This window comes from Paraglaciecola chathamensis S18K6, from assembly GCA_000314955.1.
Lineage (GTDB): Bacteria > Pseudomonadota > Gammaproteobacteria > Enterobacterales > Alteromonadaceae > Paraglaciecola > Paraglaciecola chathamensis.
In genome coordinates this window covers 230,686-287,736 of sequence record BAEM01000022.1, presented here as the reverse complement: position 1 = coordinate 287,736, position 57,051 = coordinate 230,686, and the positions used below count along the sequence as shown (strand labels likewise).

59 protein-coding genes and 1 tRNA gene (2 of these 60 cut by a window edge) are annotated in these 57,051 nt (G+C 43.7%); 34 read left to right on the top strand and 26 right to left on the bottom strand.

Features of this window, described 5'->3' with window-relative positions; translation table 11 throughout:
* On the bottom strand, positions 1 to 370 hold the 5' portion of the coding sequence (gene mfd, locus GCHA_RS07555; RefSeq protein WP_007986728.1) for a transcription-repair coupling factor. It extends 3,113 nt beyond the left edge of the window; the window shows 370 of its 3,483 coding nt (coding positions 1-370); it begins with the start codon at positions 368 to 370; the stop codon falls past the left edge of the window.
* 5 nt (positions 371 to 375) lie between these two features.
* Positions 376 to 972, bottom strand: coding sequence for a PilZ domain-containing protein (locus tag GCHA_RS07550; protein ID WP_007986726.1), 597 nt, complete (start codon positions 970 to 972; stop codon positions 376 to 378).
* A 329-nt stretch (positions 973 to 1,301) separates the two neighbouring features.
* Between GCHA_RS07550 and GCHA_RS07545 the strand changes: the two genes are divergently transcribed.
* The 5 genes from GCHA_RS07545 (at position 1,302) to GCHA_RS22545 (ending at position 4,719) form a co-directional block, all read left to right on the top strand.
* Positions 1,302 to 2,513, top strand: a complete 1,212-nt coding sequence (locus tag GCHA_RS07545) for a lipoprotein-releasing ABC transporter permease subunit (protein WP_007986724.1) — start codon at positions 1,302 to 1,304, stop codon at positions 2,511 to 2,513.
* A 155-nt stretch (positions 2,514 to 2,668) separates the two neighbouring features.
* Entirely contained in the window at positions 2,669 to 3,226 is a 558-nt protein-coding gene (locus GCHA_RS07540) for a phosphoribosyltransferase (protein ID WP_007986722.1), read from the top strand.
* A gap of 143 nt (positions 3,227 to 3,369) precedes the next feature.
* A complete protein-coding gene (locus tag GCHA_RS07535) occupies positions 3,370 to 3,825 on the top strand; it encodes an MmcQ/YjbR family DNA-binding protein (protein ID WP_007986720.1) in 456 nt (151 codons plus the stop codon).
* Positions 3,826 to 4,021: 196 nt separating this feature from the next.
* Positions 4,022 to 4,219, top strand: coding sequence for a CsbD family protein (locus GCHA_RS07530; protein WP_007986718.1), 198 nt, complete (start codon positions 4,022 to 4,024; stop codon positions 4,217 to 4,219).
* 338 nt (positions 4,220 to 4,557) lie between these two features.
* Positions 4,558 to 4,719, top strand: a complete 162-nt coding sequence (locus GCHA_RS22545) for a DUF1328 domain-containing protein (protein WP_007986717.1) — start codon at positions 4,558 to 4,560, stop codon at positions 4,717 to 4,719.
* A gap of 78 nt (positions 4,720 to 4,797) precedes the next feature.
* On the opposite strand, the gene GCHA_RS07520 is transcribed toward GCHA_RS22545, so the two are convergent.
* The 5 genes from GCHA_RS07520 to cysK all read right to left on the bottom strand — a co-directional run bounded on the left by GCHA_RS07520 (position 4,798) and on the right by cysK (position 8,912).
* Positions 4,798 to 5,235: a GFA family protein gene (locus GCHA_RS07520; protein WP_007986715.1), complete on the bottom strand. Its 438-nt coding sequence runs from the start codon at positions 5,233 to 5,235 to the stop codon at positions 4,798 to 4,800.
* 44 nt (positions 5,236 to 5,279) lie between these two features.
* Positions 5,280 to 5,867, bottom strand: a complete 588-nt coding sequence (gene rrtA, locus GCHA_RS07515; RefSeq protein ID WP_007986711.1) for a rhombosortase — start codon at positions 5,865 to 5,867, stop codon at positions 5,280 to 5,282.
* A gap of 293 nt (positions 5,868 to 6,160) precedes the next feature.
* Positions 6,161 to 7,330 (bottom strand): winged helix-turn-helix domain-containing protein, encoded by a 1,170-nt coding sequence (locus tag GCHA_RS07505; protein ID WP_007986708.1) that lies wholly within the window; start codon positions 7,328 to 7,330, stop codon positions 6,161 to 6,163.
* Positions 7,331 to 7,361: 31 nt separating this feature from the next.
* Entirely contained in the window at positions 7,362 to 7,814 is a 453-nt protein-coding gene (locus tag GCHA_RS07500) for a hypothetical protein (protein WP_007986706.1), read from the bottom strand.
* Positions 7,815 to 7,946: 132 nt separating this feature from the next.
* Positions 7,947 to 8,912: a cysteine synthase A gene (cysK, locus tag GCHA_RS07495; protein ID WP_007986705.1), complete on the bottom strand. Its 966-nt coding sequence runs from the start codon at positions 8,910 to 8,912 to the stop codon at positions 7,947 to 7,949.
* Between the two features lie 415 nt (positions 8,913 to 9,327).
* Here cysK and GCHA_RS07490 point away from each other — a divergent pair, with 415 nt between their 5' ends.
* Genes GCHA_RS07490 through GCHA_RS07460 form a run of 7 tightly spaced genes read left to right on the top strand, consistent with a single transcriptional unit; the run spans position 9,328 to position 17,219 of the window.
* Complete coding sequence (locus GCHA_RS07490; RefSeq protein WP_007986703.1) at positions 9,328 to 10,164, top strand: AAA family ATPase; 837 nt, start codon at positions 9,328 to 9,330, stop codon at positions 10,162 to 10,164.
* Positions 10,164 to 11,342 (top strand): vWA domain-containing protein, encoded by a 1,179-nt coding sequence (locus GCHA_RS07485; protein WP_007986701.1) that lies wholly within the window; start codon positions 10,164 to 10,166, stop codon positions 11,340 to 11,342. Before GCHA_RS07490 ends, GCHA_RS07485 begins: the two co-directional genes overlap by 1 nt.
* A gap of 12 nt (positions 11,343 to 11,354) precedes the next feature.
* Positions 11,355 to 12,743: an RDD family protein gene (locus GCHA_RS07480; RefSeq protein WP_007986699.1), complete on the top strand. Its 1,389-nt coding sequence runs from the start codon at positions 11,355 to 11,357 to the stop codon at positions 12,741 to 12,743.
* 25 nt (positions 12,744 to 12,768) lie between these two features.
* A complete protein-coding gene (locus GCHA_RS07475) occupies positions 12,769 to 13,755 on the top strand; it encodes an XdhC family protein (RefSeq protein WP_007986697.1) in 987 nt (328 codons plus the stop codon).
* Positions 13,752 to 14,438: a nucleotidyltransferase family protein gene (locus GCHA_RS07470; protein ID WP_007986695.1), complete on the top strand. Its 687-nt coding sequence runs from the start codon at positions 13,752 to 13,754 to the stop codon at positions 14,436 to 14,438. The genes GCHA_RS07475 and GCHA_RS07470 overlap by 4 nt, the downstream gene beginning before the upstream one ends.
* A gap of 28 nt (positions 14,439 to 14,466) precedes the next feature.
* Positions 14,467 to 14,967 carry a (2Fe-2S)-binding protein gene (locus tag GCHA_RS07465; RefSeq protein ID WP_007986693.1) on the top strand — a complete coding sequence of 167 codons (501 nt, stop codon included), beginning with the start codon at positions 14,467 to 14,469 and terminating at the stop codon, positions 14,965 to 14,967.
* Positions 14,964 to 17,219, top strand: a complete 2,256-nt coding sequence (locus GCHA_RS07460; protein ID WP_007986691.1) for a molybdopterin cofactor-binding domain-containing protein — start codon at positions 14,964 to 14,966, stop codon at positions 17,217 to 17,219. Before GCHA_RS07465 ends, GCHA_RS07460 begins: the two co-directional genes overlap by 4 nt.
* Before the next feature lie 30 nt (positions 17,220 to 17,249).
* On the opposite strand, the gene GCHA_RS07455 is transcribed toward GCHA_RS07460, so the two are convergent.
* From GCHA_RS07455 to GCHA_RS07445, 3 genes are all read right to left on the bottom strand, one after another.
* Complete coding sequence (locus GCHA_RS07455) at positions 17,250 to 17,750, bottom strand: PTS sugar transporter subunit IIA (protein WP_007986690.1); 501 nt, start codon at positions 17,748 to 17,750, stop codon at positions 17,250 to 17,252.
* Between the two features lie 4 nt (positions 17,751 to 17,754).
* Complete coding sequence (locus tag GCHA_RS07450) at positions 17,755 to 18,138, bottom strand: ACT domain-containing protein (RefSeq protein WP_007986688.1); 384 nt, start codon at positions 18,136 to 18,138, stop codon at positions 17,755 to 17,757.
* Between the two features lie 496 nt (positions 18,139 to 18,634).
* Positions 18,635 to 19,684, bottom strand: a complete 1,050-nt coding sequence (locus GCHA_RS07445; RefSeq protein ID WP_007986686.1) for a patatin-like phospholipase family protein — start codon at positions 19,682 to 19,684, stop codon at positions 18,635 to 18,637.
* A 348-nt stretch (positions 19,685 to 20,032) separates the two neighbouring features.
* Between GCHA_RS07445 and GCHA_RS07440 the strand changes: the two genes are divergently transcribed.
* From GCHA_RS07440 to GCHA_RS07390, 11 genes are all read left to right on the top strand, one after another.
* Positions 20,033 to 21,196: a methyl-accepting chemotaxis protein gene (locus GCHA_RS07440; protein ID WP_007986682.1), complete on the top strand. Its 1,164-nt coding sequence runs from the start codon at positions 20,033 to 20,035 to the stop codon at positions 21,194 to 21,196.
* Between the two features lie 21 nt (positions 21,197 to 21,217).
* Complete coding sequence (locus tag GCHA_RS07435) at positions 21,218 to 21,502, top strand: STAS domain-containing protein (protein ID WP_007986679.1); 285 nt, start codon at positions 21,218 to 21,220, stop codon at positions 21,500 to 21,502.
* A 5-nt stretch (positions 21,503 to 21,507) separates the two neighbouring features.
* The gene (locus GCHA_RS07430; protein WP_007986677.1) at positions 21,508 to 23,187 is read left to right on the top strand and encodes a SpoIIE family protein phosphatase; all 1,680 of its coding nucleotides are present in this window, start codon (positions 21,508 to 21,510) and stop codon (positions 23,185 to 23,187) included.
* Positions 23,188 to 23,201: 14 nt separating this feature from the next.
* A complete protein-coding gene (locus tag GCHA_RS07425) occupies positions 23,202 to 23,567 on the top strand; it encodes a response regulator (protein ID WP_007986676.1) in 366 nt (121 codons plus the stop codon).
* Between the two features lie 29 nt (positions 23,568 to 23,596).
* The gene (locus tag GCHA_RS07420; RefSeq protein WP_007986675.1) at positions 23,597 to 25,681 is read left to right on the top strand and encodes a chemotaxis protein CheA; all 2,085 of its coding nucleotides are present in this window, start codon (positions 23,597 to 23,599) and stop codon (positions 25,679 to 25,681) included.
* The gene (locus tag GCHA_RS07415; RefSeq protein ID WP_007986674.1) at positions 25,678 to 26,175 is read left to right on the top strand and encodes a chemotaxis protein CheW; all 498 of its coding nucleotides are present in this window, start codon (positions 25,678 to 25,680) and stop codon (positions 26,173 to 26,175) included. The genes GCHA_RS07420 and GCHA_RS07415 overlap by 4 nt, the downstream gene beginning before the upstream one ends.
* A 3-nt stretch (positions 26,176 to 26,178) precedes the next feature.
* A complete protein-coding gene (locus tag GCHA_RS07410; RefSeq protein ID WP_007986673.1) occupies positions 26,179 to 28,713 on the top strand; it encodes a methyl-accepting chemotaxis protein in 2,535 nt (844 codons plus the stop codon).
* Positions 28,714 to 28,716: 3 nt separating this feature from the next.
* Positions 28,717 to 29,559: a CheR family methyltransferase gene (locus tag GCHA_RS07405; protein WP_007986672.1), complete on the top strand. Its 843-nt coding sequence runs from the start codon at positions 28,717 to 28,719 to the stop codon at positions 29,557 to 29,559.
* A gap of 32 nt (positions 29,560 to 29,591) precedes the next feature.
* A complete protein-coding gene (cheD, locus tag GCHA_RS07400; protein ID WP_049797725.1) occupies positions 29,592 to 30,176 on the top strand; it encodes a chemoreceptor glutamine deamidase CheD in 585 nt (194 codons plus the stop codon).
* An 11-nt stretch (positions 30,177 to 30,187) separates the two neighbouring features.
* Positions 30,188 to 31,231 carry a protein-glutamate methylesterase/protein-glutamine glutaminase gene (locus tag GCHA_RS07395; protein WP_007986670.1) on the top strand — a complete coding sequence of 348 codons (1,044 nt, stop codon included), beginning with the start codon at positions 30,188 to 30,190 and terminating at the stop codon, positions 31,229 to 31,231.
* 122 nt (positions 31,232 to 31,353) lie between these two features.
* Positions 31,354 to 31,430, top strand: a tRNA-Val gene (locus GCHA_RS07390).
* 111 nt (positions 31,431 to 31,541) lie between these two features.
* Here GCHA_RS07390 and GCHA_RS07385 read toward each other — a convergent pair.
* The 8 genes from GCHA_RS07385 to GCHA_RS07345 all read right to left on the bottom strand — a co-directional run bounded on the left by GCHA_RS07385 (position 31,542) and on the right by GCHA_RS07345 (position 37,300).
* Positions 31,542 to 32,171: a hypothetical protein gene (locus GCHA_RS07385; protein ID WP_007986669.1), complete on the bottom strand. Its 630-nt coding sequence runs from the start codon at positions 32,169 to 32,171 to the stop codon at positions 31,542 to 31,544.
* 54 nt (positions 32,172 to 32,225) lie between these two features.
* A complete protein-coding gene (locus tag GCHA_RS07380) occupies positions 32,226 to 32,612 on the bottom strand; it encodes a hypothetical protein (RefSeq protein ID WP_007986668.1) in 387 nt (128 codons plus the stop codon).
* A gap of 90 nt (positions 32,613 to 32,702) precedes the next feature.
* Positions 32,703 to 33,080: an HNH endonuclease gene (locus GCHA_RS07375; RefSeq protein WP_007986666.1), complete on the bottom strand. Its 378-nt coding sequence runs from the start codon at positions 33,078 to 33,080 to the stop codon at positions 32,703 to 32,705.
* An 11-nt stretch (positions 33,081 to 33,091) separates the two neighbouring features.
* Complete coding sequence (locus tag GCHA_RS07370) at positions 33,092 to 34,288, bottom strand: phage portal protein (protein WP_007986664.1); 1,197 nt, start codon at positions 34,286 to 34,288, stop codon at positions 33,092 to 33,094.
* A complete protein-coding gene (locus tag GCHA_RS07365; RefSeq protein ID WP_007986662.1) occupies positions 34,285 to 34,833 on the bottom strand; it encodes an HK97 family phage prohead protease in 549 nt (182 codons plus the stop codon). The genes GCHA_RS07370 and GCHA_RS07365 overlap by 4 nt, the downstream gene beginning before the upstream one ends.
* A gap of 52 nt (positions 34,834 to 34,885) precedes the next feature.
* Entirely contained in the window at positions 34,886 to 36,049 is a 1,164-nt protein-coding gene (locus GCHA_RS07360; RefSeq protein WP_007986660.1) for a phage major capsid protein, read from the bottom strand.
* A 630-nt stretch (positions 36,050 to 36,679) separates the two neighbouring features.
* A complete protein-coding gene (locus GCHA_RS07350; protein WP_007986656.1) occupies positions 36,680 to 36,940 on the bottom strand; it encodes a hypothetical protein in 261 nt (86 codons plus the stop codon).
* A 63-nt stretch (positions 36,941 to 37,003) separates the two neighbouring features.
* Positions 37,004 to 37,300 carry a hypothetical protein gene (locus GCHA_RS07345; protein ID WP_007986654.1) on the bottom strand — a complete coding sequence of 99 codons (297 nt, stop codon included), beginning with the start codon at positions 37,298 to 37,300 and terminating at the stop codon, positions 37,004 to 37,006.
* A 94-nt stretch (positions 37,301 to 37,394) separates the two neighbouring features.
* Here GCHA_RS07345 and GCHA_RS22540 point away from each other — a divergent pair, with 94 nt between their 5' ends.
* Positions 37,395 to 37,571, top strand: a complete 177-nt coding sequence (locus tag GCHA_RS22540; protein ID WP_007986652.1) for a hypothetical protein — start codon at positions 37,395 to 37,397, stop codon at positions 37,569 to 37,571.
* Positions 37,572 to 38,227: 656 nt separating this feature from the next.
* Here GCHA_RS22540 and GCHA_RS07340 read toward each other — a convergent pair.
* From GCHA_RS07340 to GCHA_RS07320, 5 genes are all read right to left on the bottom strand, one after another.
* Complete coding sequence (locus GCHA_RS07340) at positions 38,228 to 38,623, bottom strand: hypothetical protein (RefSeq protein WP_007986650.1); 396 nt, start codon at positions 38,621 to 38,623, stop codon at positions 38,228 to 38,230.
* Between the two features lie 28 nt (positions 38,624 to 38,651).
* Positions 38,652 to 39,050 carry a hypothetical protein gene (locus GCHA_RS07335; RefSeq protein ID WP_007986649.1) on the bottom strand — a complete coding sequence of 133 codons (399 nt, stop codon included), beginning with the start codon at positions 39,048 to 39,050 and terminating at the stop codon, positions 38,652 to 38,654.
* A complete protein-coding gene (locus tag GCHA_RS07330) occupies positions 39,051 to 39,245 on the bottom strand; it encodes a helix-turn-helix transcriptional regulator (protein ID WP_007986647.1) in 195 nt (64 codons plus the stop codon).
* 115 nt (positions 39,246 to 39,360) lie between these two features.
* Complete coding sequence (locus GCHA_RS07325) at positions 39,361 to 40,170, bottom strand: hypothetical protein (RefSeq protein WP_007986646.1); 810 nt, start codon at positions 40,168 to 40,170, stop codon at positions 39,361 to 39,363.
* A complete protein-coding gene (locus GCHA_RS07320) occupies positions 40,167 to 41,501 on the bottom strand; it encodes a tyrosine-type recombinase/integrase (RefSeq protein ID WP_007986644.1) in 1,335 nt (444 codons plus the stop codon). The genes GCHA_RS07325 and GCHA_RS07320 overlap by 4 nt, the downstream gene beginning before the upstream one ends.
* 984 nt (positions 41,502 to 42,485) lie before the next feature.
* Here GCHA_RS07320 and GCHA_RS07315 point away from each other — a divergent pair.
* The 4 genes from GCHA_RS07315 to GCHA_RS07300 all read left to right on the top strand — a co-directional run bounded on the left by GCHA_RS07315 (position 42,486) and on the right by GCHA_RS07300 (position 48,334).
* Positions 42,486 to 43,841, top strand: a complete 1,356-nt coding sequence (locus GCHA_RS07315) for a porin (RefSeq protein ID WP_007986642.1) — start codon at positions 42,486 to 42,488, stop codon at positions 43,839 to 43,841.
* A gap of 53 nt (positions 43,842 to 43,894) precedes the next feature.
* Complete coding sequence (locus GCHA_RS07310) at positions 43,895 to 45,520, top strand: BCCT family transporter (RefSeq protein WP_007986640.1); 1,626 nt, start codon at positions 43,895 to 43,897, stop codon at positions 45,518 to 45,520.
* Positions 45,521 to 45,651: 131 nt separating this feature from the next.
* Complete coding sequence (locus tag GCHA_RS07305; RefSeq protein ID WP_007986638.1) at positions 45,652 to 47,562, top strand: DUF294 nucleotidyltransferase-like domain-containing protein; 1,911 nt, start codon at positions 45,652 to 45,654, stop codon at positions 47,560 to 47,562.
* A gap of 16 nt (positions 47,563 to 47,578) precedes the next feature.
* The gene (locus tag GCHA_RS07300; protein ID WP_007986636.1) at positions 47,579 to 48,334 is read left to right on the top strand and encodes a 3'-5' exonuclease; all 756 of its coding nucleotides are present in this window, start codon (positions 47,579 to 47,581) and stop codon (positions 48,332 to 48,334) included.
* Here the strand turns inward: GCHA_RS07300 and GCHA_RS07295 are convergent.
* The 3 genes from GCHA_RS07295 to GCHA_RS07285 all read right to left on the bottom strand — a co-directional run bounded on the left by GCHA_RS07295 (position 48,331) and on the right by GCHA_RS07285 (position 50,998).
* A complete protein-coding gene (locus GCHA_RS07295) occupies positions 48,331 to 49,377 on the bottom strand; it encodes a DUF3080 family protein (RefSeq protein WP_226992116.1) in 1,047 nt (348 codons plus the stop codon). The two genes, GCHA_RS07300 and GCHA_RS07295, sit on opposite strands and share 4 nt — an antisense overlap.
* A gap of 9 nt (positions 49,378 to 49,386) precedes the next feature.
* On the bottom strand, positions 49,387 to 50,130 hold the full coding sequence (locus GCHA_RS07290) for a pteridine reductase (protein WP_007986634.1): 744 nt from the start codon (positions 50,128 to 50,130) through the stop codon (positions 49,387 to 49,389).
* A gap of 169 nt (positions 50,131 to 50,299) precedes the next feature.
* Positions 50,300 to 50,998, bottom strand: a complete 699-nt coding sequence (locus GCHA_RS07285; RefSeq protein WP_008305931.1) for an START domain-containing protein — start codon at positions 50,996 to 50,998, stop codon at positions 50,300 to 50,302.
* A 160-nt stretch (positions 50,999 to 51,158) separates the two neighbouring features.
* Here GCHA_RS07285 and thrS point away from each other — a divergent pair, with 160 nt between their 5' ends.
* The 6 genes from thrS to pheT all read left to right on the top strand — a co-directional run.
* Positions 51,159 to 53,075, top strand: a complete 1,917-nt coding sequence (gene thrS, locus GCHA_RS07280) for a threonine--tRNA ligase (protein ID WP_007986632.1) — start codon at positions 51,159 to 51,161, stop codon at positions 53,073 to 53,075.
* Between the two features lie 35 nt (positions 53,076 to 53,110).
* Positions 53,111 to 53,638 (top strand): translation initiation factor IF-3, encoded by a 528-nt coding sequence (gene infC, locus GCHA_RS07275; RefSeq protein WP_083818794.1) that lies wholly within the window; start codon positions 53,111 to 53,113, stop codon positions 53,636 to 53,638.
* Positions 53,639 to 53,755: 117 nt separating this feature from the next.
* A complete protein-coding gene (rpmI, locus tag GCHA_RS07270) occupies positions 53,756 to 53,953 on the top strand; it encodes a 50S ribosomal protein L35 (protein ID WP_006991117.1) in 198 nt (65 codons plus the stop codon).
* Between the two features lie 15 nt (positions 53,954 to 53,968).
* On the top strand, positions 53,969 to 54,325 hold the full coding sequence (gene rplT, locus GCHA_RS07265) for a 50S ribosomal protein L20 (RefSeq protein ID WP_006991118.1): 357 nt from the start codon (positions 53,969 to 53,971) through the stop codon (positions 54,323 to 54,325).
* Between the two features lie 310 nt (positions 54,326 to 54,635).
* The gene (gene pheS / locus GCHA_RS07260) at positions 54,636 to 55,616 is read left to right on the top strand and encodes a phenylalanine--tRNA ligase subunit alpha (protein ID WP_007986630.1); all 981 of its coding nucleotides are present in this window, start codon (positions 54,636 to 54,638) and stop codon (positions 55,614 to 55,616) included.
* Positions 55,617 to 55,628: 12 nt separating this feature from the next.
* Positions 55,629 to 57,051: the 5' portion of a phenylalanine--tRNA ligase subunit beta gene (gene pheT / locus GCHA_RS07255; RefSeq protein WP_007986629.1), read on the top strand. It continues 965 nt past the right edge of the window; the window shows 1,423 of its 2,388 coding nt (coding positions 1-1,423); its start codon is at positions 55,629 to 55,631; the stop codon falls past the right edge of the window.

Sequence of the window (57,051 nt, the reverse complement as noted above, 5' to 3'; positions counted from 1 at the left end):
TTGGCGCCATGCGCAGCATCAGGGTATTTACCGGTACAATAAAGACGCTATTTTCTGCCTGAGTGAGTCGGTAAAGTGTTTCTAGGCGCTGAGAAATAATATCTTGATGAGGCGAAAAATTATCATAGGGTAGGGTTTCCCAGTCTGGGAATAACTGCACCTGTACCTTTTTACCTTGTAAGAAAAAACTCAGCTCTTTTTCTAATTTCATGGCGCTTGGTGTATCAGCCGTCACCATTAGAATCGGGCCTTTGGTCTTGCCTGCTGCATTGGCAATGGCTAGGGCTAAACTACTACCGTGTAAGTTTCCCCAGTGAATAGCGTCTCTTTGGCCTTTGGCCAGCGTTGGATTAAAAATACTTGCTGTCATGTAAATTAGTCGTTCTTTTGTTGCTTGGCGCGTTTTCGCAGTTGCGCTGTTTGAAGATGTAAACTTGCTCGTACCAGAAGGTCTTGATCTTCATCACGAATGCAGTTGTAAATAAGTGATACGTGATAGTGCTCGCCTACCTGCTCGCATCCAATGACTTCGCCGAAACAGAAAATGGCGGAGGCCTCTTCTTTCAAAAAAAGCTTTAATTCGATAATTTGCTCAAGCTCGAAGGGTTCGTCGCACTTGACGATGATACCACCACCACCAAATTTGACTGACTCGTATGCTTGGCTAGGATCGTCTTGCTGTTGCAATACTAGCGACATTAGTAAGTCGATTTTACGCGATTGTGCATTTAAAAAGCTGGCCAACTCTTCAGCATGCTCACCCATATTACGCAATGTGCGTAAGGTTTGAGCATCCATTGAGGTTGCTTCACTGGCCACACGAAACGCGTAGGGCATGTGCTCGCCTAGATCATCTGCATCGGGCAAAGAAAAGCCAGCTGCTACGGCTTTAAAGTTCACCCGTATGGCGTGTTCTATGGTAAAGAACTCATTGAATTGTTGCTGCTTTTCTTCGAGGCTGGTGCCGTGCATGTATTCTCCGAAACTGGATGTCTTTGGTTACCTTGGCTTTAGCTTAGGTTTTTATCGTCCATTTATATGTTAATTGAGATATTACAGGGTAAATATCCGTTATAACATCACTTGACGTATTGTAACCTTGTTTGCGTTATGACCAGAGCGTATTATTCAAAAAACGTTTTACTTTACCATGAGTTAAACGATTATTGATGAAGACGTTTTATTCTGCTTTTTTTAATGGATTAAATGCAATGCGTTTAAATCACATGGCGCTAAAAACTGCCTGATTTAACATTAACGTTGAATTATCCCTAACCCTTGGCTAAGAGTCTATTGCTAGCATGTTTCACTCTGTTTCTGCTTTTATCGGTTTGCGCTACGCAAAATCGTCAAAAGGTAACCACTTTATCGCGTTTATCAACGCATTTTCCGCTATCGGCATTGCCCTTGGTTTAATGTCCCTGATCACCGTTTTATCTGTGATGAATGGCTTTGAGGGGGACTTAAAAGACCGTATTCTAGGGATTGCGCCCCACATAGTGGTAGATACGCAAGGGGAAAGTGAGCAGATCATTTCCAGCTTATCTCAATTGCCCGGGGTCATTGCCGCCAGTGATTTCATCGAGTCAGAAGGGGTCGTGCAATCATCCCGTAGTTTAGAAGGCGTGATGATCCAAGGCATTGAACCGCAAACCACTGATGCGCACTCTATCATCGCTGAAAATATGATGATGGGGCAAATTAACGACTTAACTCCTGGCAGCTATGGGATTATTGTGGGCCGCGCACTGTCTACCCGCTTAGATTTGAGATTAGGCGAGCAAACTCGTATTTTATCTGCCCAAGGCAGCGTATTTGGCCCGTTTGGACAAATGCCGAGCCAGCGTTTATTTACGGTTGTCGGTATTTATGATGTGGGCTCTGAGCTTGATTCGAAAGTGATTTTAATGAATATCAACGACAGCGCTAAACTGATGCGTAATAAAGTAAGCCGGATAGCCCAAACGCGCTTGTTTCTACAAGACCCATTTGAATACAAATCCGTGGTGGATACATTAGCTGAGATGGGGCTGAGCAGTGATGACTGGCGTACACGTCAAGGCCCTTTATTTGATGCGGTTAAAATGGAAAAAAACATGATGGCGCTCATGTTAGTGCTGATTATAGCCGTGGCAGCATTTAACATCGTTTCAGCCTTGGTTATGGTAGTTACTGAGAAAAAAGGTGATATTGCCATTTTGCTTACCCAAGGCCTGTCTCGTAGCCGCGTTATGCAGGTATTTTTGTTTAATGGCTTGTATAACGGCATAAAAGGCACGTTGTTTGGCGCCGCGGGGGGATTGTTATTGGTTAGCCAATTAAATAATCTGCTGAGTTTGTTTGATTTACCTATTATGGCGGCGACAGGTGGGGTAGGGCTGCCGATTGAAATGCATTGGCACCAAATCGTTCTGCTTATTTTATTTTCATTGCTGTTGTGTTTCGCTGCCAGTATTTACCCCGCCTATCGCGCGGTGAAGGTGGATCCTGCCAGTGCGTTAAAATACGAATAAATTTGCAGCAAATGACTGAAGAGCGTCATAAATTTGCAATATTCCTCGTCTCATATTGTGTTATTTCAGTGTATAATGGGCGATGATTTAATATTCGTGCCCTGATTTACTGCCTTATGCAGTCAGTGGCAGTCCACGCTTTAAAGGGTTTTTCGATGGAAAAAACATTTATCACCGCTCAGCAATTATTAGAAGATTCATTTCGCTTGGCATCAAAAGTATACGAAGACGGTTTTCGTCCGCATTTTATTATTGGTATCTGGCGTGGCGGTGCCCCAATAGGTATCGCGGTTCAAGAGTATTTTGATTTTAAGAAAGTAGAAACGGATCACATTGCGGTGCGCACGTCGTCTTATTACGGGATTGATCAACAATCTAAAACGATCAAAGTTCACGGCTTGCATTACCTAATTGAAAACGCCAATGCGGATGATGACTTGTTGATCGTAGATGACGTATTTGACTCTGGGCGCAGTGTTGATGCGCTTATTAAGCAAATTAAGAAACTGTCTCGTGCGAATATGCCTAAGAATGTGCGTATCGCTTGCCCTTACTACAAACCGCAAAATAATAAAACGGACATAGTACCGGATTACTTTGTTCACGAAAGTGAAGAATGGTTGGTCTTCCCACATGAAATTTCAGGGTTAACTCCGGATGAGATCATCAACGGTAAAACAGACCTCGCTAATGTGAGAGATATTTTGGTCTAATTAGCCTGTGCTTAGCGCGCTGAAAATAGTGTAAAAAAGGAGCTTAGTTGCTCCTTTTTTGTGTCTGTTGAAAGGTTATTGTTAGAAAAACTGGGTATATTAACCAATATTCAATGAAGTCTTGTATCCAGGGTAGATTTCCAATGACAGCATTTAGCATCAAACATACGAAAACTCAGACGGTTAGTAAGTCGAGTCGTCAGGCTGGCGCAAAGGCGCGGCAGTGGCTGCTGGACTTTCCAGAAACCATTGAGGATTTTCCGTTTGGCCCTGATGTGGCGGTTTATAAGGTTAAAGGAAAAATGTTTGCCACCTTGGCCTTGGGGACTGTGAGTCAAAATACCCAAACAAATGAAGGTGATGACAAGCTGGAATACAGGATGAACCTTAAATGCGATCCTCAAGAAGCCATCATGCTCCGGGATGTCTTCAGTGCTGTATTACCTGGTTATCACATGAATAAACAACATTGGAATACCGTTATATTAGACGGTAGCCTGCCAGAAGGAGAGCTACAGCGTATGATACTTAACTCATATAAATTGGTAGTGTATAAGTTACCTAAGAAAGAGCAGGTGTCACTGTTATTGCATCTGTAATGTAGTTTACAGATTACACCAATTATATCCCTTCCCAGCAGGTCTACAGATGTACATGTTATTTGCTGCTACCCAGTTACATGTTGAGCCGAGATTGCCGCTGGCACGTTGTTTGCTCCTCTTACCTTTGAAGCACGCCTTAACGCGACTTTGTGTTAAGGGAACTTTCGAAGTATTTTCTTAAAGGGAGATAATGATGAATCAAGATCAAGCTGAAGGTAATTGGAAACAGTTAAAAGGTAAAGCCCAACAAAAGTGGGGCGATTTAACAAATGATGATTTGGATAAGATGGAAGGTAACCGCACTGAACTTGTTGGTAAAATTCAAGAGAGATACGGCAAGTCTAAGGAAGAAGCTCAGCGCGAAGTAGACGAGTTCTTCGATAATCAGTAGCGACTCATCTCAAATACGTCAACAAGAAACGCCAGCAGATATTCTCTGCTGGCGTTTTTTTTTGAATTTCTCTGATCGTTTTTATTTACCACAGACCTGATTTAGCCGTCCCAAAGTAAAATATCGCCGTACATTTGCGCGCAAACGTTTATGTAATTGTTACACGAGGGGAATAAAATTATTCATATTTTCATTTAACTCACGCTCGTTTATCAACATTAACTAAAGGAGGCTAACGGTCCTCAAGCCAGTTATTACTTGGGTTCAATTAAGTTATTGCTTGGTTTGGCACGAATAACGCTTTAGTTAAAGTCCATTTACTTTAAAAAGGAATATTTATGTTACGTTGGGCTGTTATTTTTCTAATTATCGCATTGGTTGCTGCAGTACTAGGGTTTGGTGGTATTGCTGGTTCGGCGGCAGGTATCGCGAAAATAATTTTCTTCGTATTTCTAGTGCTACTGGTTATTTCATTGGTGATGGGACGACGGAAAGTATAGTAAATTTACTGTATAAAGAGGCTGCCAACGCGCAGCCTTTTTCTTATGTGTAATAGATAATCCAGAGCCTAAGGATTTTTATTTACCAGCTTGCGACATAAACGCAGCAAATACCTCTTCACCGGTCATCATTTTGGTTTGATTCGCGAAATCATAATAAGCTGGTTTTTCATCGGTAAAGATCTGAGTATGGAAACCGACATCCGTCGTATCCGGTATCTCAAACAGACCTACCGGCATGATGTATTGTTGGGTTTCCTTTAAACGATAAAACAGGTGACTGCCGCAGTGACGACAAAAACCCCTTTGAGCCCAATCTGAAGAGTCATAAACAGACACTGAATCTTTAGGAGAGAGCGTAACCTGTGTGCCACAATCAATTGCTAGCAGGGGACCGCCGCCCCACTTTTGACATGACCCGCAGTGGCATGCGTCTATATCAGGTTTAGCCTGAGCTACGTTAATGCTGACAGCGTTACATAGGCATGCGCCTGTAAGTTCGATGGGTTGGCTCATTTGATTTCCTTATGGCATAGCATACAGAGGCAGTATTACTCAGCTTAGCTGCTTTTTTGCAGTTTGATAAGTGAACAAATGATTATAATGAGGCCGCAAAATGCGCCAAATAAGTGGGCATCAATGGCGACAGAGGCCTGAATTAATTGGGCGATGCCAACACTGGGGCCGGAAAGTTGTTCATTTAAAATTTTCACCCAAACCCCAATCATGAGGATCCAGCCACTGGTTAAACCTTGTCTTATATCTTGATACGCCCCCCAAACAAACACTCCGTGCAAGATGCCTGACAGGCCAACATACCATTGCATAGTGGGTTCAAACACGTATAGACCAAAGCTCACCCCAAGTGACAGGGTAAAGAGCATCATCGCATAATGGCCAGTACGATAGTATTGGCCGTGTAGCGACCATAACAATAATACAGCTGCCAGATTAAGCAGTAGATGGTTCAAGTTAGTATGTAAAAAATTACCCGTTAATAAGCGCCACCACTGACCTTGGGCAATGGCTTCGCGGTCAAAGGCAAGCCACATACTACTGCTAGGCTCTGCGAAAAATAACATAATAGAAACAGCAACAACGAGTAGGGGGCCAAGGGAATGAGACCAAGAATAGGGCAGTCGTAACATGAAGTGAATTCTCAACTAACAGTTAAACAAAGAATGAAACGCATGAGTTACCATCTTATTTCTATCGTAATGGCAAGTCATGACATAGAGCTGATAGGTGAACATTTTAGTTTAATTGGTACAAAGCCTATCGCACAGATATCAGAACGCATTTTAAGTCATTTTGTTTCATATAAAGTCAAAAGGAAAGGAACATTAAAGGAAACGAGCATACAAGGATAGAGCCTCACATTGATATTGCGCAGTCTTTAACGGCAAGTGGTTAGACAGTGATTGCTTAGCGGTGAGCATGACTACACTGCTTGTGAGGTTTTATGCAGTTTATATTCATGACTTTGATTAAAGGCAAGAAACGCCGGTAAGGCATTTTTCAGTGCATGATGAAATGCATCCACTTTACGCACGTTAGGTTCAATCGCTAAATGTTGTATGTGCAGCACTTTAGTTTTGCGCTCTACTTTACAATCCATTCTGGCCACCAGGTTTGCATCCCATAAAATGGGCAGTGAGAAATACCCATATTGTCGTTTACTTGCCGGTACATAGCATTCCAGTAAGTAATCGAAATTGAATAAACTCTGTATTCGCTTGCGCTGAATAAGCAAATTATCAAAGGGCGATAAAATATGCAGTTTACTGCGTCTCACTGGGCGGTTAAGCGTTTCGAGTAGCTGAGGTAATGTGACGTAAGTCGTGCCTGCTACTTGAATATTAACCAGCTCGCCTGCCTCTATCATTTTATTGATAGTTTGCTGAACGCCAGCTTTGGTATGCTTGCGCAAATAAGCGATTTCGCTGGCTTGGCCTAAGCCGTTAGCGCGTAAAAATCGGCAAACCAAGAAATGCCAGTTTTCTTGCTCAGTGGGCAAAGATCTATCGACACTTTCAGGCAACACCCGTTCGGTTAACTCATACACCTTATGAAAATTCACCCGTTCCTTAATCATTAATTCCCCTTGCATAAACAGATATTCAAGGGCCTGTTTCGCCGGTTTACTGACCCAGTCCTTGGGTTTTCGTTTAAAGCTGGTGCTTGGGGTTTCAAAATCCTTAGCCATGAGAGGGCCTTCACTGCTGATGCGAGAAAGCACCTCCTGCATTAACTTGGGGTTTCTTGGATACCAATGATCTAGCTCACCACTGGCGAGCGCCGCTTTACGGGGTAGGCTATAGCGGTAATCTTTCATCGGAAGATATGCCGCTGCATGAGACCAATATTCGAATGCGTGTTTTTGGGCGACCAACTGAGTGAGATGCGATGGGTGATAATTAGGGTTACGATTCCAAAGCGTGTGATGATGAGCACGCTCTATGGCGCTAATGGTATCGATTTGCACATACCCTAACGATTCCAGTGCATCTAGGGTGTGAGTAAGGGCTTTGCCGCGTTTTTTAATGGCGGGTAGGCCCTGAGCATGTAACACCAGCTTTCGAGCTTGGTCGTGAGAAATCGACTCTGGCATGCGCTAATGTGAAGTAGGGGAGCGTTTGGTGTTACTCAACACTGACTTCGTCGACTTTCCACCCTGATTTACTACGAATGAGCTTAACTTGACGCAAGTCTTTGACAATTTCACCGTTTAGCGTGCCTTCAAAAAACAAAGAGACACTGGCTTCTTTAGCAAATTCATTACGACCGGCGTTCGCTGCGCTGGGTTTTATTTCGACTTTATCAAACGTTAAGTTGAGCACGTGTCGCTGCACGTTGCGGTTAATTCGATAAGACTTCATCAGTCTTGCAAGCTTCGGGCTAGCGTATTCCAGCGCGCCGGTTAAATCATCGTCAGCATAGATGTGCGTGAAGAATTGTACGGCAGCGTATTCTGGAATATTAGTATCCATCATGCCGTATTTTCCCGCCCCTGTATTTTTAGGGCCGTCACAAGCACTGATAACGAAAATAGCGAGCAGTAGAGCAAACAGTTGAAGCGAACGATGTAAAATCATGATTGTTCTGTTAGTTAAAGAATAACAGAGCAAGTGTACCTGCGTTCTACGCAAAGTAAAAGGGAGGCTAAAAAGCCTCCCTTTACAATTACTTATGCTGCTTGACTTCACAATAAGACAAGCGACTTAGCGTTATTGAACTTCTTCTGAATCGCCAAATTCACCGGCAAAAAGAGGGCTACTTAAGTAACGCTCAGCGGCGCTTGCGAGCAAGACAACGATAACTTTGTCGGCGTTTTCTGGCTTTTCTGCCCAACGCTTGGCTGCGGCTACCGCGGCGCCTGAAGAAATCCCCACTAAAATCCCTTCTTCTTTCATCAGTCGATGCGCCATCTCCATACTTTCTTCATTAGATACTTGCTCAACGGCATCAATAATATCTAAGTCCAAGTTTCCTGGAATGAAGCCAGCACCAATACCTTGAATTTTATGTGGGCCAGGCGTTAGCGGCTCGCCCGCTTTAGCTTGTGTGATAACAGGGGAATCTGTTGGCTCAACAGCAACTGAGGTAATCGCTTTACCTTGGGTGTTTTTAAGATATCGGGTTACACCTGTGATAGTACCGCCTGTACCTACGCCCGCGACAAAGATATCTACTTTACCGTCAGTGTCATTCCAAATCTCAGGGCCTGTGGTCTTTTCATGAATTTCAGGGTTAGCTGGGTTTTCGAACTGTTGTAAAGGAACATATTTATCTGGGGCTGAAGCGATTAATTCTTCTGTGGCGGCAATAGCGCCCTTCATGCCTTTAGCCGCTTCGGTTAAGACCAAGTTTGCCCCAAGTGCTTTTAGCAATTTACGGCGCTCTAAGCTCATAGAGCTAGGCATAGTCAAGGTGATTTTGTAACCACGAGATGCCGCAACAAAAGCCAGTGCAATACCTGTGTTGCCACTGGTCGCTTCGATTAATTCTTTCTCTTTAGTTAATACGCCACGCTTTTCGGCATCCCAAATCATGTTGGCACCGATACGGCATTTCACGCTGAAGCTTGGATTACGAGATTCGATTTTTGCATAGACGTTACCGCCGGTAACTCGGTTTAATTTAACCAGCGGGGTTTTACCGATAGCGAGGGAATTGTCGTCATATACTTGCATAAATTTTCCTTTGTGGATTCTAAGTGGTGCCTAATTCGTTACGCCTTCCATTACGTCAGCGTACTTTTTTACTTATTCGTTAACGGCACTTTCTGTCTGAGAACTTTAATTTGATAATGACCTCGGTTTTTTCAAACAACTAAGGCCAGAATACTTAGATTAAGGCGAAGTCGCCAAATTCAAAGTGCTTTTTAGCTATATCTTATGGAAATAGTTAACACTAAGCATTATTCATTGGTAATTGACCGTGTCACGGGGTTAACTATTGCATAATTCATCTTGCGTAAGTGATGACACTCGCGATGCAAAGCAGTTCAGCGACGCGCGCAATTCATGGTAACAAATAATGTCTGTGCGGTTTTAGCCTTAAGATAATAACGCAACCCACAAGCTTAACTAATAATCCGAGGTATTGATGTCTTTTAATGGAACGAGTAACTATATTGCCAGCGATGAACTACGTTTGGCCGTTAACGCAGCGATTACATTAGAGCGTCCGCTGTTAATAAAGGGTGAACCAGGCACAGGTAAAACCATGTTAGCCGAAGAGTTAGCGGCGAGTTTAGGCACTGAGTTAATTCAATGGCATATCAAGTCGACCACCAAAGCCCAGCAAGGTCTCTACGAATATGATGCGGTATCTCGTTTACGTGATTCGCAGCTAGGGGATGACAAAGTACATGATATAAAAAACTATATCGTTAAAGGTAAGCTGTGGCATGCCTTTGAAAACACCAATCGCCCAGTATTGTTAATTGATGAAATCGACAAAGCAGATATCGAGTTTCCGAATGATTTGTTGCAAGAGCTGGATAAAATGGAGTTCTTTGTTTACGAAACCAGAGAAACCGTTAAAGCGACTGAGCGTCCCATTGTAATTATTACCTCTAACAATGAAAAAGAATTGCCTGATGCCTTTCTACGTCGCTGTTTCTTTCATTATATTCAATTCCCAGATCAAGAAGAAATGCGCCGTATTGTTGAAGTGCATTTCCCTGACATTAAGAAAGACTTATTGGCCCAGGCATTAGAATCATTCTTCAATTTACGTGATATCCCGGGGTTAAAGAAAAAGCCTTCTACTTCTGAACTGATTGATTGGCTAAAGCTGTTAGTGGCTGAAGACATCTCACCTGAAGCGCTAAAAGACAAAGACAGCAAAAAAGCGATTCCGCCACTTTATGGGGCGTTGTTGAAAAACGAGCAAGACATTCACCTTTTTGAAAAACTGGTATTCATGGCGCGCCGCTAATGTTGGTCGATTTCTTTTTTAAATTACGAGAGTACCAACTCAAAACCAGCCTGAGCGAGTTGATGGATCTGCTCCGTGCGCTGCAAAAAGGGGTGGTATTCGCTGATATTGAAGCTTTTTATTACTTGGCGCGCTTGTGTCTGGTCAAAGATGAGAGTCAGTACGACAAGTTTGATAAAGCGTTCGCCGATTACTTCGAAGGCGTTCAGCAAATTGATTTATTCGGTAAAGACATACCTGATGAGTGGTTACGTAAAGAAATTGAGCGCCACTTTAGTGAAGAAGAAAAAGCAAAAATCAAAGCCCTTGGCGGTTTAGACGAGCTAATGAAAACCTTGAAGGAGCGTTTGGCTGAACAGGAAAAACGTCACCAAGGGGGCAATAAGTGGATCGGTACCGGCGGCACATCACCCTTTGGAGCGAATGGTTACAACCCTGAAGGGGTGCGCATAGGCCAAGACAAAAACCGCAACTTTTCTGCCGCGAAAGTATGGGATAAACGCGAGTTTAAGGACTTAGCTGGTAATGTTGAGTTGGGCACGCGCAATATCAAAATCGCCTTAAGAAAACTGCGTAAGTTCGCCCGCAGTGGTACCAGTGAAGAATTAGACATGCCGCATACAATTGAAGGCACGGCTAAAAACGCTGGTTTGTTAGACATTCAAATGATGCCCGTACGGCGTAATGCCATTAAGGTGTTGATGTTTTTTGATGTGGGTGGCTCTATGGATGCGCACATCAAAGAGTGTGAAGAGTTGTTCTCAGCAGCGCATACCGAATTTAAACATTTAGAGTATTTCTACTTTCATAACTGCGTGTACGAAGGCGTGTGGAAAGACAACAAACGCCGCGGCAAAGAAACTATGTCTGTGTTTGATGTGATTCATAAATACGGTTCTGACTATAAGGTTATTTTCGTTGGAGACGCCACCATGGGCCCTTACGAAATTACGTATCCTGGGGGCAGTGTCGAGCATTGGAACGAAGAGCCTGGGGCGTTATGGATGCAGCGGATATTGCAGCACTTCAAACACGGCATTTGGCTTAACCCGCAGCCACAAGAATATTGGAATTACTACGCCTCTATCGGTATTATGCAGGACATAATGGAACAGCGCATGTATCCCTTGACGATCGACGGCTTAGGGGAGGCAATAAAAGCGCTACACAAAAAATAAAAAGGTGGGCGCGTGAGCGAATCAGCACAAACTTCTTCCGACCAAGCGCCCATTGACTCCTCTCATTTAACTCAGAAAGAAACCCGCAACCAGGTGACGCCCTACGCGTTTCACGTGTCTAAATCGCTTTTCGGCACTCCTTTAGCAAGGCCTATTAAGCGTGGTTTCGCACTGATGGTCGACGCTGCACTAGTCGCCTTGTTGAGTCAAGCAAGTAATATTTTCTTGGCACTTATTGCCGCTGTGACTTTTTTTCGTGCGGGAAATCGCCTAAAGAAGAAAAAACGCTTTAATGTGGCGCGAATTTCCCTGCGATTTGTCACGGCCATTTTGCTGTTTTTAATTGCTGCACAAAGTATTGAATTTTTCCAAGAGGTGATAGAAACCCCAGATGAAAATCAAAAAGTGCGCTCAGAATTAGTCGAAGACGATGCACTCGGCGATTTAGAGTTGGATAAGGTCGAAGATTTAGCGTTGATAGGGTTAACCGCGAAATATCTATTTGAAACGAAAAGCGTGGCTAAAGACATCGAATACGGCAAGTGCATTGAGCCGTTAGTTTGCTGGACGACGCTAGGTGAAAAACTCGCGACGGATTTAGCGACTATGCCCATAGATAAAAAGGTTGCGGAAGAGCTGTTTAGTGGGTATCGCGATGCAGTCAGTGACGATTTATCTCCTCAGCAAAAAAGCCAGCTAGAAGTTGCCATGACACAAACGTATGAGCGCATGTATAGCCAGAACCGCCTTTCGCAAAGCAATACAAAACAAAGCGAAATTGAACAAAGTGAGGTGGATAAGATTGACTTTGAAAACGCCGTTAAAGGAAGTACTGAAGGTGAGGCTCTGTCTGACAACCTTGAAACTAACGCTGAAAGCGAAAATGCTGGCCAAAGCGCTGAACAAAAAGAAAATGCACAATCCTTTTTTGACGCCTTAAGCGAAATAGAGGGCCCACGTGCACAGGGCTCGTCACCACCGAGTATTCTGGCGTGGCTTCAAGGCATCGCTGCAGATTTAGGGCTTGGCTTTGGTTGGGCTGCGTTTTACTTTAGTATTTTCACCGCTTGGTGGAGAGGACAAACCCCTGGTAAGCGTTTACTCGGTATTCAAGTGATTAAACTCGATGGCAGTAGTTTGAACCTATGGGAAAGCTTCGGTCGTTACGGTGGTTACGGTGCGGGTATTGCGACCGGTTTATTGGGTTTTCTACAAATTTACTGGGACCCGAATCGTCAAGCGATCCAAGACAAAATATCTGAAACCTTGGTGATTGACTTACGCAAGGAGCGTGCGGCGTCTGAGCCTTCATCACCCGTTGCATCAGCGACACAACCCCCTAAGACACAAACGTCAAAGACGCATTCTTTTAAGACACAAAGCAATGAGCCTTCACAATAAACAACCAATCATGAGTAGTCGTTAAGTGGCAAATAGATTAAATCAATTGTTAAAGCAGTGGCAGAGCAGTAGAAATACGCAAAAATGGGTATTGGCCACCATCATAGAAACCGACGGCTCTTCATATCGTAAGCCTGGCGCTATGATGATGATAAACGACTTAGGACAGTATTACGGACTGCTAAGCGGTGGTTGCTTAGAGTCAGACATTATGTTGCAAGCAAGGCGCTGCTGGGACTCTGGGCGCAATCGCATCGTAGAATACGATATGCGTGAGGAAGAAGATTTGGCGTGGAAACTGGGCATTGGCTGCGGCGGTATGGTGCGTATTTTATTGCAGCCAGTAGATGAACATAACCAATATTTACAGTTGGGCGAACTTTATTCTCTGCTTGAAAACAATAAGAGTGCAGAATATGGGCAAGTAGTACATGAGAAAGCACCACAAAATATACTGCGAGAAGCCAGCGTTGATGCTGTGCTTGAACACGAAGCGGGCGTATTCAAACAGCTTCTTAAACCTGCTCCGCATTTGGCCGTGTTTGGGGGCGGAGTGGATGCTCGGCCAGTGGTAGCAATTGCGGCGCAACTTGGCTGGCAAGTGACCTTGGTTGACCCGCGTACCAGTTATGCACGAAGTGGCCATTTTGATAGTGGGGTGAATGTAGTGCGCGAAGCGATTGAGTCACTTGAGCACAGTAAATGGTTACAACACATTGATATGGCGATCATTATGACGCACAACATCAAGCTAGACGCAGCGTCATTGGCGTTAGTTCAGCACAGTAGCGCCAAATACGTGGGTATGCTTGGCCCAGTGCATCGCACAGATCGCGTACTTGGTTTAATTCCAGTCTCCAGAGAGAACCTAGTTAAACCGTTGGCCAATCCAATTGGATTACGCTTAGGTGGCGAGTTACCTGAGTCGATTGCGCTGTCAATGTTATCTGAAGCCCATGCGTTTATTGAGCAGCAAGACGGGCAATCTATTAGCGGTATACTCGCTCGATGAGCGCAGGTTCACAGTGCGCAAGCTCACAGAGCACGAGTTCACAGAATACTGGCTCACACAGCACAAGTTCAATCAACGTCGCGGCATTGATGCTGGCTGCAGGGCAGAGCAAGCGTTTCAATGGAATTAAACAACTCGCGAAGGTCAACGGACAACCTATGTTGTCGCATACACTGACACAGTTGACAGAGCATGGCGATTTAACACGAGAGCTTTGCGAGTTTAATCTTGTTTTAGGGGCAAATGCCGCGCACATATTACCCTATGTCCCTGACTACGTATCGCCTTGTATTTTTCCCCAATGGCAACAAGGCATGGGGGCGACGATAGCGTTTGGAGTACAAAAGGCGAACAGCGAGTCATCCCATTTATTGGTGACTTTAGCTGATCAGGTCGCTATAACGCGTGAGCAGGTAACAACAATGTTGCATCATTGTGCTGCTAATCCGGAAAACATAATCGCTGCTCGCTACAAGGGTATTTTGGGCGCGCCGGTTATTTTTCCTAGAACGTATTTTTCACTTTTAAGTGAATTGGATGCAGACACCGGGGCACGAAAAATATTGCAACAATACAGCGCATCTGTTGTGGCAATTGATCTACCCAACGCCCAATTTGATATAGATACCCAGTTGGAGCTACAACAGTGGCACCAGTCAATGGGGCAGGACCAAAAAAACTAAATAAAACATCACCCATATGGAGTGTTAAATGATTCGTTTTAATTTGAACAGCAAACCAGTTGAAATAGATGTTGACCCGAATATGCCTTTGCTTTGGGCGTTGCGGGATATTCTTGGTATGACAGGCACCAAGTTTGGCTGCGGCATGGCACAGTGTGGTGCCTGTACAGTGCACCTTGATGGCCAGCCTATTCGTTCATGTGTTATGCCCTTATCCGCTATCGCAGACAAAGAAGTGAGCACCATAGAAGGTTTGTCTGCCAGTGCTGAGCATCCAGTGCAACAAGCATGGCTTGAACACAATGTGCCTCAGTGTGGTTATTGCCAGTCGGGCCAAATCATGAGTGCGGTGGCGCTGTTAAACGAACATCCTGATCCTGATGATGAAACTATTGATTCCTATATGCAGGGCAATATTTGTCGCTGCGGAACCTACCCACGTATTAAAGCAGCGATAAAAACGGCAGCAAAAAATAAGCAAAGCGCGTTTGATTACTCCCTTGGAAAAGAAGTAGGAGGGCAGGCATGAGCACTAACAATGATATAAAATCGCTTAGCCGTCGTGACTTTTTGCGTTATACCAGTGTTGCTGGTGGTGCTTTTGTTTTAGGTACTATATTGCCTGGCGTATCACCTGTTTGGGCTGCTTCTGAAACTGATGACAGTTCGAACACGCTGAATTTATTTGTCAGTATCGACAATAACGGCACGGTCAATATTGTCTGTCATCGCAGTGAGATGGGCCAAGGTGTGCGTACCGGTATTCCACAAATTGTGGCTGAAGAGCTATGTGCTGACTGGACAAAGGTTAATGTAGTGCAGGGGCTAGGAGATGAGGCGTACGGTAGCCAGAATACTGACGGTTCGCGCTCAATTCGTCGTTTTTACACCACCATGCGCGAGATGGGCGCAACCGCCAGAACCATGCTTGAACAAGCCGCCGCACAAAAGTGGAATGTACCTGTCAGTGACGTGTTCGCTGATAATGGCATGATTGTACATAAGCCCTCTGGCAAAACCCTTGGCTTTGGTGAGCTAGCCAAGGCGGCTAGCGCTCAACACGTTCCGCAGGTAAAAACGCTAACGTTTAAATCGCCAAAAGATTTTAAATTGATCGGTAAACCGGTCACCTCTGTTGATTTGCCCAACGTACTAACAGGTGACACCGTATTTGGTCAAGATGTGCAATTAGAGGATATGTTGTACGCCACTATTGAGCGATGTCCTGTGGTGGGCTGCACCGTAAAAGCTTACGATAAAGATGCCCCTTTAAAAGTGGCGAATGTGGTTGAGGTAATTGAAATGCCTAAGCAGCACTTTCCGGTGTTGTTTAAAAACCTAAATGGGGTTGCGGTGTTGGCCAACAATACATGGTCAGCCTTGCAAGGACGCCAAGCATTAAATATGCAGTGGGATTTAGGCGAAAACCAGCGCCACGATTCAGCGGCTTATTTGGCTGACCTCGAAAAGCGCATTGTGACTAAAGGAAAGTCAATTCGCAGTGCTGGCGATGCATATACTGCCTTTGATTCGGCCAATAATACCTTGTCAGCAACCTATACTGTACCTTATTTAGTGCATGCCCCAATGGAGCCACCAGCGGCGACAGCAGTATTTAAAAATGGCCAGTGTGAAGTGTGGGCTTGCACGCAAACGCCACAATCAACCCAACAAAATGTAGCTGGCGCATTAGGCATTGATAAAAGCATGGTCAAAGTTAATGTGACCCTGCTAGGCGGCGGATTTGGGCGTAAATCGAAACCCGATTTTTCAGTGGAAGCAGCGATATTGGCACAAAAAACCGGCAAGCCGGTTAAAGTGGTGTGGAGTCGTGAGGACGATATTCGCCATGGGTATTACCATGCGATAAGTGCTCAGCATTTCCAAGCAGGGCTAGATGATTCAGGCAAGGTAACAAGTTGGGTACAACGCACTGCCTTTCCAAGCATCAGCTGGACATTTACCGGCACCACAGACGAACCGCAAACCGGTGAATTGTCGTTAGGCTTTGGTGATCTTCCTTTTGCGATTGAAAACCTCTCTTGTGAAGTACATAAAGCGCCGGCACATGTGCGTATCGGGTGGATCCGATCCGTAAGTAATATTCAGCACGGTTTTGCTATTGGCTCATTCGTAGACGAAGTGGCAACAAAGGCAGGCATAAGCACCAGTGATATGTGGCTAAACCTGATAGGCGAGGACCGCATTGTTGATCCAAAAACCCAAGGTTTTCAATATGAGAATTATGGTGAATCGTACGATAATTTCCCTATTGAAACGAAGCGCTTAAAAAATGTGTTGAATATGCTGTTAGCAAAATCAGGCGCGAATAACTCGACATCTGAAAACGAAGGATGGGGGATCAGTGTTCACCGTAGTTTCGTTTCTTATGTAGCTGTGGCCACAAAGGTTAAAGTAGAAAATGACAAGGTGACAGTGCTTGAAATGCATTCGGTGATTGATGCCGGTCGCGTGGTGAATCCTGATAGGGTGAAATCACAACAAGAAGGCGCGATGATATTTGGGTTATCGATTGCGTTAATGGGAGAGATTACCATTAAAGAAGGTGCAATTGAGCAATCGAATTATCACGATTACACCGTATTACGTATGCACCAAAGCCCAAAAATTGTGACGCATATTGTTGAATCTGATGCGGCCCCTGGAGGCGTGGGAGAGCCAGGTGTTCCGCCAGTGGCGGCGTCAGTCACTAATGCGATTTATCACGCGTCAGGTAAGCGTATTCGAGCGTTACCCATTAATAAGCACTATTCAGTTTAGTTAGGCCGCCAGGCTTAGAAAAAATAAACGTTAAACGAACAGGGTCATAGCAACGTCTTGCGCTGCTATGGCCTGATAATAATGGCCTTGAATAGAAGACAGTTTCTGCGGGTTTTGAACGGTAAATGGGGATAATGTGCTATGCAGTGCCCGGCGCATTTTAATCAAATCAAATTCCAACAACACCTCACCAGTCTTATAGGCTTTGCCCACTTTGGCCACGCGTTTAAATCCTTCACCCATCATAGCGTGACTATCCATACCCAGCTGCATATAAAAACGTAGACCGTTCTTCGCGGTTAACGTAATGCAATGGCCCGTTTGTGGAAACGACGTGATAACACCTGAATAGGGAGCAAGCAGCTGATATCCAGATGGCTCGATAGCGACCCCTTGTCCATACATTCCTTGATTAAAGAGCGCATTAGGGATAGACGCTAATGGCACAATTTTGCCTGCCAGTGGGCTGCTAACGGCTAGCGCTTTATTAAACTTTTTTGGGGCGTCAGGGCGAACAATAGAGGAGAGCAAAATATCACTCGGTCACTTTATAGCCATCACGGCGCAAGGCATCTACCGCGTTAGACAAATCATTGTGTTTAATTAAAAAATAATCTGTATCGAAGGTCGATACCACGAAGATACTTACGTTAGCTTTGGCAAAGACAGATCCTAACTGCGCCATTATACCAACCATAGACAAACTCAGTGGGCCAAGCACTTCAAGGGCGCGCCAATTGCCATCACTGGCTTCACTGTTTAACGCGATGTTATCCGGTACGACGACACTCAATTCATCTTCGGTTTTACCGATAAAGAAAATAGGGGCTTGCAGTACTGCACTGGGAATAGTCGCGTCGTGATCTAAGCTATGAATACAAAAATGCGCTGGGTGTAAAGCTAAAGTCTGTTTGGGCATGAACGATCCGTTGTTAGAAATGTGAAGTGGTTATTTTGCTGGGTTTGCTCCACAACGCAAGTATTTATGCTTGAGTGAGCTGACATATTTGTAGCGATGAAGGGGTTATTATTTATTGGAATGGGTATAAAGCCCAATGGTTGGACCATGTTTATTTATTCAACACTGGTCGTTTAATTACTGATCGCATACCCAGCATGATCGATCAAATCAAATGTTGCTTATTCACAAATTCTTAGTCTGTTATGCACATTCACTGTGTTTTATACCCGTGTTATCCACTGAATCTGTGGATAACCTTGTTGAGTTCTCGATAATTATACCTTAATCGCTTGATATGACTCACTATTTTCCGGTTGGTTGTAAAACGCACAGTTTATCTACCCGAGCATTGATGTTGATAACTTGCAATAGAGGAAAACACTTTTTTGAATTAATTTATTTGACCGAATGTTCATCGATTCTCTGGGGATCGAACTCGATCCCATTTACTCAGTTAAGAAAGTCGCTTTATTTTCGATAAATTTTGTTGTTCAAGAAATTCATGAAAGCTGTCAGCCAGTGCGTCAGTTTGGCGTAATACCTGTTGCCAATAATTTATGCGCACTTGTGTTGTCATTTTAGTGAAGTCTTCTCGGTCAGGAATTTTGTTGAAAGGAAGAGAAGCGATAAACGCATCAGAGGGCACTAACATAACGGTTTTATCATAGTTTTGTGCATTTACGCTGCGCTTGAGCGATTTATCAAACCAGCCTGCCTTGGGTTGTGCACTAAAATGCGGGTAAAGGGTTAAGCCAGATGAGTTTTGGAGTGAGATATCAAAATGATAGTCAATAATGCCACCATCACGATACATACCATTTGGCGCACCGGGAATGTTTTTAATGCCTAACATCACCATAGGTATTGAGCCCGACGCTAACAATGCTTCTTTTATGTTTGCTTCGGTTAATGAAACCGTGTGAGTAGCAAAACCACTTTCATCTTCAATGGCGAGTGTACTGTTGGCATTTTGAAAAACAAAGCGCTCATATTGTTTGGTCAACAGACGGCGATTGACTCTGTTCAATGCGTAACTTTTGACTAATCCGGCTATTTGTAATGATTTTCGCTCTGATGCCACTAAACCATTCGATTTAGCGACTAAAAAGTGCGCCTTGAATACAGGATTGTTTATGACTTCTTGAGCGCCATTTTCAGCAAATACGCGATCGAGAAGCACCCGGGCACTATTGCTTATTGCTATCGGCGTAACATCATCTTCATAGGTAGTTTCTGAATAGAATTTCGCTAGGCGACTGATGGCTGCCACAGGGTCGTTTTGCGCAAAGCACGCAGCGCGAAATGCCCCAGCCGAGGAACCAATGAGGTTTAATGACTGGCTACGATTGCTAAAAAATTGGCCGAATAGGTATTTGTCCAGTCCAAATAAACTAAACCATTTAGGACCACCACTGGCACCTAAAAACGAACTGAAAATGTGTTGTTGAAACCCGTCTTTTTCAATCAAGGCTAGCGCTGATTTACCCGCGTAAATATCTAACATAAAACGAAAATTAAACTGTCATTCAAATCATTGAATGATATTACCGTAATTTGCCTGCGCTTTGCTTGCAAAAATCAGCTGATTTTCGCCAATTCGATGGATCCAACAATGGTAATAATGAGTCGAATAAAAAATCGGTAAATAAAAATAAATTCTGAATATTTTTTGCTTAAGTCTAAAGTATTAACTGGTTAAATTGATGCTTAAATTATCTTAATTAAACCTTGTAGTGTTCACTAACTTTATTTTTATTTGTCCCTATTTAATTGAAATGTATTTAGTTTTTATCGGTTTTTTTCTTGCGCTTTCTCAATTAGCGATTAGCTTTATTAACCATCAGGGTAATTTTTGGAAACGATTTTGAGAACACGTTGGTTGATGTTTTTACTGGTAGCAATCCTTTCGTTGTTACTGGTTTATTTTGTTGATCCCTATGTCGCATTAATTCCTAACTTGCTTTTTTCCGTTTGGCTTATTTGGATACAAAGCCAACAGAGTGAGGCTATCCCTCAGCATGAAATTACGCGTTCTGCTGAGTCTGATGTGCCTAGTACCGATGACACCACCTTTAAGGTCAGTGAATTGCTTCCTGAAGTGATGCCAGCAATAGAAGAGTGTCAGCAAAGTATCGACAATATCTGTGGCACCCAAACAGATGCCGTAGGGTTATTAAATAGTGCGTTTGCAGATTTACAGCAGCTTATTAATCAGCAAAGTAGCAGTATTTTAACGTTAATTTCGGTTGCTGGTGATACCGATGAACTATATAGCGATCGTATGCGTCAATTCGCCAATAGCACTGAAGTGACGCTAGATCGCTTTATTCAATCAACTGTTGATATGTCAGCAGCATCAATGGAATTACTCGATAAGGTCAACAAGATCCATGAAGCTTTACCGCTAGTTATGCAAGCCTTAAAAGACATAGATGGCATTGCATCGCAAACGAACTTGTTAGCGCTCAATGCGGCAATTGAAGCTGCTCGAGCAGGTGAACACGGTAGAGGGTTTGCTGTGGTGGCAGATGAAGTGCGTTCTTTGTCTAGTCGCTCATCTGAATTTAGCGAGAGTATTCAAAAACGCTTGCGTTTTGTTAATCAAGAAATAGGGGAGTTAACACAGGAAGTGGGTACGCTTGCCTCTTATGATGTTACCTATGTTATTGATGCAAAAAGAGATATTAAAAACGCACTACACGACATTATTACCAAAGCAGAAGCTGATGCAAACGTTATTCAAGATTTAGATGGCATATCTAAAAATCTTGAGGTCGCCCTTGGCCAAGCCATTCGTGCACTGCAGTTTGATGATATTAATATTCAGAACTTGGGCTATACCAAAGAAACGTTAGTGTTTGTTTTGCAACTATTGAACGTGGTCACGTCGGTACAAAACGACGAGGAACGTGAAGAGTTCTATCGCTTGAGAGAAGCATTTCGCGCTAAACGTGAACAGAAGCACAATCCAGTGTCATCAGACAATATGGATGAAGGTGATTTAGAACTTTTTTAATGATTGTGAGGTTAGGCCTGTATGAGCGAAGTAAGAGTGTTGCATGTTCCCCAGCGATTTGATTTTAGCCAGCATAAAACGTTTACCGAACAATATAGTGCAATGCTAGAGGAAACGCTGTGCCAAAAAATCATTATGGACTTTTCGCGCACAGAATATCTTGATAGCTCCGCGCTGGGCATGATGGTTTTATTAAATAAAAAAGCCAAGGCACAGAATATTCATGTGTCGGTAAAAGGAGCGAAAGATAATGCCAGAGATATCTTATTGATTGCCAATTTTGAAAAGCTGTTTGAATTCGAATAACTCCTATGCCTCTGAATCCTCTGTCAGGTCGTCGTTTTTTGTTAGTCGATGACGATGAAAGTTATCACTACACCATCGGTCTGCGTTTGACTCAAAAAGATGCGACGGTCACCTCAGTATTTAGTATTCAGGAGGCCAAGACGTTATTGATGAGTCAGCCATTCGACTTAATTTTACTTGATAGCTATTTGGTCGATGGTTTGGGCGCTGAGTTGCTCGAATTTATGCTGCAAAACAAAGTGGCGTGTCCTGTCATTATGATTACGGGTGATGAAGAACAACAATCGATGCAGCAGTATTTTTTGTTAGGTGTCAGTGGTTACTTATTAAAACCCATTAATGTAGAGCTCTTAGAGTTAGTGGTGCAGCGTTGTTTAGATGCCCATTTAAATGAACAAAAGCTACAACAACAAAATCGTGAGCTAGAACAATTACTCGATGAACAACAGCAAGAAGAAGAGCTTGCACGACATGTTTATCGCCATTTATCTCAGTCGTTTTCAGATCAGCCTGATGCGATTCAAAGTTTCATGCGTTCTTCAAAGTCTTTTAACGGTGATTTTTTCGTGGCTGAGCAGTTACAAAATGGCAATACACTTATGATTTTAATGGACGCCGCAGGACACGGCTTGGCGTCAGCAATCAGTGTATTACCTGCGGTATCTACCATTCGTGCGATGCTCCATGAAGGGACCTCAATGCAAAACATCGTGCATGAAATTAATGCCAAGCTTTGTGCCGAAATTCCTGAAGATCGTTTCGTGGCAATGATTGCCATAGAGGTTAATTATATACAAGCGGCTATCAGTATTATTAACGCTGGCATGCCAGAGGTGCTGATACTTAACGAAAATGGACAGGTTCACAGCTGCATAAAATCTCAGTCTTTGCCTCTTGGTATTGTCGAGCGTAATGATTTTAACCCTTATGTGCATACTCACCCTTTGCACACCAACCAACATCTATTTTTTTACAGCGATGGCTTGATTGAACAGCGCGGGGTAAACGGTGAAGCGTTCGGGAAGTCGGGGCTGACTAACGTGATCCGGTCATTAAATTCGACTAACGCATTACTAAACCAGGTGGTAGATGCTTTTTCTTGTCACAGCACAGGGGCACAAGTAGAAGATGACGTATCAGTATGCAGCGTGAGTTTGGGGCAACTGCATGAAATGTATCAAGGGAAACAAGCGTCCGTTGATGGCTTGCGCACAGGGCATATGCAGTTAGTGCTGGACTTTGCTGGGGACTTACTCGCCCCTGGCAACATGATTTCAGTGCTCGATGATGTTTTAAATCGTATCAAGCTCAATACCTTGCTGCGCCAAAAAGCATTCACCGTATTTTCAGAATTAATTAATAACGCATTGGATCATGGCGTATTGCGCCTTGATTCGAGCTTAAAGCACGACTTCGAAAGTTTTGGTCAGTATTTAGAAGAGCGGGAAAACCGCCTAAAAACACTTGAGCAGAATGATCGTATCCGGCTGACGTTGGGTTTCGAACCTGAAATTGGCCAACTTTACTTTGATATCGAAGACAGTGGTAGCGGTTACCAACAAGTACCGAGTGAACAGGTGGAAGACGAGGCGTTGTTCGGCAGGGGACTCAATCTTGTCCATTCACTTTGTGAACAAATACAGGTATTTGCACCAGGAAATAGAACTTCAGTACTTATTAAGTGAGGGAAATAACCACTATGAGTAAACATATATTAATCGTCGACGATTCGGCGTCTATCAGGCAAATGGTTGAAATGACATTGAAATCAGCTGCTTATCAAGTGACCACCGCAAACGATGGGCAAGCGGGATTAGATCTGTGTAAAAAACAGCAGTTTGATTTTGTTTTAACAGATCAAAACATGCCCCGTATGGACGGACTGACTTTAATTAAATCGTTAAGAGGGTTAGCCAATTACCGAACCATACCCATAGTGGTATTAACCACAGAGGCGGGGGATGACATGAAAGCCAAAGGCCGAGCAGCCGGCGCGACTGGTTGGATGGTGAAACCGTTTGATCCTCAAAAACTACTGGCAGTGTCGAGTAAAGTTTTAGGCTAGCGTTTCTGGTTAAAGAGGTAAGGATTGATATGTCCATTGATATGGAACAATTCCACGGTGTTTTTTTTGATGAGAGTCAAGAGCACCTTGCCGACATGGAACAGCAACTTATGGAGCTGGACTTGTCTGAGCCCGACCCTGAACAGTTAAACAGCATATTTCGCGCTGCTCATTCGATTAAAGGTGGTAGCGGTATTTTTGGGTTTGATGCGCTCACTGGCTTGACCCACATTATGGAGAATCTGCTTGATAGGGCACGTAATAATACAATTGAGATGACCACACCGATTGTTGATTTGTTGCTTGAAACGACCGACTTACTCAAAGTGACCTTAGACAATTACCGCAATCAAGAAGAGATTGAGCAAGCGGATATTGATCAGGGGATCAGTAAACTCAACATTTTAATGACATCATTAGAAGATTCAACCGCCCAAAACAGTTCAAATACAGGCGATGACGGCGATAATGATGAAAACGAAAATAATGAAGGCGTTAGCGGTGACTTAGACGGTTTTGGCTTCTTTGATGACGAGCCAAGTGACGCTCATACTGCGCAAATAGATGACGATGACGAAGATGGTTTCGGTTTTTTTGAGCAACCGCCAGCCACCGCAAGTGAACCTGAAAATGACGAAAACCAAGGTTTTGGTTTTTTTGATACAACCCCGACCGAAACACCAGCAACTAACGCCGGAAATAGCGCCATCAACTGTGATACCGCGCCGCCTGCAGACGAAAGTATTGATAAAGGGTACGGTTTTTTCCCTGAGAACGAGCACCCGAAGGACGATCCAAGTGATAATAAAAAAGGCTATGGTTTTTTTGAGAAATTACCTCTGCCCAATGCCAAATCGAAAAAAACAAGCGCCGTTAAAGAGCCTAAAAAAAATGCTGCTAAGAGCAGTACTGCAAAAGCATCCGTCGAATCGTCTTCTATTCGCGTAGATACCGGAAAAATAGACTCATTGGTCAACCTTATTGGGGAGCTGGTGATAACCCAATCAATGCTATCTCAAGTTAGTTCTGATATGCCGGGTGAACCCAATGAAAAGCTTCAAAATGCTATTGCAGAACTGACCCGTAACACCCGAGAAATTCAAGAATCGGTTATGTCTATGCGTATGTTGCCCATGCATTTTACCTTCAATCGCTTCCCTCGAGTGGTGCGTGACCTATCCAGCAAGTTAGGGAAAAAAGTAGACTTGGTGATAGAAGGGGGCAATACGGAAATAGACAAAGGCATGATTGAAAAGTTAGTGGACCCGCTCACCCATTTGGTGCGCAACAGCATTGACCATGGAATCGAAAAAACGGAAGACAGGTTGGCTTTAGGCAAAGCTGAAATGGGCACGGTGATCCTTAAAGCCGAGCAAAAAGGCAGCAGCATCATTATTAGTATCATCGATGATGGCGCGGGTTTAAACCGTGAGCGAATTTTAGCCAAAGCGCAAGAAAATGGTATGTCAGTTGATGTTGATATGCCCGATAGTGATGTATGGAAATTGATTTTTGAAGCTGGCTTTTCAACCGCTGAAGCAGTGACCGACGTGTCGGGTCGAGGAGTCGGCATGGATGTGGTGCGTCGTAATCTTGAAGCCATAGGCGGGCGAATAGAAATCGAGTCAAGCCAGGGGGAAGGGTCAAGTTTCAATATTCACTTACCTCTCACATTAGCCATAGTGGATGGGATTTGCGTGTCGGTTGCCAGTCAAACGTTTGTCGTACCTCTGGTTAATATTATCGAATCGGTACAGCCAGACCCAAGCCAAATGAAGCTGATTTCAAACGATAAACTACTTTGGATCCGTGACCAATACTGGCCTCTGGTCAAGCTACATCAAAAAATGCAAATCGAGGGGGCTATTACTGAGCCCAGCCGGGCTATTGTGATGTTGATTGAAAGCAGTAATAAACGTTTTGGTCTATTAGTGGATGGGTTAATGGGGCAACAGCAAGTCGTTATTAAAAGCCTTGAGCAAAATTATCGCCGGGTAGAAGGCGTTGCTGGGGCGACCATAATGGGCGATGGGCAAGTTGCCCTTATCCTTGATGTAGAGTCGCTGGCCAATAGCGTTAAAGCAAATGGAATGAGTAAAGAGAGCATCTTATGAATTCAAACATCACGCAAGAAAACATGCACGCAGAGTCGAACGAGTTTCTCAGCTTCTTCTTAGGTGAAGAGCATTACGCGTTAGATATCATGACCGTTAAAGAGATACGCGGTTACGAGACAGTGACCAAAATCGCCAATGCGCCTAGCTTTATTAAAGGCGTCATAAACTTGCGTGGAGATATAGTGCCTATCATTGATTTACGCATTAAGTTTTCTGTGGGGGAAGCCACTTACACCGAGTTCACCATAGTGATTATGCTCAATGTATGTGATCGCATCGTTGGCATAGTGGTCGATGGGGTGTCAGACGTCATCAAGTTACAAGACGAAGATATACGACCACCGCCAGAATTTGGTGTGGCATTCGACAGTAAATACTTATTGGGTTTAGCTTCTTTGGAGGAGCACATGGTTATTTTGGTCAATATTGAAAGTTTAATATCAAGCGATGAGTTGGGTTTGTTTGATAATCATGCAACAACGAAGGAGTAACGTATGAGCCTTTTTGGTTGGTTAGGCAGCAAAAGTTCAAAAGCATCACAGATGCGTGATCAAGCGATTCTCGACGCAATTGATCGTTCTCAAGCTGTCATTGAGTTTGATTTAAATGGCATCATTCAAGCCGCGAATGATAATTTTTTAACCGCTATGGGTTATCGCGCCGATGAAGTGGTAGGTAAGCACCACAGTATGTTTGTGGATGAGGCATATAAAAATAGCCAAGAATACCGTGATTTTTGGGCACAGCTAAATCGTGGGCAGTTTACCTCAGACGTATACAAGCGCGTAGCCAAAGGTGGAAAAGTTGTTTGGATTCAGGCGTCATATAACCCGCTTTTTGACGAAGAGGGTAAACCCAATGGTGTGATTAAGTACGCCACCGACATCACTGCGCAAAAAATACAAAGTACTGACTATGCCGGACAAATCGACGCGATCAGCAAATCTCAAGCCGTGATTGAGTTTGATATGAACGGCGTGATTTTATCGGCAAACGATAACTTTTTAAACGCGATGGGTTATAACGAGCAAGAGGTGGTGGGCAAACATCACAGTATGTTTGTTGAGCCAGAGTACAAAAATAGCCACGAGTATCACTTATTTTGGGAGCACCTAAAGGCTGGCGAATTTAATTCTGGTGAGTTCAAACGCATTGATAAATTAGGTAATGATGTATGGATCCACGCATCGTATAACCCGATTATGGACTTAAACGGCCAACCATTCAAAGTCGTCAAATATGCCAGCGATATCACCGAGCAAAAAAAGCGCAACGCTGATTATTCGGGGCAGATTGACGCCATCAGTAAATCTCAAGCCGTGATTGAATTTGATATGAAGGGGGTGATCCAACGCGCCAATGAAAATTTTCTCGAAACCATGGGGTACACCTTAGAAGAGGTGCAAGGACAGCATCATAGTATGTTTGTGGAGCCTGAATATAAGAACAGTGCAGCCTATCGTGAGTTTTGGGAAAAGCTTAACGCGGGGCAATTCACTTCAGCTGAATTTAAACGCATTGGCAAACAAGGCAATGAAGTGTGGATCCAAGCGTCTTATAACCCCATTATGGATGTCAATGGTAACCCCTTCAAAGTGGTTAAGTACGCTACCGACATTACCGCACAGAAGCTACATAATGCTGACTACTCGGGTCAGATAGATGCCATTGGTAAATCTCAAGCTGTGATTGAGTTTGATATGAATGGCGTGATTTTATCGGCAAACGATAACTTTTTAAACGCGATGGGTTACAACGAGCAAGAAGTTGTGGGCAAACATCATAGTATGTTTGTTGAATCTGAGTATAAGAATAGCCACGAATATCGCGCTTTTTGGGAGCAGCTTAACAATGGCGTGTTCACCTCAGATGAGTTCAAGCGTATTGCCAAGCAAGGCAATGAAGTGTGGATACAAGCATCTTACAATCCGATACTAGATTTAAACGGTAAGCCGTTTAAAGTGGTGAAATACGCCACCGACATTACCGCCCGCAAACAAGCGATAAACGAAGTTAAACGCGTACTTAATTTGCTTTCTGATGGTGATTTAACCGCTAAGCTCAATCATCAATTCAGTGGCGAGTTTCACGAGCTAGGCGAAAACGTTACCCGCTTTATTGCCTCATTAGCCGATACCATTGGCCAAATTAATGGCTCGACTGAAACCATTCGAAATGCGTCATCTGAAATAGCCCAAGGCAATTCCGATTTGTCTAATCGCACAGAACGTCAAGCATCAAGTTTAGAAGAAACCGCATCGACCATGGAAGAGTTAACGGGGACGGTTCGCCTTAATGCAGAAAACGCTAATCAAGCCAATGGTTTAGCGTCTCAGGCGTCAACTGTGGCCAGCGAAGGGGGCGATTTAATTAATCAAGTGGTTGCGACTATGTCTTCTATAAATGAGTCGGCTCGAAAAATTTCCGACATCATAGGGGTTATTGATGGCATCGCTTTTCAAACCAACATTCTAGCCTTGAATGCGGCAGTAGAAGCAGCGCGAGCAGGAGAGCAAGGTCGTGGCTTTGCTGTGGTTGCCTCTGAAGTGAGAACCCTAGCGCAGCGCTCTGCCAATGCAGCAAAAGATATAAAAGAACTCATTTCAGATTCTGTCGCCAAAATTGAAAACGGCAATACGTTAGTCAATCGCTCCGGTGAAACCATGGATAACGTTGTGACCTCGATTAAACGCGTTAATGATTTAATGGCTGAAATTGCCGCTGCCTCGGCAGAGCAGGCTTCGGGTATTGATGAAGTAGGTAAAGCGATTAACCAGATGGATGAAGCCACCCAGCAAAATGCAGCGCTGGTGGAAGAAGCAACTGCGGCTGCTGAGAGTTTGCAATCGCAAGCTGAGCAGTTAAGCGAGCGAGTGGCGGCATTTAAATTTGATGAGAATGACTTACAGGTCACGCCTCGATTGGCACCTCAGCCCAAGGCAGAGACGAAGAGGCCAGTACAACACAAAGAGCGCATCAAGCTAGTTCAGGCGACCACTCAAGAAGAAGACGAGTGGGAGAGCTTTTGATTAATGGTATCTAACATTGGTGGCGGCGCAGCGAAGAAAGAATTTGCGTTTAGCCAAAGCGATTTTCAGCAAGTTAAAGGGATTTTGTATAAAAAGACCGGAATACAGCTGGCAGACAGTAAAGATTCGATGGTTTATAGCCGCCTGGCGAGAAGGTTGAGGGCGCTGAAACTGCCTCACTTCGCGGCGTATTTACAATATTTGGCAACGCATGAAAATGAAGAACAGCATTTTATTAATGCGCTTACCACCAACTTAACCTCATTTTTTCGCGAGTCTCATCATTTTCCCGTGCTCAAGCGTTATTTGCAGGAAATGCCAAACAGTCGTCGAATTTGGTGCGCAGCAAGTAGCACCGGCGAAGAGCCATATTCTATTGCTATGACTGTGGCTGAAACGTACGGGCGTTTTGATGTGCCTATTGAGATTATTGCCTCTGATATTGACAGCAAAGTGCTACAAACTGCCCGTGATGGCATTTATCCCATTGAACGAATAGAGGGGTTATCCCTAGAACAGAAGAAGCGCTTTTTCCAAAAAGGCACAGGGAGCAATGCTGGCAAAGTGAGAGTGGTGCCTGAATTAGCAAAAATGGTCTCGTTCACTCAACTTAATTTAACCGCAAAAGAGTGGCAAATACCGTCACCTATCGATGTGATTTTCTGTCGTAACGTGATGATTTATTTTGATAAAGAAACCCAGATACGGATCCTTGAACGCATGGTATCTATGATGTCAAAAAAAGGGATTTATGTGGCGGGCCATTCTGAAAATTTCGCTGCCGCAGAGCACGTGGTCAAGCTATTAGGCAAGACGGTTTACAAACCCGTTAAGAGGTCGGTGTGAGCGATTATTATGCAGATTTTAATACCAATGGCATGGTCCCCAATCGATACTATGATAGGCACTTTGAATGCGATGCCATTAAAATTTTGCCCGGCGAGTACTATGCCACCACTGAACAGACATTGATCCTTACCGTGCTTGGCTCGTGCGTAGCGGTGTGCTTACGTGACCCTAAGTTAAAAATTGGTGGCATGAACCATTTCTTGTTGCCCAGCGACAACGCCGGGGATAACCCAGTGTCGGCGTCGGCACGCTATGGGGTATATGCGATGGAAATACTGATCACCCAGATTTTGAAATTAGGCGGCGACAAGCGGCGCTTAGAAGCAAAAGTATTTGGCGGCGGGGCAGTGTTACAAGGGATGACGACTAACATAGTTGGTCAACGCAATGCTGAGTTTGTGGTGGATTTTTTAAAAACTGAACAAATTCCAATATTAGCCAGCGATTTGCTAGATATATATCCGCGCAAAGTCTATTTCTTTCCAGAAACCGGAGAGGTGAAAGTACGCAAGCTTAAGTCATTACATAACACCACCATACTCGACCGAGAAAGTGAGTATCGCTTGAAGCTCAAGCGAAATGCCCAAGCCACTGGTGACGTAGAACTATTTTAACGAGGTACAAGATGACCATTCGTGTTCTTATTGTCGACGATTCGGCACTTATTCGCAGTCTTATTGGGGCAATAGTCGAGCAGCAGCCAGACATGCAATTAGTGGGGGCCGCGCCGGATGCGTATGCAGCAAGAGATATGGTGAATAAGTACAAGCCTGATGTCATCACACTGGATATTGAGATGCCGAAAGTAGACGGCTTAACCTTTCTGGATAAATTAATGAAGGCGAGACCGACGCCTGTGTTGATGATATCCACGCTGACAGAACAAGGCGCAGATGCCACCCTAAGAGCATTAGAGCTTGGAGCGGTAGATTTTATCGCCAAGCCCAAATTGGGCATTAGCGAGGGTATACAGCAATATCAAGAGGTTATCGTTGAAAAAATCCGTCAGGTAGCAAAAGCAAAGGTAGAGCGGGCTAACGTTTCAACTGTTACAACGCCTGCTCGTTTACCCTTACTAAGCACTGAAAAGATCATCGCTATCGGCGCTTCCATAGGAGGGACAGAAGCAATCAAAAAAGTACTAATGGCCATGCCAGCCAATAGCCCTGCGGTAGTGTTAACTCAGCATATGCCGCCTGGGTTCACTACCTCCTTTGCTAAGCGATTAAATGGTTGTTGTAGCCTAGCAGTTAAAGAAGCTGAACACGGTGAACGAATTTTACCGGGTAATGCCTATTTAGCGCCAGGGGCTATGCATCTAAGAATAGTCAAATCTGGGGCAGACTACCGCATAGAATTGGACAGCGAAGGGATTGTCAGTGGGCATAAACCCTCGGTAGATGTAATGTTTGAATCACTTGTGCCTTTTGCCAAAAATGTGGTTGCGGCGATATTAACTGGCATGGGGAAAGACGGTGCCCAAGGGTTATTGCATATTAAGCAAAATGGCGGGTTTACCCTAGCTCAAGACGAAGCGAGTTGTGTGGTGTTTGGTATGCCTAAAGTCGCTATTGAGCTAAACGCAGTGACGCAAGTAAAAGATATACACGATATCACACCTACATTACTCGGCTATTTGACACAAAATAATGCGGGTTCGCGATTATAATTCGCCGTTTTGTGTATAATTTCAGCATCTGAACGCAAGGCTTAAAAAACAGCTTGCAGTCCCTTAGTAGCATCGTTATTATACGCGCCGCTTCGAGGGATTCCTTAGCAAATCTTTTTAGTGCGTCCGTAGCTCAGTTGGTTAGAGCACTACCTTGACATGGTAGGGGTCGGATGTTCGAGTCATCTCGGACGCACCACTTCTTAAGGCTTTCAGTCGATAGTAAACACTAACACAATCATTTATTAAGCCTTATATGTCGCACTAGTGTCGCACTTGGATATTTGATGTTCTTTGTTGTTAAAATCATTTATTGGCTTGAGCTAATTATCTTTCCAGTAGCAAATTTCACCAACCTATCTAATGTCGCTGAAAGTTCTTTCATAGATATTTGGTTGCTTTCAGATAGCTTGAAAATATCCTCGAGCTCAGATTCTTTTCCGGTTCCATGATCTGGGTATCTCCCTGCCCAATATAAAAAATGAGTAAGGCATTTTAATATTGCTTCTTCTTTCGCTGTTATTTGAATATGTTGGCGAACTAACCAGGGAAGTTTATGAGAAAAGTATTTCCTTTCGTTCTTAGTGTAGGTCTCAACACCGAACTGTTGAATTGATAAACCTTTAAACATGAGTTCAAGGCTATAACCGAGCATCATTAATGCGCTGGCCATATATTGCCTGTAGCAAATCGAGTACATCGATTTCGGCATAGAAGAAAAATCAGGCGTAGTGCGGATTAGTATCTTCGCTGATTCAGATAGAGAGTTGGCTTGGCAAATCCAGAAAATTGGATTTTTTAACTCTTCGGAAGTAGGGCTTTTTTCCAAATTGACATGATGACCAGCCCGCATTTGTACATTAACCCACTCATGCCAAACTGTTGAGCAATAACCAAAAGGGTCTGATTCAAATTTATCTACTTCCGTATTTTTTACCATGGGCTTCCTTAGACTAAGTTTCTTTCACCCAGTCTATCTTTAAGCCTAAAATAATTAAACACCATACTTGGCAAGCGCTTCGGCATCTGCATCAATTGCCCCTAATTTAGCCTTAGCACGACTTTCTGGTGTTAGGCACAGGTCAGTGGCTAACCCTCTTAATTGTGCGTGTAAAGAGGCTGTAAAAGCGTCAGGATCAGACCGTAATTTTGCTAAAAGAAAGCAATATTGCTCTAAAAGTGGCTTATCGGCTAGGGTGATCACCCTATATTGCGTCATTGCCTTGTTTACTTCACCCCATATTTTACGATGATCACCTTTGAGGTGTTTAGGGCAGTGCGGGAAGCTGTAAGCACCGTCCACACTGAGTTTAGGCGCTTCTCTATCGGTGCGGTTTGTGCCTTTGAGCATCTTTTCTAAAGCTGATGATTGCTGTGTCATGGTCGATCCTGTTTCTCGTTTCTTAAATTTTCAACTGACGGTGTGTAAAAAATACTTAGGCGGCGGTACTGTAGTAAAAGCCTTTAGTCCTTAAAATACCCCCGTACCTCTTGTGCGTTCGTTAGCGGTCTTTTCGTTGTGGCATCGACTGCATAACACTTCTAAGTTAGTTAAGCTGTCTGTGCCTCCCATTGATTTAGGTTTGATGTGGTCAACATGATTACCACTTACAATCTGGCCTTGCCTCTTGTGCGCTTGGCATATTGCCTTGTCTCGCTGCAGCACTATTTCCCTTAGTTGTTGCCAATCTTTACCGTATCCACGCTGATGACGATTGCCTTTTGCTTTCTCATTGGCATACCATCCAGCACTGTCCTTGTGCTGCTCACAGTAGCCTTGATGTTGCGTGTGGGTTGCTATGTTGGGGCATCCAGTCTTTCGACATGCCTTGCCAGGTCTAATGGGCATAAATGTGATACCTAATCCGTTTCCTGTTTCGTTGCTGCTTGGTCTTGTTGCATCCAACTTTGGCTAAACTGTTCACCACCTTGTCGCGGTGGCATGTTCTCTGCTGCTCTGCATTCATTGGGGTTCATCACTCCGTTTCTAATGGCTATGTCATACACATTGAACCTGTCCTCTGCTGTAGCTCTTAGCAGGTCTTTAGTTTCAAATTCGATGATGGTGTTAGCTCTATTGCTATCGCTTACGAGGCGGCTTGCTAAACCTTCTTGAATGTTGCTGAGCCATGGCCTAAGCGTTTGAGTAAGGAAAGCTCGACTGGCCTCACTAAAATTGCTGTATGTGCTGTTGGTGTAGTCCATTAAGAAGATAGGGCTAATCTTAAACATTCGGGCCACATCTGAGATTGTGAACAATCGTGATTCGAGCCATTGCGCATCGTTGTTAGCGAGGCCAATTTGATTCCACTTTAAGCCACCTTCTAATAACAATGGTTTGTTACTGTTGGCTGAACCTTGGTGCTTATCGAATATTTTAGTTAGGGCTGTGAATTGCTCATCAGTGAGTTTAGCGTCCGTTTCTAATACGCCTGATACTCGCATACCATTCTTGAACTGGCTGGCGCCATGCTCTTGCTGTGCCAATCCTAGACCTATGCTTTCTCGGCAAACTTGAATAGGGCTTTTACCTATTATCCCATCATCTGAGTGGTAGCGAATATGCAATATTTCATCCTGCAGATACTTTGATTCCTTGCCCTTGGCGTTAGTGTGCTTGTAACCAAGTCGCCCAGTAGAAAGTAACTCCACTTGTATTGATTCAGGGTGCAGTAAATGTAACGCGCTAGGTTTGCCTGTACCGTCGAATGTAATATGTGCGTACCCGTTGCCGCGAAGTAAAACAGATCTTAGTAAGCCCATTTTAAAATCATATGCAGTTTGGTAAGCGTTTGGTGCCTGGTTTAGTAGGCGCTCAACATGGTGTCGGCCTTGTCGCTGTTTACCTTCATCGGTTCGTCTGTAAACGTGGATAGGTAAACTAGCCACCGATTCGGCAATGGTTGAAACTGCGCAATATACAGCGGGCAGAGTTTGCGCTACTTCACTATTAACGTGTTTCCCGCTGGCAGTGGGCGAGCCTAAGCCCAGTGATTGAAGCAATTCGTAAGTGTCGGTTACCGGTTCGCTGCGCTTGAACATTTTTAGTAAGTTCATAATCTCATCATCTCCAATCTGGCAAGCATCAAGTCAATGTCATTTGATTTTTGCTTTTCTTGAAGTGAGCGCATGGCTACCTCAACGTTCGTTGCCTGGTATGCTGGCATTCCTGTTATCGTGACTTCTAACAAGTTCGCGCTTGTCACTGTTCTAAGGGCTGGTACTTGGTCAAAGTCCCATTGAGCACCTTCAGGGTTAACAGTAAAACCAAAACTCATGCCGCTAATGTCCTTGCGTTCTATGCTTGTCATTAAGTCTCTAGCTGCTTGAATATTTGGCGGGTCAATTTCGACTAGCAAGCCTTGCTCGTCTTCTTTAATAGTCATAGTGCCGGCTGATGTTCTGCCAAGAATTAATTTCTGGTCATGTTCAACAAGGGCGCGGATATCATTATTAACGCTATCACCGAAAGCACCTGAGCCTATTACCTCAACAAACCCGCCTAGGTCTTGTGAAGGGGAGTTGTAAACAACGGGGCGGCCAATTATCTTTTTGCCTTGTAAGCTAAGATCTGCCGCTGCTCTAATTTCAATTTGATTCATTTCAACCTCTACAAAAAAGGGGCTTTAAATGCCCCTTAATTTCTATGCTTGTTTACGCTGCTTTAGGTGCTAAGAACTTGATAGCGTTTGAGTCAACTAGGCCACCGCCTACATAACGTGTCGTTAGCATTTTTACCCAACCTGGTAGGGTAATGTTGTCTCGAATCATTCGAGTGCCGCTTGTGTGATCAACTACGTAATATGCTCTTGCTAAGTCACCGTAACCGATTAGGTCGTCGGGGATGTCTTCGGCAATAACGATTGGCTTGCCAAGTAATGTGCTTGGTGCGCCTTCTGCGATACCAGCTCTAAAGAGGTAGTTACCGTCTGTGTCTTTAAGCTTGCGTACCTTCTCAAGCATGGTGTCGTTCATATAGAACTTGGCAGCCATTCGGTAAGCTGTGCGCAGTGTGTGCGATAGGGTGATAAGGTCATCGCCTACAATCGTGCCTGTTGATGCCGATTCGATTTCCTGTACTTCACCGAATGAGCGTGTTGCATCGTTTGCGGCATCGCGAGTGTAAGTAAGTAGGCCTTTAGGTTTCTTGGATCCGTCACCAGTCCAGAATGCTGCTTCTTCTTTTAGCCCGGTTTCGTCTGCGACTTCTGAACTTAACCAGCCTGATACATCAAAGTCGGACCAATCTAAAAGCTCTTGGGTTGTCTTGGGGAATGCATAAAGTGAATGGACTGGGATTTGTACCTTTTCGAGCTTACCTGTATCGGTCTCGCCGCGTGAATCACCTTCGTCTGCCCATTCGGCAGAGGTACCACCAACACTAACAAGCTTTTCGTACTTCTCAGTGGAAATACTTTTTACTGTGGCATTTTGGCGAAAGACTGAGCTTTCTTTTAATACCTTAGTAATGTCCTTGTCGATTGCCGGAATGACTGTGTAACCACCGTCTGCATTTGCGCCAGCGCTTAAGCTTCGTTGATCACCTGTTTGAACAAATGCTCTTAACTCGCTGTTGCTTGGTTTATCCGTTTTGCTTTCTGGAGTTTCGCCGGTGATAAGTGAACGTTCGTTGTCTGCTAAGACTTCTTCACATTCAATTTTTTGATTGAGGTCGGTAATTTGCTTTTGCAGTCCTTCAAACTTAGTTGACTCATTTGAAGTCAGCGAGCGTTTTTCCGTTTCTGCGGTGGTAACGATAGCTTTCATCTGCTTATGCAGTTCAGCTTTGGTAGAGCGTAATTCTAATAGTTTCTTCATGATTCAGTTTCCAATTAGTGAAAAAATTGGGCAACTGACCAGGGAATAAGCCGGTGCAGTTAAAAGATATTGAAAGAAAAACTGCACCGCCTGTACTCGCCTACATCTCGCAGGTCTATACTCATGGAATCTTTGCGTTATCGGCTATCCACTTTGAAACTAGAAAGTTGCCCAGAGCCTTTAACCTGAGCAAATTCACTATAAACCAACCGAAAAGGCCTGTAAACACCTAAGTTTTTGATTTTAAAGGGTTTTTGTATGTGCATGTTCGTGGGTGTTAAATCTAAGAAAAAAACTTTTGGTTCACAAAATAGTAAGCGGAAAAAATCAAAGTTCATTGGTCGGTTGGCTGGTCGCTTGGTAGGTCGATACTGCTATACAACGCACTGTTTCTGCTGTTCTTGGCTGGTTGGTTGACTGGTCACTTGGCTGTTCGATTGGCTGTTCGCTACTACCTAATCAGGCCAGTGTTATTGCGGCTTTCAGCTGTTCGGTTTGCTGTTCGCTTGGGGGTAGGGTGGGGGCCTAAATATAAACCATCCTGAATTAAGATTGGTGGGATGTAGCGCTATTCATAGCGATGCCCCGTTTCAGGGCACCGCGAAAGAAAATTTAGTTAGTGCCAGTTATCTACATCCCTGAGCTTGGCAATTCATCCACGCTCAAATGTGCAGGTGTGTTTGCTACGGCGTTACTTTCTAGCTCGGTTTTAGTGTCATTGATCATCTGGCGGCAACCATAGATAACCTGTATTGCATCTTCATGCGAAGTAAAGCAGGTACCTCCGTCACCGTTCTCTGCAAGCATGTTGAGCATTGCTGAAACTTGAGAAAGATTGATAAAGGCGTCTTGTAGGCTGTTCTGATTAACTGAGTAAGTATTAGTGTTCATAATATTTTTGCTCCAATAAGCATTAGGGTTAATTTAAAGCTGATTATTCGGTTAAAGGTTTCTTTACGCGGCTTTCACGCCACTTTCACGCGTGGTTGACGCGTCAGCACCTTCGCCGGCGGTTTGAGGCTTCTCACCGCGCTTGTGGCCGCGCTCTATTTCTAGGATGCGCTCCTCTGCTTGCTCCGCTTCTGCCAGTAAATCAATTACCGCCCAGAGAGTATTGACTAAGTGCGGCTTGGTTGGCTCACAATCGTTCTCTATGGCTGCCTGCAGCACTACAGAAATCGAGCATGCTTTCGTTACGTTGTTAGAAATAGTATCGCTGTAATCATTGATAGATTTTGTTTTGTCTTTCATAGGTATTTGCTCCGGTATTAAGGTTAGGCAAGATCGTCATCTTGATGTATATTGGTACGTACCGTTAACTAACTATAATCAGTGGTACGTACCAATGCAAGAGAAAAAAGAAAAAAAATCTTTTGAGCGGTCCGGTTCAACCCGGAAGCAAATAAGATTTGATGATGACTTAGTGGAAGCTATCGACATCGATAGAAGCAACCAGGCGTTTTCAGAGTGGGTCAAAGATGCTTGCTGGACTAAGTTAAGTAAAACAGTCAAAAACGACTAGTTATTAGTCAAAAATGACTGTTATTCGAAGTGAGTCGGTGGATAGCATTTTGCTAGTACCCAGTGATTACAAGGCTTGCATAGCTGCTTGTTTAATTGCGTCGAGGATATAGTTAACCGATTAGACAACTTTAGTTGCCTGATTAGGCAACTATCGTTCAGGGGGCCTAACGGTTTAGGCATCGGTTTATCTATCGGTTTAGTTCTAGCCTGTACCTCTCGCTCTGCGTGGCTTTGAATCGGTTTTTCTTTCGGTTTAGCGAACGGTTTTAATCTGAAACATTTTTGAATGGTAATGACTGATTAGCCTGTGAGCACATGCCGTTAGATAAAAACCTAAACATACATACCCCTTTTAGGGTAACCGCTTACCCTTTTTCGGGTAATTCAGCCTGTTTACTGCGCCCGATTATAAATAGCCTTTAAGAAGTGGTTTTTTAAAGACTGAATCAGTTTAAATAAACTGTATGTATGGCTAACTATTAAGGTCTCCAGAAACTGGAGTATGCGAGATTGGTTGATAAATCGATAAGTGATTGTTTTTACTAAGTTTGGTTTTTTCCGCATCCTCCAGAAAGTGGAGTATAAAAGTTTCGCATACTCCATAAACTGGAGTACAAACAGCCTTTATCCTCCAGAAACTGGAGTATGGAAAATTTAAGGTTTATGTTTATCAACAACATCAATAAACGTCCTCAGTGCGGTTCTAGTTGGCTTTAAATCCATTTGAAAGCCTGGTATGTCATTTACCATTTCCCACGTAATGGCATAATAGTTTGGTGTCCTGCCGTTTTGAGTGAGTGCGTTACCTTTACTCAATTCAATAAACCCCTTTTGCCTCAATCCTTTTATAGCGTTACTGAGCGTTGTTTGTGATTTAAACCCGCGGTGTTTTACCTGCGACCAAACCGCGCACAACTTCCCGTTATTTTTGCCTTTGTATTGATAAGCAAACCAAAGGAGTAAACGTATTTCATTACCAGACAATTTATTGAAATCAGGATGATCATTAACCCTATTCGGTATACCTGCGAATGGTTGAGGTTTCGCCATTGTGCCCCCTAAAATAGCCCCGAAGGGCTTAAGCTATTAGGCTATCAAGTAGATAGGGGTGGCCGCCTTTATAGGGTGGTAGACCTCGTTTGGCACGTAAATAGTTGAGCTTTGTTAACGCCCGCAAAATGGCCTCATCATCCTCCAACCAATACAGAGTAAAAGTGGTTTCACCTCCGTCAGAGTTACGGTGGGATATTGGTCTCCTTGCGAACATGATCCCTTCTTTTTGGAAGTTGGAAACGACAGTGTGAAGGCAAGTTGTTTGAAATGCGCTGTACGCTTGTATTTGGTAAAAACCATCTTGGCCAGCTTTGATAAAAGCCTCGAGTGTTTTTTCCTTTTGCGTCTTACGCTTGTTGCTGCTAGTCTTTTTCGTGCTAAGTGAAAGAGAGTCGTTGCTCGATTGAGTGGCGGCTTTTTTCATTTACGCTGCCTCCACTTGGTTGGTTTCATTAATCCATTGCTCAATATCAGAGCTCAAGTATCTTACTTGTCTCCCTAGCTTTAAATGTCTTGGTGCTTTCGCTCCCAATAATTTGCCAGTAACTCTAGATTGTCTGAGCGTGACTTCTGAAATTTTAAGCTGTGCTGCTAGTTCGATAGTGGTTAAGTATGACATTTGGTGTATCTCCAGTAATTAGTGGTTAGCGCCAATCGCTGGAGACATATTAGGGTGTATGCGGGATGTTATGAGAGTGACAAAGTATAGATAAATTGCTCATTTTGTCACAGGCTTATTCTTCATTAAAAGAGTCTGGTTTATTCTGAATAGATCGACTGATGTATTGCTTTGAATATGAAATTTTTCCTTCTGAGGCATGGTATCTGCGCAACTTATTTCTTACGTCTTCGACTGTAAGTGAATCTTCAAAGATGACGCTCGCTAACAATGAGTTTAACTCATGGCAAGGTGAACCGAAGTGAGTATTAAGCCAATCTGATATCACTCTTACAAAATAAGTTATGTTGGAGTCCTCAGCGTTTACTTTTGAAAGAACTCCACTTTCAGCTCCAGATTCCTTAATGCTCTCTGACATGTTATTCATTATCTGACTGATATCAGGGGAGTAAATACCTGATAGGTTAAATTGGTCATTCACGTTTAAATCGAACATATCGTGCTTGTTTTCACTGATCTCATTTAGAGCCTCTAAGTAAAACTCATGGTTAAAGTATTCAAAGACCTGCGTATCAAATGGCGTGCCCTGAATTTTCTTAGAAAGAGCTTTTGCTAATCGTGCTATTTCGTTAATCCTCTCCTTTTTTTCTGCATTGGTCCGTTTCTCCCAATTATCCATCCCATCATATGCAGTTTCAATTCGCTCGATAAAATTACGGTACGCAAAGAATTGATGTTTAAAAACACTCGGCGTACTGCTATTAACATGTCTATATACTAGCCTCCAGATTTTTTCATTTGTTGGGTTTTTAGTCACTAACCGATGCCATATTTCAGGATGAACTATGGTTGGGGAAAGCAAATCCCCTTTACCTTCTAGTGCTTCGAGCAATAATTTAGGGACGTAGTTGTCAAAATTGGTCATGCTGTTAAATCCTTAATTTTGTTGGCCCAAAGCTCTAGCGCTTCTCTGCGTTCGTCCATGTAATCATGCTGGTTATAAACTCTCATCATTCCTGCTAGCTCATGGTTTAGCAATTTCTCAGTGACAATGGTATCGACCTTCATTTTTGATAAGTGCGTTTGTAGCGTTCTTCTAAAGTCGTGCGGCGTGAATGCTGCAACGTTTATAAATCTGCCTTTAGGCTCGTCAACGTCATCAGGTCTAATATGCCGTTTGATAGCCCGGGCAACACTGCGCTTATCAATGGGTTGTGTGCCTGGTAAGCCTGTTCTATTCGTTACTGAGGGGAAAACATACTTACTGCCTAAAAAATCAAACTGAACTGATAGCTCTTTAAGTCGTTTAATTATTTCGTCATTGATTGGAACATAGTGCGGCTTTTCTTCACCGCGGCGGCTCTTGGTGTTTTCAGGAGGGAAGTGCCACATACGTTTTTCAAAGTCGATATGCGACCATTCGGCAAGGGTTAACTCCTGAACTCTGCAGCCAGTTAAGCAGAGCAATTCTATTACTAACTGAACTTGCCTTGTGATCCCGACTTTTGGCAAGTCTATAAATAGTTGCTTCAACTCGTCATCGTTTAAATACCGATCACGGGCAATCTCTTTGCCGGTGTTTGATGTAACCGAAGTATTAGCAATAGGGTTAATTTCTATTAGGCCTCTATCTACGCCAAACTGAAATGCTTGCTTAATTAGGGCTAGGGTCTTGCGTGCGTGTGGCTTGTGGCCTCTATCTACAATTAAATCGATACAGTCATTGAGAATTAAACGGCTGGTAACGCTTGATAACGGGACTTTGCCTATCTGCGGAATAACATCATTGTTGAATATGCTAATTGCGCTCTCGGGGCGCTTACGCTCGCGTTTTAGGTATCGCTCTGTAAACTCAAGCAGTAGATACTCTACCGTTTCAGAATCTTGCTTTGCTTGCTCTAATTCAGCTATATCAGCGAGCTTTTTTTGTGCTGCAGACGCTTTTTCTCGAGCTTCACGTTCTGCAAAAACATCAATGCCAGTTTTTATGCGGCCTTGTAAAATTTTCGCATCGTCTCGGGCTTTAGCTGGCGTAATGTTTTTTTCATCAAGGCTAGCTATCTTATAGTTGCGCTCAAACCCTTCACGGCCGCCGATTCGGTAATAGAGATAGTAAGCACCCGATCTAATTCCATCTGGTTTAGGCTTCCCCAACCGAAGATGAAATCCTTTAACCTCGGTATCGCTGATGCGCCTTATTTCAGGATCTATATTTTTTAACAACGAATCGGTTAACTTTGCCTTTAAAGTTGCCATGTCGCACACTTCCTATTATTAATGTCGCACGGGTGTCGCACAATATTTTAGTGTGACCACCAACGCCAAATAACGTCAGTCAGCGACCACATACAAATAATAGGCGTTTAGGTCAGTAAAATAAAGGGGTTTAGGTGAAATGATTTAACATTGAGTTACAAGGGGATATTTCAAAATACTATGTGCGTTCTCTTGACATGGTAGGGGTCGGATGTTCGAGTCATCTCGGACGCACCACTTCTTTCTACTTCTGTATATTTTACACAGCCATGACTTTCTTTCCGATAGTGTTTCATTTGGCCATCAATCCTGTTGATTCAACTTATTTTACCATGCGAATTTTTCGTTATTTTTATTAGTACTCAATGTAAATTTTGTTCTTGGGTAAAAAATAGGATTTATGCTGTGCGGTGAGTTTTGATGCTATTGCATGAAAATGAGGACTAACACAGTATTATCTCTTTTAACTAAATGTTAACGTTAATTTATTGTAATTTAACGATTTTATTGCTTGGTTTTTGACGGTATTATTTTTGATTGTGTTCATCATCGCGTGAACATGCTACTATCGTCGGGTTGTATATCTCTACTTTTCATTCTTTTTTCATTGTGTTGTCTAAAAAATAATCCATTTTTCATAAAATAATAGATTGAACTCTACCTATTTTGCTGGCTTGTTTTTTGTTTGTTACGCGATTGGTGTGCATTTTGCTCAATCCTAGCAATGTGGCAATTTTACATTGATGTTATTTACAGAATAAACGCGAGAGAAATAGACGGTGCGAATGAATGAAATGTTCCCCATTTTGTTTGCCCGTTAGCAATCAAACTGGGTAGAGGTGGTCCCAAAGCCCAAATAATAATAAGAAACAACCTAAGCAAAATAATAATAACACTATGCTTAACGGTTGGCGTAATGCAGAGAACACTGCGAGCAAAAGAGAGGAAACATAGTTTATTTTATTTAAAGTCAAAGGACATACCATGAAACTCACACAGTGTATTAAGCCAGGGCTGTTATCAGTAGCAATAGCGAGCTCTTTCAGCACATCAGCTGTTGAAGTTAGTGAACAAGAACTGGCAACACTTAAAGCGCAAATTGCAGCCTTGCAAACCCGTTTAGCGCAATTGGAAAAACAAGCAAAACCCGTTAGTCAATCCGAAAACCAGCCTTCATCATCGCAAAACCAAAGCACAGAGTCAGTTGATTTAGCCAAGCAGCAAAAAAGCGTTGAAACCAACTCGGTCGAAACCACAGATGCAGAGGCAGAAGAGAGCACGGATGGAATTAAATTTGGTGGTGCAATTCGAACCAACTATAGCTATACCTCGTACGATGATGGAAACAAAAATCGTGGCGGGGATTTTGACTTCGATATTTTTCGGATCAATATGAGTGGTGAAGTCGGTGGTGTTACCCTAAACAGTGAAATCCGCTTTTTTGATTACATGACAGCCGTAAAATATGCCTATGCAGGTTATCAATTTAGTGAAAACTGGCAAGTTCAAGCCGGTATTACGCAAGTGCCTTTTGGCAATCAAGCATACAACTCCCAGAATTATTTTTTCAGCACTAACTACTATCTAGGTTTAGAAGACGACTTCGATTTAGGTGTGGTATTTAAGCGCAGTGTCGCTGACAACTGGCAATTAGATGTAGGCTTTTTTAAGAATGATGAATTAGGCGGCGTGGATGGATACGTAGACAATCGTTCAGATCGCTATTCTTATGATATTGTTGGTATTAGAACGCAGGGCGAAGGCATTTATGACGAACCCACCGAAGGGTTAGGGGAGTACAACACGCTTGCCGGTCGTTTTGCCTATCACTTTAATACAGGTGAGGTGAAGACCGAGGTTGGCGTTTCAGCGTTGCACGGCGGTATTCATAACGGCGAGAAGCGCGCCGGTGACTACCAAGCGTGGGCCTTTCATACCAGCAGTCAATATCAAAATTGGCATCTGCAATTTCAACACAGCCAATATGATTATGATATCGGCCAAGCAGATAGGTTAGCCGTGGGGGCATATTCTTTCTATGACTCCATCGCGGCTGATGCAAAATCGACCACTTTAAATATCGCTTACGATATGGCGGTAGATTTTGGCCCAGTCACTGACTTGCAGTTCTATAACAATTTTGGTTTGGTTTATGACAAATCAGATGACAGCGAAGATACCATGATGAATGTCTTGGGGATGTCAGTGGCCGCTGGTGGCTTATTTACTTATTTCGATTTGGTGCATGCTAAAAATCAGCCCTTTATTGGTGGTAGTGCAGCGGGTGATACTGACGAAACAGAGCAACGCTTCAATATTAATATTGGCTATTACTTTTAGTTGAAAACAAAGTAATGCGCCTTTTTATACATAATAAATAAAAGGAAATTTCGATGAAAGAAAAAAACGATCCGATGATACCGGACGGAGAAGTAAACCCCATCGATACTGATTATCAAGTGGGACAGGACAACATTGTGGTCAATGTTGGACCATTTGGATTAGATATCCATAACCGTGTTTTTGCCGTTTCAGGGGTGATGATTATCGCTTTTGTTGTGCTAACACTGTTGTTTCAAGCTGAAGCTGAGCCCTTTTTCGGTAATATTCGCACTTGGTTAACAGGTAACTTAGATGGCTTCTTCATGGGAGCTGCAAATATTTTTGTTATTTTGTGTTTAGCCTTAGTTGTTTCTCCCTTAGGGCGCGTGCGTTTAGGCGGTACTGAAGCCAAACCTGATTACAGTTATTTGGGTTGGTTCTCTATGCTTTTTGCCGCAGGCATGGGCATAGGCTTGATGTACTACGGCGTAAGCGAACCGTTAGGCCATTTTGGTACTGCTTTCGCAGGGCCAACCTTTGAAAATGGCGTACGCACCGATTATGCTCCCTTAGCGGGCGCCGCTGGAGACGCCGCTGCTGCACAGAAGTTAGCGATGGCGGCAACCATTTATCACTGGGCGCTTCACCCGTGGGCTATTTACGCCATTATGGCGCTAGGTTTAGCGTTGTTCTCATTCAACAAAGGCTTACCGTTAACGATTCGTTCTGTTTTCTACCCTATTTTAGGTGAGCGAGTATGGGGATGGCCGGGGCATATCATTGATATTTTAGCTATTTTAGCAACCTTGTTTGGCTTAGCTACGTCGTTGGGACTAGGTGCGTCGCAAGCAGCATCGGGTCTACATTCAGTGTTTGGTTTGCCTTTAGGTGAAACCACTGAAATCTTGCTAGTACTCGGCATTACAGGTTTAGCCTTGTTTTCTGTGGTGGCAGGTCTAGATGCAGGTGTTAAAAAACTGTCTGAAATCAACATGATATTAGCTGTGTTATTGGTGTTCTTCGTGCTCGTAGTTGGGCCTACCATTGCTATATTGACCGGCTTTTTCGATAATATCGTGTCGTACTTCCGTTACTTGCCACAATTAGCTAACCCAGTTGGCCGTGAAGACACTGGTTTTGCAACTGGTTGGACTGCCTTTTATTGGGCTTGGTGGATTTCCTGGAGTCCTTTCGTGGGTATGTTTATCGCTCGCGTATCTCGTGGTCGTACCGTTAGAGAGTTTATTATTTCGGTCTTGTTAGTGCCTTCTGTGGCCTGTGTTTTCTGGATGACAGTATTTGGTGGTACAGCAATACAACAAGTCGTTGCAGACGGTTATCAAACTGCTGTAAACGCAGAACTACCTTTACAATTGTTTGCTGTGCTTAATGGCTTGCCTCTAGCCAGTATTACATCTTTCATTGCGATCGTGTTGGTTATTGTCTTTTTCGTTACCTCTTCCGACTCGGGCTCACTCGTTATTGATGTCATTTCAGCTGGCGGCAAGGTAGAAGCTCCTACACCACAACGTGTATTTTGGTGTGTATTTGAAGGGCTCGTTGCTGTGTCGTTGATATTAGGTGGCGGCTTAATAGCCCTGCAAGCTATGGCGGTCTCTACAGGGTTTCCTTTTACCATTGTGCTGTTGATAGCGGCATTTTCTATGGTCAAAGGATTAATGTCTGAACCAAGATAGATAATGTATTTGGTTTAAAAAAATCCAGCCTTAGGGCTGGATTTTCTATTTTTAAGCTCAAGTATGAACTGATAGTATTTGCGTGAGCTTAATGTCATGCAATGTTTCCCTCTTATATGGACTGCTGCTATATGGCTATCGAACAAGTTGAAGTCACTGACTTTTTTCAACGTCACAAACCCTTCTCAGATATACCTCAGCAAGAGCTGTCTCATCTTGCCTCAAGAGTTGAAATAGCTTATTTCAAAGCGGGTTCACCAATACTCACGTTTGGTCAAGATAACCAACACTGGTTTGTAATCAGAAGCGGTGCGGTGGAGGTATTTCGTCGCGACGGTGAGCTGTATAACCGACTCGGGGAAGGCAATTTTTTTGGCGAACTAGGCTTAATGCGTAATCGCCCTGTGCGTTTTCCTGTTGTGGCGCTGGAAGATACCTTGGTGTACTTAATTGATGCAGACACCTTTAATCATCTTTTTGATAATGATGAGCAGTTTGCTGATTATGTTGAAGTAGAAGATCGCAGCCGATTGCGTGATCCAAGCCCAGATAAAAAAGACAATGATTCACTGTTAACAGCAAAGGTGGAAAAGCTTATTGGGCAGCTCCCTTTGATTTTACCGCCGAACACCAGCGTTCAAGAAGCGGCGTTACGCATGACCGAGGAAGGTGTTTCTTCGGTATTGATTTCTAATGAGCAAGTGCCGAACAATCAAGTATCGACTGAAAACAACGATGATGAAACGGATGATGAGCCCGTTATTGGTATCGTTACTGATGTCGATATTCGCAGTCGACTTGTGGCCCAAGGCCTTGATTTGTCTACGCCTGTCACCGATATCATGACCTCCCAGCTTAACACGGTACAAAGTAATCAGTACGTGTTCGAAGCGATGATGTTAATGCTTAAGCATAAAGTCATGCATTTGCCTGTGCTTAAAAATTCGCGTCCTATTGGCTTAATTAGTCATCAAGATATTCTGCGTTATGAATCGCAAAATAGTTTATTTGTGGTGAAAAGCATATTCAGTGCTCAAAACGTCGACGAGCTTGCAACACTTAAAGAAGAAGTTCATGCATGCTTTTCACGCATGGTAGATGAAGACGCAAATTCACAAATGATCGGTAGTGCGATGGCCGTTATTGGGCGCAGCTTCAAACAACACTTGCTTGAACTCGCTGAGGAGGCATTTGGCCCGCCACCGATCCCATACTGTTTTCTCGCGCTTGGCTCAATGGCCAGAGACGAACAGCTCATCGTCACAGACCAAGACAATGCCCTTGTGTTGGATAATCGTTTTGAACCCAAAGTGCATGACGAGTATTTTAGTAAATTGGCTAACTTTGTCTGCGATGGGTTAGACCGCTGCGGTTATACCTATTGTAAAGGAGGCATAATGGCGACCAACAAAAAGTGGCGCCAACCTCTAAACGTGTGGGAACAGTACTTTACTCAGTGGATTGAAAAGCCAACGCCAGAAACCTTACTTAATAGCGCGATATTTTTTGACTTAGATGGTGTGTGGGGCAAAAAAGCATGGGCAGAAAAGCTCAATAGGCTAATTCGTCAAAAAGCCCATAAAAACTCTCGTTTTTTAGCCTGTATGGCGAGAAACGCGTTACTGCGCACCCCGCCTTTGGGCTTTTTTAAAGACTTTGTGATGGAAACCGACGGCAGACAAACCAATTCGATTAATATGAAGCGACGAGGCACAGCGCCCATTGCTGATTTAATTCGGGTGCATGCGTTGTCAGTTGGTGCCAAAGGGCGCAACAGTTTTTCTCGGTTAAACGATGTTATTGATGCCAAAATACTCCCTCCTGGGCGAGGCGCTGATTTACGTGATGCGCTGGAGTTTATTGCTATGGTGCGTATTCGCCATCAAGCGTTTGACTTAGAGATGAATCGCGTGCCGGACAACGATATTGAGCCAGAGTATTTATCTGACTTTGAACGGAAAAACCTGCGAGATGCCTTTCAAATACTCAGTGATGCCCAAAAGTACATGAAGTATCGCTACCAACCCGGACGACATTTGTAATGGGGCAAAGCACGTTATGTTTTATCTAGATAAAAGTACCCTGCAAGATAAACCTGATCTGCGGCGCTTAGGCAAGGGGACTGACTGGGGAGCTGAGTATGCAAAGCGGCAAAAAAGCGCTCGCTATCCAGCGCTTAAGCGTTTTTATGCCCAAGGAGCCGTCAGTGGTGATACGCCGCTCTGCGAGGCTCCACTGGTGGCGTTAGATTTTGAAACCACAGGCTTAAACCCAAAAACAGACAGTATCGTCAGTATTGGTTTAGTCGCCATGACTACCCAGCGGATACGCTGTGCCCAAGCGCAGCACTGGATCATCAAACCCGATACTGAATTGAAAAGTAAATCGGTGGTGATCCATGGTATTACTCATTCGGATGTAGCCGATGCACCAACATTTAATCGGGTGTTAGATGAATTGCTAGAACACTTGCAAGGCAAAGTGGTTGTGGCTCACCATAAAGATATCGAAACTCGGTTTTTGAATTCAGCCATGAAGCAGTATATTGGCGAAGAAATTGTGTTTCCGTGCATTGATACCATGTCCTTAGAGGCACGTTTTTCACGCACCTTTAAGCGTACCTTTTTACGCAGTTTGTTGGGGCAAAAAACACCCTCGATTCGGTTAACGGATTGCCGCTCGCGATATCATTTACCATACTATCGCCAGCACAATGCATTAACCGATGCCACAGCCTGTGCGGAGCTTTTACAGGCGCAAATAGCCACGCATTACTCAGACGAAGCGACGCCTATCTCCGCGATCTGGTGCTAATTTGCGCGCGGCGAAATGCCACAGTGTTTAAATAAAGTTTGCCAAAACTGCACATGGTTTTTTATCGCGTTTTGGTAGCCGTCAAAGCCGTCGTTACCATGGGTGTTGATGTACTGACGAAACGGCGAGGCCAATCTCGGGTGTTGACTAAGTGCAGAGTAAAAAGGCATTAAGGCGTAATGTACTCGGTTTAATTCACTACCGATTGGCTGGATTTTTTCAATAAAAAACAATGTGAACACATTTTTAAGATATTTAATTTTCTGGCTCGCTTTACCATCTGGACATAGGGCATGCAAATTTTGCTTTTTTAACCACTGAGTCGTTTTATTTAATTCATTTTGCAATACCGCCTGCGTTCGCCATGTTCTGGCGGGTAGGTGGGCTTTGGAGAGTAAATCTAAGTTTGATTCTAGCGCACTGCTATTGGCTAGGCTGTTATCGCTATCATTTAAGGCGAGTAAATAGCTCAGAGCGCTTTGTGTTTCATGCAGTTGGGTAGGGGGAGCAGAGACAAAAAAATCACTATTGCTACTAAATGCATTGATTGTTTCGTCACTGGTCTGAACAAGGTTTGCCCAAACCAAAGGCAAGGTAAGCTGTTTATATTCGAGCCACTTATCCAATAATTCACTGTGCTGTGGCATCAAGGTTTTACACCTTGATAGTGATGCTAATACTTCTCTTTCATAGATATAACGAACTGAAGGTAACTGGGTGCGCCCAAGCGGTGTATTGCGCTGGGCTATCAGTACATTTAAATCACATTGTTTCAGCGAATAAAACGCTTTAACGTCAAGCTGGGTAGACTTGATGCGGTTTGTTAATTCTCGCTTGTTAGGGTAGTGCAAGGTGACTAAAGGCGCTGATGATGATGTCATCGCTGCATTAAATGATGTGTCCAGTACATTGGCCATGCGCTGTTGGTATTCGCTAAGTGTATCAGTCACTTGATTGCGCTCGCACCCCGTTACGACAAGAAGCATAATAACAGCGACCAGAAAGCGTCTGAATACTATCCGAGTAGGTCGAATCTGACTCATCTCTTGTGGCTACACTTTGTGACTCGATACCACACTGCGCCCACCGTCAACTGAAATAATGTGCCCAGTGACATACCGCGCTTCACACAAATAGTGGATAGCTTGCGCAATATCTTCAGGGGTCCCGAGGGATTTAGCGGGTATCTGTTGTAACACCTGCTCTTTGTCGGCAGCATCAAGTGCTTGCTCTGGCCACAATATAGCGCCAGGAGCGACGCCGTTTACTCGTATTTCCGGTGCTAGTTCAATGGCTAATGATTTCGTCATCGTTACCAGCGCCGCTTTTGCCATACTGTACACAGTGTGCTGTTGAAGAGGCCTTTCGGCATGAATATCAACCATATTAATGATCGCACCATTCGCTGCGGTTAAACTTGGTAGCAAATGTTGTGATAAGAACAAGGGGGCTTGTACATTACTACCAAATAGATCCTGCCATTGGGTTTGCGTAATGCTACCTACAGGCGTTGGATAAAACGAAGACGCATTGTTGACGAGCACGTCTAAGCGGCCAAATGCCGCCACGACTTGCTCGGCTAGCATAGCCAAGGTGTCGATTTCTCGCACATCGGCGACCACTAATCGCGCAGAGTTTTCGCGTCGACTGTTCAGCGTCACAAGCAGTGACTCAGCTTCTTCGATAGAGTGATGACAATGCAACACAATATTAAACCCTTTATCATGTAAATAGGTTGCGGTGACTGCGCCAATGCGTTTGGCACTGCCTGTAATAAAAGCGACTTTGGCTGTCATAAAGCTCCGTAATGTGTGTAAATCGATATTTTTGATTCAAAACGTGTGGCTATTTTTATAAGCCGATGAGTTTGTTGTGCTTCAAATAGTCGTACTTCGAATATTTGACATTGGGTTATCCAATTAATGTGCTTTATCAGAGTATTAACTGTACCAATGTATAAGCACATTAATCTTGCGTTGTTTGAGGAGGATTATCCAGCTGATACACAATATTTTCAAACGTTTCACTCATGGATGATATCAACGTACGATTGGCTAACCAGATTGGAATATTTCCCCCTGGGTTGGCTTGGCCGCGATACTCAATAATAGTCACGCCGTTACCAGCTGAAGATAGCACCCATTGACCGCTTACATCGCGAATACGCACAAAACCAGCTGATTCTGCATAGTGCGTGCTGGCATCAATAATATCTATATATAAGGTATTGTCTTTATAGTAGGTAGTCGATTTGGTCACCATATCCCTGTTCTTGAGGGGCCAAGGTGCATTAAATTTACTGTGAACTACGCGCGTATTTTGCTGTGAGGATAATACGGTCACTTCTTGATTATTTGCGATCCATTTGGGCGCTAAGGCTGTTTGCGCTAATAAGGCCGTAAATGCCTCTGGGGTATTTCGCACCTGTGTAACACCGCGTACTTCTATGTAGCCTGTTGTTGTGATGCGCTTGTAGATAGCCACATTCTTTGTTTCAGACGCCAGTTGCCACTGCGCAGGGTTATCCGAAGTATGCTGTGCGTTAGCGATTTGGCTGGGCGATTCACTGATGCTGGACGATTCACTGATGCTCGACCATCCGTTAATGCTGTACCCTGCGCAAAAAATGATCCCTAATAGATAGTATCTGAATGACGATTGCATAGTTTGCACAAATTTCGTTATAATCACGGCCCTGTTTTGATCGTAACAGAACAGCCAACATAACACCTATAAGAGGTGTTTTTTTATTTTCCGCGAAGTATTCGCAACACACATTTTGCATGTGGCGCTTGGTAGGTGTCACCACTGCACAAGGATTACTATGCCTATAATTACACTTCCCGACGGCAGTCAACGCCAATTCGACAACGCAGTTTCAGTACTTGATGTAGCCAATGATATTGGACCAGGTTTAGCGAAAGCTACCATTGCTGGAAAAGTAGACGGTGTGCGCGTTGATGCGTGTGACCTGATTGAAAACGACGCACAATTGCAGATTATCACTGCTAAAGACGAAGACGGATTAGAAATTATTCGTCACTCATGTGCGCATTTAATCGGTCATGCAATTAAGCAATTATGGCCGGACGTAAAAATGGCGATTGGTCCTACGATTGATAACGGCTTTTACTATGACATCGATATGGAACATTCCATTAACGATGAAGACTTAGTCAAGCTAGAAAAACGCATGCTTGAATTAGCTAAAACTAATTATAACGTGGTGAAGAAAGTCGTTAGCTGGCAAGAGGCTAGAGATACATTCGAAGCACGCGGTGAAGAATATAAACTTCAAATCCTAGACGAGAACATCCCTAAAGACGCAACACCAGGTTTATATCATCACGAAGAATACGTGGACATGTGCCGCGGCCCTCATGTACCTAATATGCGTTTCTGCCAACACTTTAAATTAATGAAGGTGGCAGGGGCTTATTGGCGTGGTGACAGCGACAACAAAATGTTGCAGCGTATATACGGCACTGCTTGGGCTGATAAGAAGCAACTTAAAGCCTATTTAAATCGTTTAGAAGAAGCAGAAAAGCGTGACCATCGTAAAATTGGTAAAGCGCTTGATTTGTTCCATTGGCAAGAAGAAGCACCTGGCATGGTGTTTTGGCACAACGATGGCTGGAGCATATACACTGAACTTGAAAAATTCGTGCGTAGCAAGTTACGTGAATACGAATACCAAGAAGTAAAAGCCCCACTAATGATGGACCGCTCATTATGGGAGAAGTCGGGACACTGGGATAAATACGCTGAAAACATGTTCACTACCACATCGGAAAAACGTGAATATGCTGTCAAGCCAATGAATTGCCCTGGTCACGTTCAAATATTCAACCAAGGTCTTAAGTCATACCGTGATTTGCCGCTGCGTATGGCCGAGTTCGGTTGTTGTCACCGAAACGAGCCATCTGGTGCATTACACGGCTTGATGCGTGTGCGCGGCTTTACTCAAGATGATGCGCATATATTCTGTACTGACGATCAAATCTTGGCCGAAGTAGGTGGGTGTATTGATTCAGTTTACGAAATTTACAAGATATTCGGCTTTGAAAATATTTCTGTAAAACTCTCTACTCGTCCTGAAAAACGCGTGGGCAGTGATGAAGTATGGGATAAAGCAGAAAAAGAATTAGCAGAAGCACTGACCTCAAAAGGGATTGATTTTCAATACCTGCCAGGTGAAGGGGCGTTTTATGGCCCGAAAATCGAATTTACTTTGCATGACTGTTTAGACAGAGCGTGGCAGTGCGGTACGGTTCAGTTGGACTTTTCAATGCCTGGTCGTTTAGGTTCAACCTATGTTGCTGAAGATGGCGAACGCAAAGTACCGGTTATGATCCACCGTGCAATTTTAGGTTCACTTGAGCGCTTTATTGGTATTTTGATAGAAGAGTATTCAGGTTTTTTCCCACTTTGGTTAGCACCGACTCAAGCAGTTGTGATGAATATTACTGACAATCAGAGCGAATATGCGCAAAAAGTAGTGAAAAAACTAAAAGAAATTGGAATTAGAGCCAAGTCAGACTTGAGAAATGAGAAGATAGGCTTTAAAATCCGCGAGCACACGCTTAGGCGTGTCCCGTATTTGCTTGTAGTTGGTGATAAAGAAATTGAAGCTGGCGAAATAGCAGTACGTTCACGCAAAGGCGATGATCTTGGTAAGATGTCGGTCGATGCTTTCATTGAATTGGCTTGTGAACAGATCAAAAGCAAACAAATTCAGTAAATTTCGTGGAGGAATAACATATTAAAGGCGCTAACATTAAGGCTAAAGATTCGGGCAAAGCTCGTATTAACGAAGAAATTACAGTAAATGAAGTTCGTTTGGTTGGAAAGGATGGGGAGCAGATTGGCGTTGTATCAATCACAGAAGCTCTCGAGACGGCTGAGCAATCTAATTTAGATTTGGTTGAAATTAGCCCTAATGCAGAACCGCCTGTATGTAAGGTAATGGATTACGGAAAATTCATCTTCGAAAAGAGTAAAGCTCAGAAAGAGCAAAAGAAGAAACAAAAGCAAATTCAGGTCAAGGAGATTAAATTTCGCCCTGGCACTGATGAAGGCGATTACCAGGTAAAACTGCGCAACCTGCGTCGCTTTCTAGAAGGTGGTGATAAGGCTAAAGTAACGATCCGCTTCCGCGGCCGTGAAATGGCTCATCAAGATATCGGTATTGATCTACTTAATCGTGTTAAAGGCGATTTAGAAGACATTGCTAACTGCGAATCTTTCCCCAATCGGGTTGAAGGTCGTCAGATGATCATGGTGCTCGCCCCAATTAAGAAGTAATTAAGGTCTACAAGTAGTCAGGGAACTGCACCCTAGCTCACCTTATTACACACTATGTAACTACGACTTTCTGTTTCTGCAAAGCAGTTAAGTCATTAACAATGCGGAGTTTTAGCAATGCCTAAAATGAAAACAAACCGTGGAGCTGCCAAGCGTTTTAGAAAAACCGCTTCAGGTCGTTTCAAAAGCAAGCAGTCTCACTTGCGTCATATTTTGACTAAAAAGAGCTCTAAGCGTAAACGTCACCTTCGTGGCAAGAAATTGGCCCATGTAGCTGACACAGCGTTGATTCAACGCATGTTACCTTACGTTTAAGAGAGGATTTAGAATATGGCAAGAGTAAAACGTGGTGTTGTGGCACGTGCCCGTCACAAAAAGGTACTAAAGCAAGCCAAAGGTTATTACGGAGCTCGTAGTCGAGTTTACCGCGTTGCTGTTCAAGCAGTAACAAAAGCTGGTCAATACGCTTACCGTGACCGTCGTCAGAAGAAACGTCAATTCCGTCAATTGTGGATTGCACGTATCAATGCTGCGGCTCGTCAAAATGGTATGTCTTACAGCCGTTTCATTAACGGTCTTAAGAAGGCATCTGTTGAAATCGATCGTAAGATTTTGGCTGATATCGCAGTACATGACAAAAACGCATTTAGCGCATTAGTAGATGCTGCTAAAGGTGCATTAGCTTAATTAATTAACAATTAAGTTTAAGTTCTTTCGAAGAACGGCGAGCCGGATGCTCGCCGTTTTTTTTTGCATTCGATTTTTCTTTATACCTTTTACTACCCGCAAACCGTTTTCCCACTAATTTACTTTTAGTTTCATCCTTGATGTTTTCCGCATTTGGAAGAAAATCTGTTTAATATCCGTACTTTCCAGTAATTGCATCTAGCCTGACCGTGTCGCTATCGTGTAGAATTGCGGGTTCTTTTTAAATGTCCAGCCATGCTTTTTAGATCTATGGTCAGTGACTCAATATTTAATCCAATTCGAGGAAACTATGGATCTTGATGCCATAATCAAAGAGGCAGAAACGCAAATCAACGTCGCCCAAGATGCCAGCACGCTTGATGCGGTTCGCGTAGACTTCATGGGCAAAAAAGGCCGCATGACTGAATTGCTCAAAGGCTTGGGCAAATTGTCGAATGAAGAGCGTCCTGCTGCGGGTCAAAAGATAAATCAGGCAAAACAGCAAATTCAGCAGCTTATTCATCAGCGCGGCGAACTCCTTCGTGAGCAAGAGATGAACAGAAAGCTGGCTGATGAGTCAATTGATGTTTCTTTGCCTGGTCGCTCGACCGAAGTAGGCGGGTTACACCCGGTAACGCGCACCATTAATCGTATTGAAAGCTTTTTTGCTGAGTTGGGTTTTAGTGTTAAAACCGGCCCTGAAATTGAAGATGGTTTTCACAACTTTGATGCGTTAAATATTCCTGCTAATCATCCGGCTCGCGCTGATCACGATACCTTTTATTTTAACCCTGATGTGATGCTAAGAACGCAAACGTCTGGTGTGCAAATACGCACCATGGAAGCAGAGCAGCCGCCATTGCGTATCATTTCACCTGGTCGCGTTTACCGTAACGATTACGACCAAACGCATACGCCAATGTTCCACCAAGTAGAAGGTTTGATGGTAGATAAGAATGTGAGCTTTACTCAGCTTAAAGGCATTCTTCACGATTTTCTAAATAACTTCTTTGAAGCCGATTTACAGGTGCGTTTTCGCCCTTCTTATTTTCCCTTTACCGAACCTTCAGCTGAAGTAGATGTGATGGGAAAAAACGGTAAGTGGCTTGAAGTATTAGGTTGCGGCATGGTGCACCCAAATGTTTTACGCGCTGTGAATATTGACCCTGAAGTCTACACTGGCTTTGCCTTTGGCATGGGGGTTGAGCGACTCACCATGTTGCGTTACGGCGTAAATGATTTACGCGCATTTTTCGAAAACGACCTTCGTTTTCTAAAGCAGTTTAAGTAAGGGCGAGAAAGTATGAAATTCAGTGAAAAGTGGCTAAGAGAATGGGTGAACCCTGATATCTCTACAGAGCAGCTTGCAGATCAAATTACTATGGCTGGCCTTGAAGTTGACGGTGTAGAACCGGTTGCTGGTGAGTTTAGTGGCGTCGTTGTGGGTGAAGTGGTGGAGTGCGGCCAACATCCAGATGCAGATAAGCTGCGTGTAACAAAAATCAATGTAGGCGATGAAGAGTTAATTGATATTGTTTGCGGTGCGCCAAATTGTCGTCAAGGCCTTAAAGTTGCGGTCGCTAAAGTCGGCGCAGTGTTACCAGGTAATTTTAAAATCAAAAAAGCGAAATTGCGCGGGCAGCCTTCATTCGGCATGTTGTGTAGTTTTTCTGAGTTAGGTATCTCTGATGATCATGATGGTATCGTCGAGCTACCGGCTGACGCCCCTGTGGGTCAAGATATACGAGAATATTTACAGTTAGGCGATGTCACGATTGAAGTTGATTTAACGCCAAACCGCGCTGATTGCCTCGGCATGCGTGGTTTAGCACGTGAAGTCGGCGTATTGAATCAAAGCAACGTCGATATGCCTGTTTACCCAGAAGTGGCATCCGACATTACTGATAAACGTGGGATTTCGCTCGCTGCACCGCAAGCTTGTCCGCGGTACTTAGGGCGCGTCATTAAAAACATAAATGCTAATGCTCCTTCACCTATGTGGTTGCAAGAAAAGTTACGTCGCAGTGGTGTACGCAGCATTGATGCCGTAGTTGATGTGACTAACTTTGTGTTGTTAGAGCTTGGGCACCCAATGCATGCGTTTGATAACGACACCTTAGCGGGCGATATCGTTGTGAGAATGGCCGAGCAAGACGAAGAATTAGTTTTACTTGATGAGACCAAGATAAAGCTAAAAGACAATACTTTAGTGATTGCGGATCAAGAAAAAGCCCTTGCTATGGCAGGTATTTTTGGAGGGTTGGCGTCAGGCGTCACTTCCACCAGTCAAAATATCTTTTTAGAAAGTGCATTCTTTGCACCGGATGCAATCATGGGTAAGGCCCGTCAATACGGCTTACACACAGATGCTTCACATCGCTACGAGCGAGGTGTTGATCCACAGATGCAGCGCCAAGCGATGGAGCGAGCAACCGCGTTGCTACTCGATATCGTAGGCGGTGAGGCGGGACCTATCGTTGAAGCAACTGATGAGCAATACATCCCACCGGTAAAAGACGTGGTGCTTCGCGCTGCACGTTTGTCGCGGGTGTTGGGTATTGAGATTGAAGCCAGCGTAGTAGGGGATATCCTGACCCGTTTAGGCTTAAATGCAAGTGAGTCTGATGGACAATGGCAAGTGAGCGTGCCCGCGTATAGATTCGATATTTCGATTGAAGAAGACCTCATCGAAGAGATAGCGCGAGTATACGGTTACAATAACATTC

Excerpts from the sequence above, each read along its gene's own strand:
- GCHA_RS07550 (WP_007986726.1), bottom strand. The coding sequence starts at position 972 with ATGCACGGCACCAGCCTCGAAGAAAAGCAGCAACAATTCAATGAGTTC.
- GCHA_RS07545 (WP_007986724.1), top strand. The coding sequence starts at position 1,302 with ATGTTTCACTCTGTTTCTGCTTTTATCGGTTTGCGCTACGCAAAATCG.
- GCHA_RS07540 (WP_007986722.1), top strand. The coding sequence starts at position 2,669 with ATGGAAAAAACATTTATCACCGCTCAGCAATTATTAGAAGATTCATTT.
- GCHA_RS07535 (WP_007986720.1), top strand. The coding sequence starts at position 3,370 with ATGACAGCATTTAGCATCAAACATACGAAAACTCAGACGGTTAGTAAG.
- GCHA_RS07530 (WP_007986718.1), top strand. The coding sequence starts at position 4,022 with ATGAATCAAGATCAAGCTGAAGGTAATTGGAAACAGTTAAAAGGTAAA.
- GCHA_RS22545 (WP_007986717.1), top strand. The coding sequence starts at position 4,558 with ATGTTACGTTGGGCTGTTATTTTTCTAATTATCGCATTGGTTGCTGCA.
- GCHA_RS07520 (WP_007986715.1), bottom strand. The coding sequence starts at position 5,235 with ATGAGCCAACCCATCGAACTTACAGGCGCATGCCTATGTAACGCTGTC.
- rrtA (WP_007986711.1), bottom strand. The coding sequence starts at position 5,867 with ATGTTACGACTGCCCTATTCTTGGTCTCATTCCCTTGGCCCCCTACTC.
- GCHA_RS07505 (WP_007986708.1), bottom strand. The coding sequence starts at position 7,330 with ATGCCAGAGTCGATTTCTCACGACCAAGCTCGAAAGCTGGTGTTACAT.
- GCHA_RS07500 (WP_007986706.1), bottom strand. The coding sequence starts at position 7,814 with ATGATTTTACATCGTTCGCTTCAACTGTTTGCTCTACTGCTCGCTATT.
- cysK (WP_007986705.1), bottom strand. The coding sequence starts at position 8,912 with ATGCAAGTATATGACGACAATTCCCTCGCTATCGGTAAAACCCCGCTG.
- GCHA_RS07490 (WP_007986703.1), top strand. The coding sequence starts at position 9,328 with ATGTCTTTTAATGGAACGAGTAACTATATTGCCAGCGATGAACTACGT.
- GCHA_RS07485 (WP_007986701.1), top strand. The coding sequence starts at position 10,164 with ATGTTGGTCGATTTCTTTTTTAAATTACGAGAGTACCAACTCAAAACC.
- GCHA_RS07470 (WP_007986695.1), top strand. The coding sequence starts at position 13,752 with ATGAGCGCAGGTTCACAGTGCGCAAGCTCACAGAGCACGAGTTCACAG.
- GCHA_RS07465 (WP_007986693.1), top strand. The coding sequence starts at position 14,467 with ATGATTCGTTTTAATTTGAACAGCAAACCAGTTGAAATAGATGTTGAC.
- GCHA_RS07460 (WP_007986691.1), top strand. The coding sequence starts at position 14,964 with ATGAGCACTAACAATGATATAAAATCGCTTAGCCGTCGTGACTTTTTG.
- GCHA_RS07450 (WP_007986688.1), bottom strand. The coding sequence starts at position 18,138 with ATGCCCAAACAGACTTTAGCTTTACACCCAGCGCATTTTTGTATTCAT.
- GCHA_RS07445 (WP_007986686.1), bottom strand. The coding sequence starts at position 19,684 with ATGTTAGATATTTACGCGGGTAAATCAGCGCTAGCCTTGATTGAAAAA.
- GCHA_RS07435 (WP_007986679.1), top strand. The coding sequence starts at position 21,218 with ATGAGCGAAGTAAGAGTGTTGCATGTTCCCCAGCGATTTGATTTTAGC.
- GCHA_RS07430 (WP_007986677.1), top strand. The coding sequence starts at position 21,508 with ATGCCTCTGAATCCTCTGTCAGGTCGTCGTTTTTTGTTAGTCGATGAC.
- GCHA_RS07425 (WP_007986676.1), top strand. The coding sequence starts at position 23,202 with ATGAGTAAACATATATTAATCGTCGACGATTCGGCGTCTATCAGGCAA.
- GCHA_RS07420 (WP_007986675.1), top strand. The coding sequence starts at position 23,597 with ATGTCCATTGATATGGAACAATTCCACGGTGTTTTTTTTGATGAGAGT.
- GCHA_RS07415 (WP_007986674.1), top strand. The coding sequence starts at position 25,678 with ATGAATTCAAACATCACGCAAGAAAACATGCACGCAGAGTCGAACGAG.
- GCHA_RS07410 (WP_007986673.1), top strand. The coding sequence starts at position 26,179 with ATGAGCCTTTTTGGTTGGTTAGGCAGCAAAAGTTCAAAAGCATCACAG.
- GCHA_RS07405 (WP_007986672.1), top strand. The coding sequence starts at position 28,717 with ATGGTATCTAACATTGGTGGCGGCGCAGCGAAGAAAGAATTTGCGTTT.
- cheD (WP_049797725.1), top strand. The coding sequence starts at position 29,592 with ATGGTCCCCAATCGATACTATGATAGGCACTTTGAATGCGATGCCATT.
- GCHA_RS07395 (WP_007986670.1), top strand. The coding sequence starts at position 30,188 with ATGACCATTCGTGTTCTTATTGTCGACGATTCGGCACTTATTCGCAGT.
- GCHA_RS07385 (WP_007986669.1), bottom strand. The coding sequence starts at position 32,171 with ATGGTAAAAAATACGGAAGTAGATAAATTTGAATCAGACCCTTTTGGT.
- GCHA_RS07380 (WP_007986668.1), bottom strand. The coding sequence starts at position 32,612 with ATGACACAGCAATCATCAGCTTTAGAAAAGATGCTCAAAGGCACAAAC.
- GCHA_RS07375 (WP_007986666.1), bottom strand. The coding sequence starts at position 33,080 with ATGCCCATTAGACCTGGCAAGGCATGTCGAAAGACTGGATGCCCCAAC.
- GCHA_RS07370 (WP_007986664.1), bottom strand. The coding sequence starts at position 34,288 with ATGAACTTACTAAAAATGTTCAAGCGCAGCGAACCGGTAACCGACACT.
- GCHA_RS07365 (WP_007986662.1), bottom strand. The coding sequence starts at position 34,833 with ATGAATCAAATTGAAATTAGAGCAGCGGCAGATCTTAGCTTACAAGGC.
- GCHA_RS07360 (WP_007986660.1), bottom strand. The coding sequence starts at position 36,049 with ATGAAGAAACTATTAGAATTACGCTCTACCAAAGCTGAACTGCATAAG.
- GCHA_RS07350 (WP_007986656.1), bottom strand. The coding sequence starts at position 36,940 with ATGAACACTAATACTTACTCAGTTAATCAGAACAGCCTACAAGACGCC.
- GCHA_RS07345 (WP_007986654.1), bottom strand. The coding sequence starts at position 37,300 with ATGAAAGACAAAACAAAATCTATCAATGATTACAGCGATACTATTTCT.
- GCHA_RS22540 (WP_007986652.1), top strand. The coding sequence starts at position 37,395 with ATGCAAGAGAAAAAAGAAAAAAAATCTTTTGAGCGGTCCGGTTCAACC.
- GCHA_RS07340 (WP_007986650.1), bottom strand. The coding sequence starts at position 38,623 with ATGGCGAAACCTCAACCATTCGCAGGTATACCGAATAGGGTTAATGAT.
- GCHA_RS07335 (WP_007986649.1), bottom strand. The coding sequence starts at position 39,050 with ATGAAAAAAGCCGCCACTCAATCGAGCAACGACTCTCTTTCACTTAGC.
- GCHA_RS07330 (WP_007986647.1), bottom strand. The coding sequence starts at position 39,245 with ATGTCATACTTAACCACTATCGAACTAGCAGCACAGCTTAAAATTTCA.
- GCHA_RS07325 (WP_007986646.1), bottom strand. The coding sequence starts at position 40,170 with ATGACCAATTTTGACAACTACGTCCCTAAATTATTGCTCGAAGCACTA.
- GCHA_RS07320 (WP_007986644.1), bottom strand. The coding sequence starts at position 41,501 with ATGGCAACTTTAAAGGCAAAGTTAACCGATTCGTTGTTAAAAAATATA.
- GCHA_RS07315 (WP_007986642.1), top strand. The coding sequence starts at position 42,486 with ATGAAACTCACACAGTGTATTAAGCCAGGGCTGTTATCAGTAGCAATA.
- GCHA_RS07310 (WP_007986640.1), top strand. The coding sequence starts at position 43,895 with ATGAAAGAAAAAAACGATCCGATGATACCGGACGGAGAAGTAAACCCC.
- GCHA_RS07305 (WP_007986638.1), top strand. The coding sequence starts at position 45,652 with ATGGCTATCGAACAAGTTGAAGTCACTGACTTTTTTCAACGTCACAAA.
- GCHA_RS07300 (WP_007986636.1), top strand. The coding sequence starts at position 47,579 with ATGTTTTATCTAGATAAAAGTACCCTGCAAGATAAACCTGATCTGCGG.
- GCHA_RS07295 (WP_226992116.1), bottom strand. The coding sequence starts at position 49,377 with ATGAGTCAGATTCGACCTACTCGGATAGTATTCAGACGCTTTCTGGTC.
- GCHA_RS07290 (WP_007986634.1), bottom strand. The coding sequence starts at position 50,130 with ATGACAGCCAAAGTCGCTTTTATTACAGGCAGTGCCAAACGCATTGGC.
- GCHA_RS07285 (WP_008305931.1), bottom strand. The coding sequence starts at position 50,998 with ATGCAATCGTCATTCAGATACTATCTATTAGGGATCATTTTTTGCGCA.
- thrS (WP_007986632.1), top strand. The coding sequence starts at position 51,159 with ATGCCTATAATTACACTTCCCGACGGCAGTCAACGCCAATTCGACAAC.
- rpmI (WP_006991117.1), top strand. The coding sequence starts at position 53,756 with ATGCCTAAAATGAAAACAAACCGTGGAGCTGCCAAGCGTTTTAGAAAA.
- rplT (WP_006991118.1), top strand. The coding sequence starts at position 53,969 with ATGGCAAGAGTAAAACGTGGTGTTGTGGCACGTGCCCGTCACAAAAAG.
- pheS (WP_007986630.1), top strand. The coding sequence starts at position 54,636 with ATGGATCTTGATGCCATAATCAAAGAGGCAGAAACGCAAATCAACGTC.